Below are 57671 nucleotides of genomic sequence, written 5' to 3'. Positions count from 1 at the left end.
ATGGGTTTATCACTGTATCTTGGAATTAATTTTAAATAATCCCTAATGGTATTAAAAATAGTTCGGATTATCCATAAGATCATCAAAACCAAATAAACCCGTACTATTTGTCCAAAGATATTTTCCCAATATTCGAACTTATCTAAAATTACAGGAACCGAATGAACAACAAAAATTAACGGAAATAAATACGAAATATAAGTTGCCGTTTTATTCGCAACTAGCAAGTCATCAAATCTCGTTTTTGTTTTTTGAGAAACAATAGTCAATACCGTTACCAATACAAATCGAAAAATAATAAATAATCCATAGACTATAACGCAAAGCAAAATGATGTTGAAAAACAAACTCACGTAAGTTGACAAACTTCTGCTCAGTCCCCAACTTCTAAAAATAGGGTAGAGAAAATTAAAAAGAGAATGGATTATTTTAATCATTTTCTACAAGTATTTCTTTTCGATATAAAAAGTTCCGAATGGCAATAACGAAGCAATCAATATGATACCAAATGTTTTTAAGTCCCATTTACAAGCATTTTTCAATAAAAAGGCTAAAAGAATATAACCTACAAACAATACTCCATGACTCATCCCAATTGGGTATAAAAGCGTTTTGTAAAGGGGAAAATTTGTCGGTTTAATAAAAAGCATATTTGAAAATAAAACCAAATATGAGATTCCTTCCAAAATCGCAGTAACTTTAAAGATTTTAAGCATGTGAAAAATTTAAATAATAATGAATTAAAACAAAAATGTAAGTACTAAAATAATAACTTACATAACTAAATATAGAAAACAAAATTAAGTAATAACATCGGTAATTGTGTTATTGCTAAATAAAGAAATTACTTTTGTCTTTATAAACTTCTACAATGAGCAAGCGCGATTTAAAAAAATATTTAAATGAACTCAATAAAGAACAACTCGAAGAGCAAATTATCGAATTGTATGAAAAGTTCAGTCCAGTAAAAGTATTCTACGATTTTGTATTTAATCCAAAAGAAGAAACGTTGTTACAGGAATGTAAACTCAAAATTTCTCATGAGTATTTTCCACTACAGACAAGAAGCAAAAGAAAAAAACCTAAAATTAGGCGTTCGGTGGCTCAAAAATATATCAAACACTTTATGCTTTTGGGCGTAGACCCATTCGTTATTGTCGATGTTATGCTTTATAACATCGAAATTGCTCAAACTTTTGCTTCCGAAAACACAATTAACCAAGAATTATTCTACAAAAGCATGCATAATTCTTTTGATCAGGCAATAAAATATATTATTTCAAACGGAATTATCAGTGAATTTAAAACCCGAATATTTTCCATAGTTGAAGAAGTTAAAGAACAAAAATGGAAGAATATTACTGATTTCAAAGCAAGTATAGAAATTCTACATGACTAAAAGTCCGATTAAAATTCATATTATTTAATACCAAAATATAATTTTAAAAAAAATTAGACGAATAACTGTTTTTTAGGTGTATTTTTGCAAAAATCGAAAAATACAAAATGCATCAAGAAAGTTTAGAAATTGAAATTGAAACCCGAAAAGAACTTTACGCTTACCAGCAAGGAGATATTGACGCCATATTTGAGCGTATAGACAATGCTCCTGCTCAGCATCATTTATTGTACCAACTGCCTACAGGTGGAGGAAAAACAGTGATTTTCTCTGAAATTGTACGTCGTTATTTGTCACAACACAACAAAAAAGTAGTGGTACTAACGCATCGTATCGAGTTGTGTAAGCAAACTTCTAAAATGTTGAAAGGTTTTGATGTAAAAAACAAAATCATCAACAGTAAAGTAAAAGAACTTCCAGACCAAAATGAGTATTCTTGCTTTGTGGCCATGGTCGAAACTTTGAAAAATCGTATCAATGACGAAAAACTGCATTTAGATAATATTGGTTTAGTAATTATCGATGAGGCGCATTACAATTCGTTTAGAAAATTATTAAAATCATTCAAAAACGCATTCATACTTGGAGTTACAGCAACTCCATTGAGTTCAAATATAAAATTACCAATGCATCAAAGCTATGATGAATTAATCGTGGGAGACACCATTAATTCATTGATAGAAAACGGCTTTTTGGCAAAAGCGGTAACTTACAGCTACGATGTTGGGTTAACCTCTCTAAAAGTAGGTATCAACGGAGATTACACTGTAAAATCTTCTGATGATTTATATACGAACATGGCTATGCAGGAAAAATTACTGCATGCTTACACTGAAAAATCTTTAGGTAAAAAAACCTTGATTTTTAACAACGGTATCAATACCTCTTTATATGTTTATGAAACATTTAGAGAAGCAGGATACGGCATTCGACACCTTGATAATACAAGTAGTGCCGAAGAACGAAAAGAGATTCTACACTGGTTTAAACATACACCAGATGCGATTCTAACTTCAGTGGGAATCCTTACAACTGGTTTTGATGAGCCAACTGTTGAAACTATTATTTTGAACAGAGCAACCAAATCTTTGACATTATATTTCCAAATGATTGGTCGTGGTTCTAGAAAATTGCCTGGTAAAGACGAATTTGCAGTTATCGATTTAGGAAATAATGCGGCTCGTTTTGGACTTTGGAGTGATCCTGTAAACTGGCAGCACATTTTTAAATCTCCTGAGTTTTACCTCGAAAATTTAAGAGATGATAGTGAAATTGAAGTGCATTTCAAATATACTATGCCTCCAGAATTGCGTGCCAGATTTAGCAAAACTGCCGATGTAAGTTTTGATGTAGATGAAGAACACAAACTCGCTATAGCTCAGAACTTAAGATCTAAAGTAGTTCTGGAAAAATCAATAGATCAACACGCAGCAATGTGTGTAGATAATACCGAAGAATTGAATGAAGCCAAAGCGCTTTCAAAAGAATTGGAAGCCGATATCGAATATCGTGTAAAACGCTTTTCAAAATGCCTTAGCCAGTGCAGTAAAAATTACAGAGAATGGTTAATGGAAGATTACAAACTAAAAATGACTTTATTAATCGGGAAAAAATATCGTGAGAAAATCATGAACGAAGCCGATTAAAAAAGTATTCAGTATTCAGTTATAAGTATACAGTCAAAGAGGCGCAAGTTTGTGAAAATACACAGCAATGCGTCTCTTTATCGTAAACATAATAATAATTTTCAGGAGCTAATCCCGCTATCCGTTTCAATCTTTTGTGCCGAACCCCGGCACAAAAGGATTTCCACTGCTATCGGGACTAAAAAAACATTCTGCTATTCAAAAGCATTTTACAATTAAAAAACAAAAAGCATGTCAACACAATTCTCAGATTTAGGAGTTTCAAAAGGAATACTAAAAGCGATTACCGAAATGGGAATTGTTATACCAACCGAAATTCAGCAAAAAACCATTCCGCTATTGTTAGCAAACACAACGGATATCGTGGGACTTGCCAAAACAGGAACGGGAAAAACCGCTGCTTTTGGATTACCATTATTGCAATTAATAGACACGAATGTTACTGCTGTACAAGCCGTAATCCTAGTACCTACAAGAGAATTGGGACAACAGATTTTTACCAATTTAGAAAGCTACGCCAAATATTCCCCTGAAGTTTCAATAGCAGCCGTTTGTGGAGGAATCCCAATCAAACCACAGATTGAACGATTAAAAACACCAGCACATATTGTTGTGGCAACTCCGGGTCGTTTGATCGATTTGTTACAACGCAAAGCCATAAGCCTAAAAGAAACCAAATTTCTAGTTCTCGATGAAGCCGACGAAATGGTATCTATCCTTAAAGAAGCTTTGGACGAAATCATAACCGAATTACCCAAAACATACAGAACCTTTTTGTTTTCGGCCACAATGCCTGGAACAATTAAGCAGTTAATCCAGAATTACTTAAATAAAAATGTGGTTCAGGTAAGCGCCAGCATGGAAACTGTAGGTAATCAAGGAATTGACCATAACTATATTGTGGTAGATCCTATAGAAAAACTGGATGTTTTAATGCATTTCCTAAATTCAAAAGAAGGAGAACGCGGTATTATTTTCTGTAAAACCAAAGCAGCTGTTAACAAACTGGCCAAAAATCTGGCAATCAATAGATTCTCTTCAGGAGCTTTGCACGGAAGTCTTTCTCAAGGAATCCGTGACCGAATTATGGAGCAATTCCGTGAGGGACACATCAATATTTTGGTGGCTACCGATTTGGCAGCGAGAGGAATTGACGTAAAAGAAATTTCTTATGTTGTCAATTATCATTTGCCGGATGTCTACGAAGTGTACGTTCACCGTAGCGGAAGAACGGCTAGAGCAGGAGCCAAAGGGCTTTCTTTAACCGTTTTACAACCCGAAGAAGAAGTAGAAATTGCTGATTTTGAAAGAGAATTAGGAATCCAGTTTTCTAAATACAAAAAACCAACAGTAGCAAGTATTGAAGAGAATAACACGCTTTTATGGGCGAAGCAAATCTTCAAAACCAAGCCAAATCACGATGTTGATGCCGAATTAAAAACAAAAATTAAAACCATTTTTCATCATTTAACCAAAGACGAATTGATAGAAAAATTGCTAGCAAATTACCTTTTGCAAAACAAAACTGAAATAGCAGAAAAGCCTGTTAAAAAATTCAAAAACTAGGGTTTTGCTGCTAATTTATATCGTACTTTTATAAATATAACCTTTTTTATAAAAGTACGATATGCAAATAGTAATCATAGGCGGAGGTTTTGCTGGAATTAATTTAGCCAAAGAACTCGCCAACCACAAAGGAATTGAAGTAACCCTTGTTGACAAAAACAATTATAATTTCTTTCCGCCACTCATTTATCAGGTTGCTACAGCCTTTTTAGAACCTTCAAGTATCAGTTATCCATTTCGAAAATTTTTTGCAGGCAAAAAAAATCTGCAGTTTCGTTTGGGCGAATTACAAAAAGTAATTCCTTCTGAAAACAAAATTATCCTCAATAACGGAGAATTGCATTATGACCACCTAGTTTTTGCAACGGGAGCTGAAACCAGTTATTTTGGAATGGAAAATGTCAAGAAAAATGCCATTCCGATGAAAACGCTCAATGATGCCATTGAAATGCGCAATGCACTATTAAAAAATCTGGAAAAAGCTGCTATCTGCAAAGACATTCGAGAACGCCGAAAATTATTGACTATTGTAGTTGTCGGTGGAGGTCCTACAGGAGTTGAAGTTTCGGGAATGTTTGCCGAAATGCGAAAAAATATTCTACTCAAAGAATATCCAGAACTCGAAACCTCTGCCAGTAATATTTATTTGGTCGATGGGGGAGATGCCTTGCTATCGCCTATGAGCACAGCATCGCAAGCAGATACACTCGAAGCAGTAACCCAACTCGGAGTCATAGTCAAACTAAACACCCGAGTGATAGACTATAAAGACGACACCGTTTTCTTCGCCGATGGAAAAACTATACAAACTAAAAATCTAATTTGGGCAGCAGGAGTTTCAGCCAGAGAATTTGAAGGAATTCCAGCAGAAAGTTACGGTCGTGGCAAACGAATGGCAACTGATGCATTCAACAAAGTAAACGCTACCAATAATATTTACGCTATTGGTGACACCTGCATCCAAATCAACGATTCTGCTTTCCCGGGAGGTCATCCGCAAGTAGCACAAGTTGCCATTCAGCAAGGTGTAAATCTGGCAGAAAACTTCAAACAAATGGTTCAAAACAAACCATTAAAACCCTTTAAATACAAAGACAAAGGCTCAATGGCTATTATTGGAAAAAACAAAGCCGTTGTCGATTTGCCCAAACCCCAAATGCATTTCAAAGGCTTTTTGGCTTGGATGATTTGGTTATTCGTTCACCTAATGTCATTGATAACGTATCGCAATAGATTGAACACTTTTTATCATTGGATGATTGCTTATTTATCCAAAGACCAATCGTTACGAATGATTATCAGACCAGAGAAGAGAACGAAAATCGATGCATAGTTCCAAATAGTTTTACATTCAGTATGTAATTCCTGGTTAAAAACTATATATTTGAAAATTACAAAGTAAGACAAACCTTCGTATAACATCTTAATTTGGGTGGCTTTGCGAAGGTTTGTTTTGTATATATAAAAATTGACATTCATTTTAAAAATCTAACGATGAAAAATAAATTTTTAAAATTAGATAATCCTTGTAGCGAAAAATGGAAAGATATGAAACCCAAAGACAAAGGAAACTATTGCGATTTGTGTTCTAAAAAAGTAATAGACTTTACAAATAATCTTGAAAATAAAGATTATCTGTATTTTGAGCCAAAGTTTGCTATTGCTATCTATGGAAGTAAAGCAAAAGACGGCCTCTATATTTTAACTGACAAAAAATTAAAAACGAAATGACAACAATTGTTTTGAGCTAGCAGGAATTTAATGGAATTATCGTTTTGCATAAATCACTGCAAACCTGATAGCGTATTCTATGATAAAAACAAGTGAAAAATTATTAACTCGTATTTTAATTATAAAATAATAACACTATATTTGTTATTATTTTATAATTAAAATATCATATTATGATAGAAATAGTTGAAAATTACGAAAACTACGTAAACAGTTTGCCTGAATTAATTAGCAACTCCTATTACAAGGCAGAGTTTTTTATGCAAAAATTAGGATTGAAACATGCAACTTATTATAGAAAATTGAGATTAAAAAATTTTACACCAAGTGAAGTAAAAATGATAACAGGCTTGTTATATCCCGAGGAATTATTGCTACAAGAATTTCAAAAAAGTGAAGAGGATATAAAAGCAGGGAAAATTGTTAATTATGAAGATTTCAAAGAAAAATTAAGAGCTAAGTACAATCTCTAAATCCAAAGGATTTCTTTTATTATTCCAAAATAAAACGATATAAATAAGTTCTATATCTATTCTGTAAAAAAGATAAACTTGTTCTGATACTAAAAACTTCCTATAGGGAGTTTTTTTATGCCCAGAACCTATATTATTGTTTTTTTCAATCATATCTAAAATTAAAATAGTTTCTGCTGCAAATAATGATGCTTTAACTTCTGAGTATTTACTGATTATCTCAATATATGATCGTTCAGCATTTTCTGTAAGTACTATTTTCATTTACTATTAACTTTCAGACAAATATAAAGAACTTTATCTTCAAACAATTAAGTTTAATTTTAAAAATAACCAAAAACTTACTTTTAAAATAAAAAAAGTAAGTTTTAATTTAAGCAAAATATTTATTATTGATATAATTTAATGCCCCACCATAATCTCTTCATCCCCAGAATTCACAACAGTTTCTTTAATTTTCCTTTTACCAATAATCAAAATTAAAAAAGCGACAATCGTAGTACAAGTCATTATAGCAACCATTGGCACCATAGAATCTTTAACAAAAACACCTACTGCGAAAGAAGATAAAGCGCCAATTCCTAATTGAGTCGCCCCCATCAATGCCGAGGCACTTCCCGTATTTTTGGAAAAAGGAGCAAGGGTCAATCCTGCCGTATTGGGATTGGAAATACCCAAACAAGCCAAAAACAGGAACAACATCGTAATTGTTCCATACAATCCCAAAAGTCCATTAAGAACCAAAATTAAAAAAGTAACACTAATTATTATTTGGGCTACCAAAGCACCAAAAATCATTTGTTCACTGGAAAATCGTCTTAACAATAATGAGTTTAATTGGCTAGAGCCAATAAAGCTAACTGACATAAAAGCAAAAATCCAACCATAAACCGTGGCATCTACTTTTAAAATATCCATGAATAAAATAGGAGAAGCCGCAACATAAGTAAACAATCCTGAGAACGCAATTGCCCCCGTCAAGGCATAAGTATAAAACTGAGGCACTTTGATGATTGAAACAAAATTGTTGATTATCGGTTTCGGTTTCAAAGAAATTGAAGCATCCGGCTCACTAGTGGTTGGTAAACCCATTTGCGAAGCAATAAGCACAAAAACACCCATAAACATTAGGATTAAAAACACAACATGCCAACCATAATAACTTGTAACATAGCCACCAATAGTTGGCGCCAGCATTGGCGAAAGCCCTAATACTAGCATTAATTTAGAAAGTACATTAGGTATTTCTTTTACTGGAAATAAATCCCGAACCATTGCAACCGACGCCACCGTAGCAGCACAACTGCCCACTGCCTGTATAAATCGAAGTCCAATAAAAGTATTAATATCGGCTACAAAAACACATCCCAAAGAAGCTAGAATATAAACCAACAGTCCAACAAACAAAGGCTTTTTTCGGCCAAAACGATCCAATAATGGTCCGTATAACAATTGTCCAAATGAAATTCCAATAAAATAACTAGACAATGACATCGAAACCTCAGTGACTGTAGTATTAAGATCTTTGGCAATTCCCGAAAATCCAGGCAAATACATGTCAATCGAAAATGGTCCAAGCGCAGTCATCGAACCTAAGATTAGTATTAACTGAAAATATTTTGCTTTTGTCATTTTAGAGAGTTCTTTTATTTTTTTTGCAAAAGTAACTCTTAATGCAGAATTAAAGGTTTAAAGTCTCCTTTTTAATTAAGTATTCAACTAATAAACCACCAAGAACTTAAAATCTTCACGGTTGAAAAATATAAAAAAAGAAACCGCAAATTCGCAAATTTCACACTTAAAAGGATAAAATAATTTGCGAATTTGCGGTAAAAATTTAAAACACTAAATACTGATAAGGTAACTTTCCTTGTAGATTTTTTGGTAAACATCCTTACTAAACATAAACAACTGCGAAGGTTTTTTGGAAACGCCCACTTGTTTTTCGTCTAATTCAATTAGATATTTCTTCGCCAATAATTTTCTTCTGAAATTTCTATTATCAATTTCGACACCCAATATGCATTCATAAACATCTTGCAGCTCCTTGATAGTAAATTTATCAGGCAAAAGTTCAAAAATAATAGGCTGGAATAATGATTTTGCCTTTATATCCGCATAAGCTTCGTTAATTATTGTTTTATGGTCGAAACCTAATTCGGGCAAATCATTTACTGGAAACCATTTTGGCTTATGCTGGTTGTTTTCCAAATCTACTTCGTGGGTTTTTAACAAAAAATAATAAGCGATAGTTATAGTACGTTGATTAAAATTTTCGCTTTTGGCCCAAATCACATCTTTTTCGTTCATTAAACGATTTGGATCACCAAAAACCTTGAACTGTTTTTTATACAGATTATCCAATCCTGTAAGTTCCTTCAAAACTCGGGTAGCCGTATCATCTATTGTCTCATTTTCGAGTGTATGATACCCAGTTAACACATGGTCATTGACTAATATTTCATGATTTTCTTCCGATTCTAAGTAGCGATCAAGTAATAATACATTTAATGATTTAGTATTGGTATCAAAACCAAAAACAACGCAGTCAACAGATATATTGGGGATTATTTGAGACACCATAAAGGAAACAAAATATAGTTAATACAATTTATAAGAATGTTTAGGCAACTTTAAACTAAACCATCACAAATACAAAAGTAATGATTTATTTATGATTAAAAACTTGCATTAAAATCAACAAATTAATAATTAAACGTCAAAATTACTTTAAATATTATAATTAAATTTTGTACGTATATTTATAATATTAATATTATTTACAGTTAATTTATGTGTATATTTTAAAATATTTAATTATTTTTTATTGTTGTATTAATTTTATTTTTACATTTGAAAAATAAATAGTCAAATTGACGTTTATTAATTATTTAAAAAATAATCTACTGAACAAAATTTTAGATACAAATACAACACCATGAAAACCAAACTACTTTTACTTCTGATTTTAATGACTTTTTTAGGTGGCTATTCACAAGTAGTTATAACAAACACTAATTTTTCATTAGGAACAACTGGTCGTATAGGGGTGGGTTTATCACCAAACGGAGAGGGAAACATGTGGAAACCACTAAACCTTTCTGGACAAGGTTCTTTAGGTGGTCGTTTGGAGCAAACGGACTATGTTGATATTTTGCCAGCAGTACATTTTACTCCAAAACTTATTGGGAAAGACAGTACCAATGTAACTTTTCAAATGCGTTTAGGAATGTATGCTGCCAACGGGCAATTTGTTGGAAATGTGAGTTCTCGCTCCAATGGCGGATTAACTTTTATTCTTCCCGAAGCCTATATTGAAGCAAGAAATATCATGGGAAGCAAATGGTCTGCTTGGGCTGGAGCGCGTTTTCGCCGATATGACGACATACACATTAGTGATTACTTTTATTTTGACGACCATTCAGCCCAAGGATTTGGTGTAAGCTATAAAAATACCGAATTGACAATGTTGATGCCAGCCTCGGCAGACTCCACAAATGTTTACCCTTATAATTATGAAATTACCGTTGCTGGCGCAACCAATCCCGCCATTCGCCAACGCATGGTATGGATAGGGGAGCATAGCATCAACTTTAAAAACAATAGCATTTTGAAGTTTTTAGGAGAATTTCATTATGTTTCAGCCAATTCAAAAACTTCCTCAAAAGTCTATCCAGCTGATAAGGGATGGGTAATTGGAGCCAAATACAAAAATCCATTCAAAACTAAATTACCAGGTTCGTTCAATCAATTTTCAGTTCGTTATGGTGCAGGAATTGCCAATGGCGGCGACAATGGAAACACTTTTACTTGGGCAACTTACGGAGCGCCTGATACCGAAGGAAAATATACCAATGCGTATTCCTTTACGACGGTAGAACATTTTTTACTAAATCTAACCCCAAAATTCAGCCTCAATGGATACGGTGTTTTTACACACAGTAAAGGCGGTTCTTCGAGTACGAATACCGACGAATACTTCAACGGAAATCAATTATACAACCAAAAAACAGATTTTGTAGTGGGCTTCAGAAGCTTCTTTTATGTTACTAAATGGCTGCATTTAATTGAAGAAGTGCATTATGCCGTTCGAAAAGATGGTGATAACCCAGAAGCCGAAATGTGGAAATTTACATTCGCACCAACGATTGTTCCGTTGGGCAAAAAAGATCCTTGGAGTCGTCCGCATATTCGCCTTGTTTGTACGCTAGCTCACTACAACGATTACGCTCGCGACCATAACTATTCACCTTATTTACAAGTAAATCAAAAGAGCTGGGGAACTTACGTAGGTGTTAGAACAGAATGGTGGTTGTTTTAAAAGAATAACTCTTCAACACAATAATAACTAATTTAAAACTAAATAATTATGCCAATTTTTGGAACATCAATTTTATCATTTATCCCAAGCTGGAGTACTGAAGGAGGAAATTATGCTATAGAAAAAACTGCTGAATATGGTTTTGATATGCTTGAAATTATTTTACCAGCTTCATTGGATTTCGATGCTAAAAAAACAAAAGAACTACTTGACAAAAACAATGTTTTAGGTCGTTGCACCTTGAATTTACCTGCCGATTGTCATATTCCTTTTTTTCCAGAACAAACAATAACCATTATTAAATCAGCGCTTGATAAAGTAGCCGAAATGAATGGTGACTTTTTGGGAGGTGTATTGCATTCAGCCATCGGAACATTCACAGGAAATCCCTGTACACAAGACGAAAAAGCTATTCTACTGCAAGTTTTTGAAAATGTTGCAAAATACGCAAATGAACGTAATATTACGATTGCTCCAGAGCCAATTAATCGCTACGAAAGTTATGTATTTACGTCTGCAGACGAAGTTTTGGATATGATAGAAAATCTTGATCAGCCAAATATAGGATTGCATCTTGATACTTTTCACATGAATATTGAAGAAAGAAATTTCTATGATCCCATTATTCGAGCAGGAAATCATTTAAAACACATACACATTACCGAAAGTGACCGCGGAATGACTGGTGAAGGAAACGTTCATTGGGATGATTTTTTCAAAGCTTTGGCAACCATCAATTATCATGGACCATTAGTTTTAGAAAATTTTTCATCTCAGATTTCAGCATTAGTTAGTCCAACATCTTTATGGAGACCATCAAAATATAATTCCGAAGATCTTGCCAAAGGAAGCCTTTTATTTATGAAAGAAATGGTCGCCAAATGGTACAATAAATCACTAATTTTAAACTAAGTAACAGTCTAAATATATCGTTTTACATATAAAAAATTAAAAAAATGGAAAAGAAATTAAAAGGTGTAAGTTTTGGTGAAATTCTTTTTGATGTTTTCTTAGAACACAAAAAAATTGGCGGAGCTCCGCTAAATGTAGCTTCACGATTAAGCTCATTAGGCGCTGATATTGCTATGATAAGTGCCGTTGGTAATGATGCTAACGGAAAAATTTTAGTCAATTATTTGAAAGATGCAGGAATCAATACTGAAGCTGTTCAAGTAAACGATACGTATTCAACCGGAATTGTCAATGTAATTTTGAATGAAAAAGGAAATGCTTCTTATGATATTAATTATCCTGCAGCTTGGGATAAAATTGAAAAATCTGTAGAGAATATTGCAATCGTTAAAGATGCCGATTTCTTTGTTTATGGAAGTTTATCGTCTAGAGATTCTGTTTCTAGAGAGACACTAAAAGAACTTTTGGCGGTAGCAAAATATAAAATATTTGATGTGAATTTAAGAATTCCGCATTATACCAAAGCCAATATTTTAGATTTAATGAACGAAGCTGATTTCTTGAAGTTTAACGACGATGAGTTAAATGAAATTTGTGAAGATTTGCATTCAAATAAAAAGTCTTTAGAGCAAAATATAAAATTCATCGCAGAGAAAACAAATACACCTACAGTTTGCGTCACTTTAGGATCTCATGGAGCAGTTTTATTTCATCAAAATAAATTCTACCACAATTCTGGTTTTAAAGTAAATGTCGTAGACACCGTGGGGTCTGGAGATTCTTTTTTAGCATCCTTAATCTTCATGCTTCTTAACGGAAAATCTCCACAATATGCGATAAATTTTGCCAGTGCAATTGGCTCTATCGTTGCACAAAGCGAAGGAGCAAACCCTGTGATTTCACAGTCAGAAATAGAGGATTTTTTATGTGGATTCGAGCAAACCGACTGTAATTCTGAAGAATCAAATACATTTTCAAATAATTAAATAAACAAAACAATGAATCTATTAAAAAAAATCCCTGTAGTTAGTAAAGAATTTGTTTTTCAATTTATAATAATAACTATATTATTTGCCCTTTGGGGAATTGCAAATGATTTAACAACCCCGATGGTTTCTACTTTCAAGAAAGTGATGCCAGAACTTTCAAATACACAAGCATCCTTGGTACAATTTGCTTTTTATTTTGGTTATTTCTTCATGGCTTTACCAGCAGCCTTGTTTGTTAGAAAATTCAGTTATAAATCTGGAATAATTTTAGGATTAGTGTTGTACGCAACAGGCGCTTTTTTATTCTATCCAGCGGCTCATTATCAAAGCTATACTTTCTTTTTAATCTCTTTATGGGTAATTACTTGTGGTTTAGCTTTCCTAGAAACTACTTCAAATCCTTTAATTTTATTCTTAGGAAACAAAGAAACCGCAACACAACGTTTAAATTTAGCACAGGCATTTAATCCAATCGGAGCCATAACTGGATTGGTAATGGCTCAATTTTTAGTCATTAAAGAAATAAAATCAGATGATTATACACCGGAAGCTTTCAAAGCTTTAACTTCAAATGAATTAGCCAGTATTCGTGAAAATGATTTGAGCATTATCAGTATTCCATATATCGGCTTAGGGATTTTTGTATTAATAATCCTTATTATTATTGTACTGACCAAAATGCCAAAAACTGCACATGAAGATAAAATGTCGATATCAGAATCGTTCAAAAAGTTATTTGCCAACAAAAATTACAAAAATGGAGTTCTAACACAAGCTTTTTATGTTGGTGCACAAATCATGTGTTGGACCTATATTTTTCAATATGTAGACAACATCAATGAAACATTTGGATTAGAATTGACTGCTACATATTACAATATAACTGCGATGATTTTATTTTTAATTGGCCGATGGATTGGAACTGGTTTAATGAAAAGTATAAATCCTTCAAAAATATTAATGCTATTCGGAATTGGAGGCGTATTATGCGCAACCGGAGCAATTCTATTACAAGGGATTCCTGGATTGATTTCTTTGGTTTGTATTTCTATTTTTATGTCAATTATGTTTCCAACAATCTACGGAATAGCACTAAAAGATATGGGTGACGAAGCTAAAATTGGTTCTGCTGGTTTAGTTATGGCTATTGTTGGTGGTGCATTAATGCCGCTTATGCAAGGAAGTATTTTGGATTGGGGCGGCTCAGGATTTTCAGATGTTAAAATTTTAGGATTTATTCCAGAAATAAACTTTTCGTTTATTTTGCCTTTAATCTGTTTGTCAGTTGTGACTTATTATGGTTACAGTACATACAAATCATCCAAGAAAATTTTTATCATCAATAAACTTGAAAATATTGATATTACAAACACTGTGATTTAGTTTTTCATATTTTTTATAAAGGATAATTTTTAATAACAAAGCGAACGGTAAAAGTTTTACTGTTCGTTTTTTTTATTGGTAAAACAGAACTTACAATCAATTCACTCCCCATTTTTACCACAATACATTTTGAACTATAATTTATATTATGTAAAATAGAATTTTTAAGAATCACTAATCTTATAGATATCCATTCAATATTTTATTTTATTTTTTGATTAAAATAATTAGCTCATCTATACTTCACATTCATACATTTTGAGCTTACAAAAAAAATTCCGTGCAAATCTGCTAAATCCGTAAAATCCGTGGACCAATTCTCAATGAATGGATTAAAAAAAAAAAAATCACCGCCTTAACGACAGTGATTTTAAATATTTCGATTTGAAAATACTTTATATAAAATTATTTCACTTTAAAACCAATATTCCATGTGTCCCAACTTAAAGTTATGTTGTTTGAATTTATAGAATAAACTAATTTTTCAACACTGGAACTTGCCACTTGTGGTTTAACTTTTACACGAAGCTGATCTTCAGTATCTTTATATTTAAATGCGCCCCATTGTTTAGCTTCTTTATTAAAAATAATAACACATTCTTTTTCATTTGGAATTACAAAAAACGAATACTTTCCAGCAGGCAATTTTGCACCTTCGATTGTAAGATCTTTATTGGTTTCAAATGTTGTAGCGTCATTGGCACCAGCACGCCAAACCTTGTCAAAAGGAACTAGTTCTCCCCATATTTTTCGACCTCTTACTGATGGACTTCCATAATTTATTTCAATACTAGCGCCATTTATTGTACCAGTTACTTTTTCTGCTGGACTTTTTGGTTTTTCTTGTGCATTTGCAAATGATATTGCAAAAAGAGTAAATATTACCAGCGATGTAATTTTTAAAATTTTCATAGTTTCTTTATTTATTTACAAATAAAATTAAATATTTATAATTAACAGCCTGCTATTACATAGTTATTTATGATAATTTTAACTAAGTATAAATAAATCAAAATTAAATTGTAACCTTTCGTTTTGATACCTATTTTTATTATTTTTACAGAGATACTTTACAACTAAATTATGAACACAATTGCCGAAAATATTGCTGATTTTTTAAAAGAATATCCACCGTTTGATAACTTGACTTTTCAAGAACTATCAGCTATAGCGACTAATATTCGGGTTTTAGATTTAGAAAAAAACGATACTTTATTTCAAATAAATGATAAACTGCACGACTGCTTTTATGTAGTTGCTACAGGTACTATACATTTATCAGTCATTGCAGATGCCGAAGAAACACTTTTAAATAAATGTCATCCTGGTGATGTTATAGGATTAAGGCCTTTTTTCGCCAAAAACAACTATATGACTACCGCAAAAGCTCGTGAAGATAGTATCGTATATGGTATTCCTATTGCAACATTCAGACCTTTCGTAGCCAATAATCCAGATGTTTTAAATTTTCTTTTGGAGAGTTTTGCAACCAATACTTGGAATCCAAAAGAGAAAGAATCTTTAAGAGGAAAATTGGCTAATGATAATGGATTTCCTATTGATCAGAAGTCTGAAATGCAATATTTTCAATCGTTGACCTATAACAGATCACCGCTTACGACTACTATCAATGCTGTTGCAAAAGATATTGCGATTTTAATGACCGAAAACCTTTCTACAAATGTTGTAATTTGTGATAACCAATTGCCTATTGGAATCGTTACCCATACTGACATGAGCACCAAAATTGCCACAGGTCAATTTCCATTAGACATAAGCATAAAAGCCATCATGTCTTCTCCTGTTGTGACTGTTGTTGAGAATGTTTCCCTAGCCGAAGCACAACTTATGATGCTAAAAAACAATGTAACTCATCTATGTGTTACGTTGGACGGTACAGATAAATCCGCGGTTAAAGGAGTCATTTCTGAACATGATTTAATTATAGCACAAGCCAATAATCCTGGTGTTTTGATTAAAGAAATAAAACGTGCTTCAAGTGCTAAAGATTTAAAACACATTAGAGAAAGGTTGACTGAATTAATCCAAAATTCAGTTCATAAAAATATTCCGCTTTCAAATATAAATAATATTGCGAGTGAGATAAACTCTGCTATTCTAAAACGCGCAGTCGAATTGTCTATTTTAGAATTAGGCTCTCCTCTGGCACGATTTGTATGGCTGAGTATCGGAAGTCAAGGAAGAAAAGAACAATTACTACTTACAGATCAAGACAGTATATTGATTTTTGAAGATGTTCTTCCAGACAAATACAGAGACGTCAGAGATTACTTTTTGAAACTAGCAAAAAGAACTACTGCGACACTAGAAAAAGTTGGTTATGAATTATGTCCAAATGGTCATATGGCAAGCAATATTATATGGTGTAAATCATTGACAGACTGGACTAAACAATATGACAACTGGATGAATACTCCAGGTGAAAATAGCAATGATCTAAGTAGTATTTTCTTTGATTTAGAACTCGTTTTTGGTGAGAAGAAAATATTTGAAGCCATAGAAAATGTTATTGAAAAAAATCAAGCACATAATTCCTTATTTTTTGATTTTCTAGGTAATGATGCTTTACGAAAAAATTCTCCTCTTACTTTTTTCAAGAAATTTGCTTTAGAAGAAGAAGAACCGAATAAGGATAAATTTGATATAAAAACAAGAGCTTTAATGCCACTTATTGATGGTGCTAGATTATTTGCGATGCATTTTAATGTAAAAGGCCTGAATAATACTTATTTACGTTTTAAACAATTAGCTATTATTGATTCAAAAAATTCAGATACTTATCTAAATTGCGCTGAAGCATTTTTGATTTTATCTAAATTTAGACTTAATGAAGGTTTAAAAAATGAGAGTTCTGGACAATATATTAATATCAACGAGCTCAATAAATTAGAAAAAGAAAAATTAAAGAATGCTTTAGCGCCAATGAAGGAACTAGAAGAATTAATTAAAACTAATTTCAAACTAACGCAATTTTCATAACAATGCTAGATTGGCTAAAAAACATAAACAAAGAACATCCTGAATTTTGGAAAACTTATCTTTCTAAGTTTGATCAAAAATCAAAGAGATATGTCGTATTTACAACAGAAACTTCTGGATTAAATCCTGAAAGAGATGTTATTTTGTCTATCGGTTCCTTTGCTATAATTAACAATAAAATCCATATTGGGGACAGTTTCGAGTCTATTTTATTACAATATAAATATTTTCATGACAATGGACTTTCAAACGAGTTTATTCTGGAAAGCAAAATGAAAAAGTTGAGCGAGCCAGAAGCCATTCATGCTTTTATAGACTACATTGGAAATGCTGTTTTAATTGGGCATCACGTTGATTTTGATGTTGATATGATAAATAATGCATTAATACGACTGGATTGTGGCCGATTAAAAAACGAAGCTTTAGATATCGATGTCATGTATCGAAAATTGGTAGATATTAACGACAAACAATTTTCATTAGACGAACTTTCGGAAATTTTCAAACTGCCAAAAAGTTACCGCAGTTCTCCTTCGGAAGATGCGTATACAATTGCTTTATTATTTTTAAAATTGAAAAAGAAATTAGGAATTAAATAATTTCGGATAAATTAAATCGATATTATTCTTTGAAACCGCCCGTGATGAGTTATAGAAACGGGTTGAATTGTATTTGTAGCAACATCAAGAATATACGGTATTCCATTATCTTTTTTTATTTTTTCTACTGATTCTAAAGGTCTTATTTTATCAAAAAATACTTTTTCAGAAACTGCTATTGAGTAAATATACTCATTGGTAATTTCAGTTTGAGTATAAAAAACAAAATCACCTATAACCACTTTACCAGAAAGGCTGTTATCATAACAACAGTCTAAAAGCCAAGGAAAATAGCCTTTTATTCCTGTTTGGCGATTATAAATTTTATAAGCCGCTTCTTTTCTACTCCATAAATTCCAAACCATCAGCTCAGGATTAGAAGCATTATGAATCAATATTTGCTCTTGCAAAGAAAATATTTTTTCTAAAAATCCTTTTCTTTTCCAGTTACTCTCTTTTCGAGCTAAATTGAGATCAATTATATCGTTACCGATCATTTTTTTGATAATTCGGACTCAATAATTACGATAGCTTCTTTCGCATTAATCATTTGTTTCATAGATTCATTATCGATCATAATATCAAACTTCTCTTCAATATCTAAAATCACATCAACCAAATTAGCCGAATTTATTTTTAAATCATTGATGAAATCTGTTTCTTCAGAAAGAGAATCAAAAGCAATCTGATCCTGGACATACGGCCTTATTATGTTTTTTAACTGTTCTAATGTTGCTTCTCTATCCATAAAATTATTTTTATTTATACATTAACTATCTAAGGTTTAATTTCGTAAGGAGTTATTCTTTTAAAAACAACACATCCATTTACATCGCCAAATCCAAAACTTGCTTTTAAAACAATATCCATCTGTTTTTCAATCAATTGCGCAGGAATTCTTGAGAAATCAATAATTGCGGTGATTTCGGGATGCAAATCTTCACAATTTCGATTTGGAAAAATAAATCCTTGATGCAATTGCAAAACTGTGGCAACACTTTCAATACTTCCCGCTGCTGACAAACAATGCCCAACAGAAGATTTCAACGAATTAATATAAGGAAAATCTACCCCTCTCCTGTTCAAAGCGTTACTCCAATTTAATATTTCCAAACTGTCCTTTGTTGTAGCAGTAAGATGTCCGTTTATTCCGTCTACATCTTGAGCAGTAATTCCTGAACTTATCATTGCTTGTTCAATACATCTTTGTACAGCCACAGGGTTTGGAGCTGTTAAAGAACCTAAACCTCTTTGCCCCCCAGAATTTAAGCTTCCACCTAACACTTCCGCATATATTCTCGCTCCTCTTGACAAGGCTGTTTCTAAATCTTCTAGAACCAAAGCCCCCGCTCCACTTCCAGGAACAAAACCAGAAGCACTTGCAGACATTGGCCGAGAACCATTTTCAGGCGAGTCATTGTGTTTAAAAGTACATACTCTCATAGCATCAAATCCACCCCATATATAAGGTCCAGAATCACTTGTACTTCCTGCCAAAATACGTTTAGACTGTCCAGATCGTATGCGATCATACGCCATAATAATACTTTCAGTTCCAGTAGTACAAGCCGAAGAGTTCGAAGTAACTTGATTACCGAGCCCCAATTTCCCTCCTAAATAAGCACTTACGCCACTGCTCATTGTTTGAATTACCACGGAACTTCCTAAATTTCTAACTTTTAAGTCATCAATTTTATAAATGCTTTCTCGTAATTTCTCAATCCCCGAAGATCCTGATCCAAAAATAGTTCCACTATCCCAATCAGGTTCCTCCAATCGCTCCGTTGATAACCCAGCATCTTTCCATGCATCAATTCCAGCAATAACACCATATAAAATACCCGAAGAATTAAAATTCTTAAGTTCTAACTCCGTAAAATACTGTAACGCCAATTCTGTTGAAATATTTGGCATACCTGCAATTTGACAGGAAAATTTTAATCTTTCTAATTCTTCAAAATGTCTAATACCCGAAGTTCCACTTTTTATTGCAGATTGAAACGCATCAAGACCTACTCCGTTTGGAGCAACAACACCAAGACCCGTTATAACAACTCTGTTTTTCAATGTCAATTTCAATATTAATATTAATAGCAACAATCAATTGAAAAAATAATTCCAACTAATTATAAATCAATTATAATGTAATAACTTAGATTACTTGTATTCTTTATTATTTTCAAACGATCATACCAGCAATTACTCCGCTACAAACAATTTCGTTTCTCTCATTTTTCATACTCACATTACACTTTAACTTTCCAAATCTAAAATAGATTTTTTTCGAAACTACTGTTACTTTTTCATTTGGATATACCGCTTTTAAAAAATCAATATTAGTTGATGTTAAGCATATTGTTGTATTTAAATTAATTGTATCATTTAATAAAAACAAACCCAAACATACTAATCCAATTTGAGCCATAACTTCTGTCAAAATCACTCCTGGCGTTACAGGATTATCTTTAAAATGTCCTTTATAGAAATCTAAATTTTCATTAAAAGTATACTCCCCTATTACCCCATTTTCATTAATTTCAATAATTTTATCGACAAACAAAAAAGGTTTTGAATACGGTAATCTTGACAGTATATCTTCCATTTGATTGTTTCTTTTCTTTGTTTTTTAAAATTGTAATAATACCCTTTGAGCCGAAAATCCAGGACCAAAACTCAACATTAAACCCTTTGAACCTTTCGCAGGATTTTTATCCATAAATCGTTCTAAAACATATAACACAGTTGCACTCGACATATTTCCATACAGTTTTAAAACCTCTTTAGTATCATCAATATTTTTTCCATAACCCGAAAAGAGTTCTTCAACAATTTGTATAATTTTTTTGCCTCCAGGATGAAAAATCAAATGATCAATATCGGTTATTTTAAAATTATTCTTTTGCAAAAATGGGTGAATAATACCCTCAAAATGAGAAGCAATCGTATTTGGAACTTCAATATCTAAAACCATCTGTAATCCAGAATTAGTGAGTTTAAAGCCCATCATATCAATATTATCATAGAAATGATACATTTCTTCATCAATAATCTCAACACCTTCCTCCTCTTCGTCTGAAGAAAGCAAAACACAAGCCGCGCCATCACCAAAAATGGCAGCACTTACAATATTTGCCATTGAAAAATCATTCAATTGAAACGTTGCTGTAGGGCTTTCTACAGCAATAACTGCTGCTTTTTTACCAGGATTTGCCTTTAGAAAATTCTTAGCATAGATAATACCCGAAATTCCAGCTGCACAACCCATTTCAGTAACTGGCAATCGCACAATATCTTGCCGCAATTTTAAACTATTAATCAAATAAGCATCCAAGGACGGAATCATTATACCAGTACAGCTTACTGTAATTATAAAATCCAGATCCTCCGGCAACCATTTGGCTTTTTTCAAAGCTTTATCCAGCACTTTTTCTCCTAAAACAATTACCTCTCTAATATAAATGTCATTTTTCTCTTCAAAAGAAGTATTTTCAAAGACCGAAATCGGGTCCATTATAGAATATCGTTTATCGACTGCTGCTCCTTCAAAAATTTTCTTCACTTTTCGAATAAAACGCTCTTCTTGACCTTCTAGCCAAATATCCAGAAAAGGAAGAATTTCTTCAGTAGTTCTTGAAAACTTTGGCAATTGCTTGGCAACACATTTTATTTTTACACTCATTATTTTATTTCTCAATTATCAATTGATATCGGAATGCCCATTTCCATTGAATGGTATATTTTTTAAACTTTAAATTCTCAGCAAACGCAACCAATTCTCTTTTTTTAAAACCTCTTAGAATAGAAGTTAAACCATCTTTTCTGGTCATTTCATTCAATCTAAACACAAAACAAATCACTTGAAATAATCGATACGCCGTAATACTTCGATGCAAATCATTGATTACAAAACCAAGTTTTGAATTTGCATTAAACAAGGTCAGTATTTTTACAATTTCATTATTCTTGAAATGATGTAACGTTAACGTACAAAGTACAATATCATATTTTAACTCACTAAAAGATTTATCAAAAATATCTTCGTGTCTGTACCTAATATTTGAATATTTCGTTGACAAATCAATTGCGTAATTTACCGTATAATGATTAGCATCAATACCAATGAGTTCTAAATTTAAATTATTTTGTACGCCAAAATCAGCTAATTTTCGCAGCATATCTCCATTACCACAACCAACATCTACAATCGTAATTAAAGTACCATTTGAAGTCTTTTTGAGTAATTTACAAACGCCTTCCAAAGTCAATTTATTACCTCCCAAAAGACTATTTATTTTCGCAATTTTATCTAGTGCATCTTTTAAAATATCGCCTTTCATATCAAAATCATCCATAATTTCGGGATCATTTATTCTATGTTTGCTTTTTATAAATATCTTGTTACTCATTAATTATTAATCACAATTGTTTTGCCGTGGGTCCGATTGATTATAATTGGTAATATTGAAGGGAATTTAATCATTATTTTCGTAAAAATGGTGCAAATCATTTTTTTTTGCAATAAAAAAGCCAAAATACGTCCAAATATTAATCTTTTTTCAAAATTAATCTTCCATTCATTACTGTATTTTTTTTCCAATTTACTTCTAGATTTAATCTGATTTTTATGTACTTTTTCTATCAATTCAGAAACAATTTTAGCACTATGAATCGCCATAGCCATTCCGTTTCCGCATAGCGGATGAATTAAGCCAGCAGTATCTCCAATCATTAGGATATGATTTTCTATTAAAGTTTTCTTATCAAATGAGATGTGGCTAATACTCAAAGGAGCTTCAAAAAGCATTTTGGTATTATCAAAAATTAATTTCAAATGTGGGTTTTTAGCAACAATATGATTTTGAAAATCTTTTATGTTTTTATATTTTTTAAAAGAAGCGTAACTAGCCAAATAACAAATATTTATAATATTGTTTTCTACTTTTGAAACCCCACAATACCCTCCTTCAAAATTGTGTAACCCTACTAATTGATTAGGATATTCACCTGAATAATGAGATTTTACCGCCAACCAATGAGACTTTTTCTTAAAAAATTCACGCTTCAGCTTCTGATCTAGATTAGATCGCTTCCCAAAAGCCCCAATGACAATTCCAGATGTAATTATTCTATTATTTGAAGTGGAAACTGTAAAAATTTCATTTTCAAAAACAATATCATTTACAGTATCTTGGATGATTTCGCAACCATTTTGAATTGCTTTCTTGTATAGAAAATCATCCAGAGCATATCGACTAATACCAAATCCACCAAGAGGTAAATCGCATTGGATCATTTCACCAGCTGAAGTCGAAAATTCTAGTTTTGTAATTTGAGTCGGATTTAATTCGGATATATTAAGCGAAAGCCAATTTAGGTACGGCAAAATTTCATTTGAAATATATTCACCGCAAACTTTATGTTTTGGATACTCATTTTTTTCAATCAAAATAACTTTTAGGCCAATTTTAGACAAATGTATTGCTGCTGTAAGTCCAGCCAATCCACCTCCAACGATTGTAATTCCTTTTGAAAGATCCATATAAAAGCCAATTTATTAAGACAGGAAATTAAGTGCCGTGAAAATACGCAAATGATATTGAAAAAACGAATTCCAAAACTTCTTATTAAAAGAAATTAAAAACTAAAAAATTAAAATTTCGGAACTTGTTTTTTGAATTTTCAAGTCCTATATTTGCTTTCGAATAAAGAAAATTATGGAACAATTTGTAGTATCGGCTCGTAAATATCGCCCGCAAACATTTAAAGATGTAGTGGGACAAAAAGCGATTACCAATACTTTACTTAATGCCATAGAAAGCAATCATTTAGCTTCAGCCCTTTTATTCACAGGACCTCGTGGTGTTGGAAAAACAACTTGTGCCCGTATTTTGGCTCGTAAAATAAATCAGCCAGGATACGATGATCCCAACGAAGATTTTGCTTTTAATGTATTCGAACTCGATGCCGCTTCTAACAATTCAGTAGACGATATTCGAAATTTGATTGACCAAGTTCGTATCCCTCCTCAAACAGGACAATATAAAGTGTATATTATTGACGAGGTACACATGTTATCATCGGCAGCTTTTAATGCTTTTTTGAAAACTTTAGAAGAACCGCCAAAACATGCCATTTTTATATTGGCAACCACCGAAAAACATAAAATTATTCCAACGATATTATCTCGTTGTCAAATATTTGATTTCAAAAGAATTACCGTAAAAGACGCCAAAGAACATCTTGCCGATGTGGCAACTAGTCAAGGTGTTGCTTTTGAAGATGACGCTTTACACATTATAGCTCAAAAAGCTGATGGAGCAATGCGTGATGCTTTGTCTATTTTTGACAGAGTCGTTTCTTTTTGTGGAAACAATTTAACACGTCAGGCTGTAACCGAAAATTTAAATGTTTTAGATTACGAAACTTACGTTACAGTTACTGATTTAATTCTAGAAAATAAAATTCCAGATCTGTTAATAACATTCAATGAAATTTCATCAAAAGGTTTTGATAGCCATCACTTTGTTTCAGGATTAGCCAGTCATTTTAGAGATTTATTGGTAAGTAAAACCCCTTCTACTCTTATATTACTTGAAGTGGGAGAGCAAGCTCAAAAAATGTATGGTATTCAGGCACAAAAGTGTAGCCAAGATTTTTTACTAAATGGAATCGAAATTGCTAATGATTGCGATTTAAAATACAAAGCCAGTCAAAACCAAAGACTACTTGTTGAACTTTGCTTGATGCAACTTGCCTCTATCACTTTTGATGGAGAAAAAAAAAAGTTGACAAATTCATAATTCCCCCTACTTACTTTAGAAAAACTGATTACTCAATAGTTGAAGTTTCTAAAAAAGAAATCAATGACAATAACATTGAAAAAAATGAAATCGCAAAACCTATTGCATTTGTTGAAGAAAAAACACCAATTGTAAATCCAGCATTTTCAAACCCTCCAAGCAACGAACCTAAATTTTCAGCTTTATCCCTTTCTAGCATTCGAGCTAAAAAAGCTTTAGAAGAAAACTTAAAAGGATTTGTAAAAGAAGACAATAACGCGATACTTCCAACTGAATCATTTTCTGAAACAGAAATGCTTTTGCAATGGACAAAATATGCGGAACGACTTGGAAAAAAAGGGTTTAAAATCATGGAATCCTTGCTTTTAATTAATGATCCAAAATTAAACGGAAACAGCATTACTTTTGAATTACCCAATGAAGGTTCAAAATTAGATTTTGAAAAGGAAATGATTGGACTTCTGGGGCATTTACGTGGCCATTTACATAATCACGATATAACTATCGAGGTAAATGTAAACGAAAGTATAGAAATTAGAAGAAGCTTTACCGATCAAGACCGCTATAACCGACTTTTAGAAATAAACCCAAACATTGAATTATTAAGAACCACTTTTGGTTTAGATTTGGATGCCTAATTTTTTTTTCATCTTTTTTATACAAATGTAAAATTAATAGCATAAAATGTTATTTTTGCTGCAACCTATAACGAACTATAACGTTATATTTGAATTTTATAACTATTAAAAAACTAAAAAAAAATGGAAAACAAATTAGCTAATCCTGCGCCATTAGGCCTTTTGGGTTTCGGAATGACCACAATCTTATTAAATATTCACAATTTGGGATTTTTCCCAGTAAGTGCTGTAATTATCTCAATGGGGATTTTTTACGGCGGTCTAGCTCAAATAATCGCAGGACTACTATCTTATAAAAATGGAAAAACATTTGCAGGAACTGCTTTTACTTCTTATGGTTTCTTTTGGCTTACCTTGGTAGGTATTTGGCTTTTTCCAAATACTGGATTCGAAATGGCTGGAAAAACTGAAGCACCATTTTTCGGTTGTTACTTAGCACTTTGGGGAATTTTTACCGCTTTTATGTGGTGGGGAACTTGGGGTGGTAGCAAAGTACAACAATTTGTATTTTTGTCTTTAACCATCTTGTTTTTCGTTTTAGCTATAGAAAAAATCACAGGTATGGAAGCGTTAGCACCAGTTGCTGGAGCAATTGGAGTAATTTGTGGAAGTAGCGCTTTTTATTTAGCAGTAGCGGAACTTTTAGAAGAACAAAAAAACAAAAGAGTTTTGCCTTATTAATATTCAGAATTCATTATATAAAAAAATAGGTTGTCTAGTAATTTTAGACAACCTTTTTTTATACCTATTAATTTAAAACTCGGTTTCAATTAATACTTTTTTTGTGCAAAAAAATATTTTCATTAAAATTAATTTGCTAATTATTCTAAAAACTTGTTTAGATCTTGAATACTTAATTTGAAAATTACAAAATATCTAAAGTCCCCTTACCTTCTCTAATGACTTCTGGTTCATGTCCTGATAAATCAATAATCGTTGAAGCTACATTATCACCATAACCTCCATCGATAACCATATCGACTAGATTTTGCCATTTTTCAAAAATAAGTTCTGGATCAGTAGTATATTCCACTACATCATCCTCGTCACGAATAGAGGTTGTTACTATTGGATTTCCAAGTTGACGCACTATTTCTAAAGTGATATTGTTTTCGGGAACACGAATACCAACGGTAGTTTTCTTTTTGAATTCTTTTGGTAAATTATTGTTTCCTGGCAAAATGAAAGTATAGGGACCTGGTAAAGCTCTCTTCAAAATCTTAAAAGTAGAAGTTTCAATTTGCTTTACATAATCCGATAAATTACTCAAATCATGACAAATAAAAGAGAATTTAGCCTTGTCAAGCTTTACTCCTTTAATTTTAGCAATACGTTCTAAAGCTCTAGAATTGGTGATATCACAACCTAATCCATAGACTGTATCGGTAGGATAAATAACTAGACCACCGTCTCTTAATACTTTTACAACTTTTGCTATAGCTGCTTCACTAGGTTTATCTTCGTATATTTTAATGAATTCTGCCATTAGATTTAAGATTTTTGATTAACGATTTCTTGATTTTAAACTGAATTCTGCTATCTGCTATCTGAATATTAGCCTATAACATCTAATTTTGCAAATCGCAATAACAATTTTTTAATACCACCAACTTCAAACTTAATTTCAGCTTTTTTATCTGCTCCAACGCCTTCTAAGTTAACAACTTGCCCTTTTCCAAAACGTTCGTGCATTACTACATTTCCTGGTATTAATGTATTGTCAAATAAATTAGCGCTTCCTGCAGCAGGATTATTTCCTGTCATTGGTTTCAACTTTCTAATATTAACATCAGATTTGGGTTGATTATCTGTTACATATTTAGGAGGTGTGCTTCCTATAGGTTTTGCCAAACGTAATTTAGATTTATCCACATCACCAAAAATATCACTGTCAATCGTAGGTTTATAGCGGTAATTACTTTCGGGAGGAGTTATATATTCCAAATATTGTCCATCGATTTCTTCGATAAAACGAGAAGGTTCACTATCAGTTAATTTCCCCCAACGGTAACGAGATTGTGCATATGTCAAATAAGCTTGATGCTCAGCTCGTGTCAAAGCTACATAAAATAAACGTCGTTCTTCTTCCAGTTCACTTCTTGTACTCATACTCATAGCACTAGGAAACAAATCCTCTTCCATTCCTACCACAAACACATGAGGAAATTCAAGACCTTTGGCCAAGTGTATCGTCATCAAAGCCACACGATCTTCATCACTGGTATCTTTGTCTAAATCGGTTGCAAGGGCAACATCTTCCATAAACTCAGATAATGCACCACGAGCACCATCTACTTCTTTTTGACCTTCGATAAAATCTTTAACTCCATTTAATAACTGCTCAATATTTTCAATCCGAGCCATTCCTTCTGGAGTAGCATCTTTTTTCAATTCTTGAATCAAGCCTGTTTTTTTGGCTACGTGTTCTACAACATAAAAAGCATCGTGATTCTCATTAATCACCTGAAAACTTTGAATCATCGTAACAAAATCCAATAGTTTTTGCTTGGTTCCCGAATTCAGTTTCAAGTCAATTCGCTCAATGTTTTGCATGACTTCAAAAATCGAACGTTTGTAGTGATTGGCGGCAATTGTAAGCTTCTCGATCGTTGTATTTCCAATTCCTCTAGCTGGATAATTGATAACACGAACCAAAGCTTCCTCATCTTTTGGGTTAATAACCAATCGCAAATAACACAAAGCGTCTTTAACCTCTTTTCTTTGATAAAAAGACAAACCACCATAAATACGGTATGGAATATCTCTTTTTCGCAACGCATCTTCCATAGCTTTGGATTGCGCATTGGTACGATACAAAATGGCAAATGCCCCATTATGCAACTGATTATTCATTTTTTGTTCCCAAATAGTAGCAGCTACAAAACGTCCTTCTTCATTATCAGTAATACTGCGGTGAACTTTTATTTTTGGTCCAAAATCATTGGCCGTCCAAACAATCTTGTCTAATTTTACTTTATTCTTATCAATAATCGTATTAGCAGCTTCTACTATATTTTTGGTCGAACGGTAATTTTGCTCCAATCTAAAGGTTTTTACACCCTCATAATCTTTTTGGAAGTTCAAGATATTATTGATATTCGCACCACGAAACGCATAAATACTCTGAGCATCATCCCCTACCACACAAATATTCTGAAATTTATCCGACAAAGCGCGAACAATTAAATACTGCGAATGGTTCGTATCTTGGTACTCATCCACCAATAAATATCTAAAACGGTTTTGATATTTTGCTAAAACCTCAGGAAAACGAGTCAGTAATTCATTTGTTTTCAACAATAAATCATCAAAATCCATCGCACCCGATTTAAAGCAACGCTCTACATAATTTTGGTAAATTTCACCCATTCTTGGTTTTTTACTCATCGCATCAGCCTCTTGCAAATCGGGATCATTAAAATAAGCTTTGACAGTAATCAAGCTGTTTTTAAAGTTTGAAATCCTACTCAAAACCTGTTTCGGTTTGTATACATCACGATCCAATTGCATTTCCTTTATAATTCCCGAAATAGCACGCAAAGAATCCTGAGAATCGTAAATTGTAAAATTCGAAGGATATCCCAAATGCTCTGCTTCTGCACGTAAAATTCGAGCAAATACGGAGTGAAAAGTTCCCATCCAAAGATTTTTAGCTTCACTCGTTCCCACAATATCAGAGATACGTTTTTTCATCTCACGTGCCGCTTTATTGGTAAAAGTAAGCGACAAAATATTGAAAGGATCCACACCTTGGTGCATCAAATAGGCAATCCTGATGGTAAGCACACGAGTCTTTCCGGAACCTGCGCCGGCAATAATAATCATAGGACCATCCTTTTGCAATACAGGTTCGCGTTGTGCTTCGTTAAGTTGTTCTATATATTTTTGCATGAAAAATGTACTGTTTGTCGCAAAATTAAGAATTTAAGAATGAATAAACGAGTCTTAATGTAATTCTGCTATCTAAAATAATTTGGGCGTGACCACAATAGAAAAAGGGGCTACTTTTAGCACCGAGTATCCGCCCCTTTTCCTATTGCGGTCGGGCTGTCCGCGTTACTTCGGTAACTTGCTCCCATCCCTCACGCAAAAAACGTTGATAAATAACCATAACGTTTTTATAAGAAATACTGTTTTACTTTATTAAGATCAAAGTCATTATAATAAAATTGCTTCGTTTCGCGCATGACTTTTAGTAGAGTCTTTAGGCGAAACGAAGCAATTTAAATAAAATTAAAATATATTTTATTTCTGACGGCTTTTTAAAACATTAACAACATCATTCAATTGGTATCCTTTGGCCTGTAATAAAATCAGATAATGAAAAAGTAAATCGGCACTTTCACTCAAGAACAAATCATCGTTGTCGTCTTTCGCCTCAATAACCACTTCAACAGCTTCTTCCCCAACTTTTTGAGCAATTTTATTGATCCCCAATTTGAATAAGGAAGCAACATAACTTTTCTCAGAATCAGCATTTTCTCTACGAGTTTTGATTGTATTTTCAAGATTTGAAATAAATCCATATTCCTGATTATTAGGCTCTTGCCAACAAGTATCTGAACCTGTATGACAAGTAGGTCCAACTGGTTTTGCCTGAATTAAAAGTGTATCTCCATCGCAGTCGTTTTTAATACTCACCAAATTCAAAAAATTACCGCTCTCTTCTCCTTTCGTCCAAAGTCTTTGTTTAGAACGGCTGAAAAAAGTCACTTTTTGAGTTTCAATTGTCTTTTGAAGTGATTCTTCGTTCATATATCCCAACATCAAAACATTTTTAGTTTCTGAATCCTGAATAATAGCCGGAATTAAACCGTGTGCGCTTTTGATATCTACGTTCATTTTTATTTTAGATTTTTAGAAATTCAGATTTTAGATTCTAACTTCTATATTATTATTTTTAAGTTCTTTTTTCAATGTCTTGATTTCAATTTCCTTGAAATGAAATACGCTTGCCGCTAATGCCGCATCCGATTTTCCTTCGACAAAGGTATCTACAAAATGTTGGATATTTCCCGCTCCACCAGAAGCAATAATCGGAATATTGACGATTTCGGATAATTTAGCTAAAGCTTCATTGGCAAAACCTGCTTTGGTTCCATCATTATTCATTGAGGTAAACAGAATTTCTCCTGCTCCGCGTTGCTCGACTTCTTTTGCCCAATCAAACAATCTAATTTCGGTTGGAACTTTTCCTCCTACCAAATGCACGATCCATTCTCCATCAATTTGTTTAGCATCAATTGCTACAACTACACATTGACTTCCGAATTTTTGTGCCAAATCATTAATCAATTGGGGATTTTTCACAGCCGAAGAATTAATAGAAACTTTATCTGCTCCGTTTTGAAGCAAAACTTCTACATCTTCCACTGCCGAAATTCCACCACCAACTGTAAACGGAATGTTAATCGTAGCAGCGACTTTACGAACCAAATCCACCAAGGTTCGTCTTCTTTCTTCAGTCGCTGAAATATCAAGGAAAACTAATTCATCCGCTCCTTCATCCGAATAGATTTTGGCCAATTCCACAGGATCGCCAGCATCGCGTAAATCTACGAAATTAACGCCTTTCACGGTTCTTCCGTTTTTAATGTCGAGGCAGGGTATTATTCTTTTTGTTAACATTGTTTTTTGTTGTTACGGTAGAGACGTTGCACTGCAACGTCTTGATTATTTGGTGTTAGACGTTGCAGTGCAACGTCTCTACAAGGAAATGATATAATTTTCTAATTGTTTCAACGAAATCCTTCCTTCATAAATGGCTTTTCCAATTATTGTTCCTTCACAGCCCAATTCGGCCAGTTTAGGCAATTCATCAAATGTTGAAATTCCACCAGATGCAATTAATTTAATTCCTTTGGCTTCTGCCAAAATCTTGGCGTATAAATCAAAACTAGGGCCTTCTAACATACCATCTTTAGCGATATCTGTACAAATCACGTACTCAATTCCTTTCTTTTGATAATCTTGAATAAACGGAACTAAATCCTCATTCGAATCTTCCAACCATCCTGAAACGGCTACTTTTTCGTTATTGGCATCAGCACCCAAAATAATTTTATCAGAACCGTATTCTGTAATCCATTTTTCGAAAATCGCTCTGTTTTTTACGGCAATACTCCCACCTGTGATTTGGTTTGCACCACTTTCAAAAGCTATTTTCAAATCAGAATCAGCTTTTAATCCTCCGCCAAAATCAATTTTCAATTTGGTTTGTGAAGCGATTTGTTCCAATATTTTATAATTGACAATTTTGCTTGATTTTGCTCCATCCAAGTCTACCAAATGCAAATATTCAATTCCGTGTGCTTCGAATGATTTTGCTACTTCCAGCGGGTTTTCGTTGTATATAATTTTGGTATTGTAGTCGCCTTTAGATAAGCGAACACATTTTCCTTCTATGATGTCTATTGCAGGTATTATTCTCATTCCATTTATTGATTTTAGAGTGCAGATTTTAGATTTTAAAATTGCTATTGAAATTGATTTTTTGCTATTGCTATTGAAATTTATAATTTCAAGAAATTTCCAAGTATTCGCTCCCCCACATCACCACTTTTTTCAGGGTGAAATTGCGTTCCGTAGAAATTATTATTTTCAAGAGCTGATGAATATTCCAACTCATAGTCGGTAGTTGCAATGGTTTCATCGCAAATTGGCGCATAAAAACTGTGAACTAAATACATGTATTCATTTTCTGAAATCCCTTTAAATAAATCAGATTTTAGATTATAAATATTGTTCCAGCCCATTTGAGGAACTTTTACTTTTGAAGTGAATTTAACCACATCAACATCAAAAATACCCAACCCTTTTGTATTTCCTTCTTCAGATGAATTACACATCAATTGCATTCCCAAACAAATTCCAAAAACAGGTTGCTTCAGCGTTGGAATCAAAGTGTCCAAACCGCTTTTTTTAAGCATTTTCATTGCATAACTTGCCTCTCCTACTCCAGGAAAAATCACTTTATCAGCAGACTTTATTTCTTCCGGATCATTACTCAAAACCGCTTTGTATCCCAATCTTTCGATGGCAAACATAATGCTTTGAATATTTCCTGCTCCGTAATTTATGATTACTATTTTCATATATTTAGTTGTTAGTTGTCGGTTGTCGGTTGATAGCTAACAACTATCAACCAACAACTATCAACTTTAAAGCATTCCTTTCGTTGATGGTAAAATCATTTTCTCTGTATCACGCTTTACGGCTACTTTTATTGCTTTGGCGAAAGCCTTGAAAATAGCTTCGATTTTGTGATGTTCGTTATCGCCTTCGGCTTTGATGTTGATGTTGGCTTTTGCTCCATCAGAGAATGATTTAAAAAAGTGGAAAAACATCTCAGTAGGCATTTTGCCCACCATTTCACGTTTGAATTCAGTTTCCCAAATCAGCCAGTTTCTACCGCCAAAATCAATGGCTACTTGCGCTAAACAATCGTCCATTGGTAAACAAAAACCATAACGCTCAATTCCTAATTTATTCCCTAAGGCTTTGGCGTAAACTTCTCCAAGAGCAATAGCAGTATCTTCAATTGTGTGGTGTTCATCGACTTCTAAATCTCCTTTTACTTTGATTTCTAAGTCCATTTGTCCATGACGTGAAATTTGATCCAGCATGTGGTCAAAAAAGGCAATTCCAGTATCAATTTTACTTTGTCCTGTTCCGTCCAAATTCAAATTGATATAAATATCTGTTTCGTGAGTTTTTCTCGTAATTGAAGCCGTACGTGCTTCTAATTTTAAGAACTCGTATATCTTTTTCCAATCAGTAGTTTGCAAAGCGATAACCGTTTCTAAAGAAGCCAAATCGGTCGAAATTTCATTACTGCCCAAACCATCTTCTTGTTTCAAGAAAATTGCTTTTGCACCTAGATTTTTAGCCAATTCTACATCAGTAATTCGATCTCCAAGTACAAAAGAGTTTTCCAAATCATAATTTGGATTGTCAATATACTTGGTTAGCATTCCTGTACGAGGCTTGCGTGTTGGTGCATTGTCCTCAGGAAAAGAACGATCTACAAAAATATCGTCAAAAAGAACTCCTTCGTTTTCAAAGGCTCTTAAGATAAAATTCTGTGTTGGCCAAAAAGTATCTTCAGGAAAGCTATCCGTTCCTAAGCCATCTTGATTAGTTACCATTGCTAATTCATAATCCAATTCATTGGCGATTTTTGCCAAATATTGAAAAGCTTTTGGGTAAAATTCCAATTTTTCTAAACTGTCTAATTGGTATCCTTCTGGTTCCAAAACAATCGTTCCATCACGATCTATAAAAAGTATTTTTTTCATTGCACTACGATCTATCGGATTCTAGCTTATTACTAAAAGAGCCTCCATTAATTTTTTATTTTCTTCTTTAGTTCCAATAGTCAAACGCAACGTGTTTTCACAAAGCGGTTGCGTTGTTCTGTTACGAATTACTATTCCTTTAGCAATTAATTCATCGTAACGTTTATTTGCATTATCTACTTTTATTAAAATAAAATTTGCTTCTGTTGGATAAATTTTCTCTACAAAAGACACTTTATTTAAAACTGAAAGTAATTCGGTTCTTTGTGCTATGATTGAGGTAATTTCGCTAGCAATTTTAACCTCATCACTTAAACGTTCTAAAGCACGGAGTTGTGTTAATTCATTTACATTATAAGGTGGTTTGATTTTATTCAATACCGTAATTACTTCGGCAGATGCATAGCAAATACCCAAACGAATTCCTGCTAAACCATAGGCTTTAGATAAAGTTTGCGTGATAATCAAATTTGGATATTGATCTAGTTTTTGTAACCAGCCCTCTTTATCCGAAAAATCAATATAGGCTTCATCAATAACCACAAAACCATTGAATTTTTCTAATAATGTCGTCACACTTTCCTCTGAAAAAGAATTACCTGTTGGGTTATTTGGCGAACACAAAAAGATAATTTTGGTATTAGCATCAACTGCTTCCAAAATTTTCTCAATTTGTGGCTGAAAATCATTTGATAGCAATACTTCTCTGTTTTCAACGACATTGATGTTAGCCAAAACATTATACATTCCGTAAGTTGGCGGTAATGAGATAATGTTATCAATCTTTGGTTCGCAAAAAGCTCTGAATAATAAATCTAAAACCTCATCACTTCCGTTTCCTAACAGAATTTGTTTTGGATTTACATTTTTCATTTTTCCCAAAACCACTTTTACATTCCCTTGTTGTGGGTCTGGATAACGGTTTACGCCGTTTTGATATGGATTTTCATTGGCATCCAAAAAAATCATATCCGCAGTATCAAAATCCTCAAACTCATCACGAGCCGAAGAATAAGGCTTTAATTTTTTGACGTTTTCACGTACTATAGTGTTTATATCGAAAGTCATTTTTTTATTTGCTTTATGCAATAGGCTTTATGCTGTAAGCCTTTGCAATATTCTTGATTAATTTTTTTCTACTTATTACTTACAGCCTTTAGCCTTAAAGTAACAGCATTTTTATGGGCTTGCAATCCTTCGGCTTCTGCCATTAATTCAATAGCTGGACCAATATTTTGAATACCTTTTGGACTTATTTTTTGGAAAGTCATTGATTTAGAAAAACTATCCAAATTTACACCACTATAATTCTTAGCATATCCATTGGTTGGCAATGTATGATTGGTTCCGGAAGCATAATCTCCAGCACTTTCTGGAGTGTAATTTCCAATAAAAACCGAACCTGCATTACCAATGTTATTTACATAAAAATCCTCGTCTTTAGTACAAATAATAAAGTGTTCTGGTCCATATTCATCGATTAATTCTAGAGCAATGGTATCATTTTCAACATAAATCAATTTTGAATTCGCGATAGCTTTCTCTGCAATAGCTTTTCTTGGAAGAACGTCTAATTGAAGTTGTACCTCTTTTTCTACCTCATCAATTAATGTTTTTGAAGTAGAAACTAAAATTACCTGACTATCTGTTCCATGTTCGGCTTGAGACAATAAATCAGATGCTATAAAGGCAGGAACTGCAGTATCATCAGCGACAATCAGTAATTCAGAAGGACCTGCAGGCATATCGATGGCCACACCAAATTGAGTGGCTAATTGTTTTGCTACTGTTACAAACTGATTACCTGGTCCAAATATTTTGTACACTTTTGGAATAGTGACAGTTCCAAAAGTCATCCCTGCAATAGCCTGAATACCTCCTACTTTTAAAATTTTAGTTACTCCGCATAAATAAGCGGCATATAAAATGGCAGGATTTATATTTCCTTGTTTGTCTGGTGGCGAACACAAAACAATTTCTTTACAGCCAGCTAGTTTAGCAGGTACAGCCAACATTAACACTGTTGAAAACAATGGAGCTGTTCCGCCTGGAATGTATAAACCAATTTTTTGGATTGGTCTTTTTTCTTGCCAACAGTTTACTCCTTCTGTGGTTTCTACAGTTATTGGAGCTGTTTTTTGTGCAGCGTGGAATTTTTCAATATTTGATTTCGCTAATTGAATAGCGTCTTTTAATTCTTTTGGAATCGTTGCGATGGCAGTCGCTATCTCAGTTTGTGAAACTTCTAATTCAGGAACCGAAACACCGTCAAAAAGACAAGTATATTTTGCAACAGCAAAATCACCTTTTGATTGTACTTCCTTAAAGATTCCTTTCACAGTTGCTTCGATATCATCAACTGTTTTGGTTGGTCTTTCTAAAATAGCTGACCAAGTTTCTGGCTTTGGATTGTATATTTTATTCATTATTTATAATGCTGTAAGCTGTAAGCTATAGGCTGCAAGCTTTATTAACTTTGTATTATTTTTGGCTTAAAGCATATTGCCTAAAGCCTATAGCGGGCAAAGCCCTTTAAAGTACCATTTTTTCAATTGGGCAAACTAAAATTCCTTCAGCTCCAACAGCTTTTAATTTATCAATAACTTCCCAAAAAGTATCTTTGTCAATTACTGAGTGTACACTACTCCATCCTTCTTCTGCCAATGGTAAAACGGTTAAACTTCTTAAAACAGGAAGAATTTTGCCTACTTCATCAATTTTATCATTTGGAATATTCATCAAAATGTATTTCGATTTTCTTGCTCTTAAAACTGATTCTATTCTGAATTTTAAAGTGTCAATAATTTTTTGAGATTCAGGGCTTACTTTTGGAGAAACCGCTAAAACTGCTTCACTTTTAAAAATAACTTCTACTTCTTTTAAATTATTTTTAAACAAAGTACTTCCACTGGAAACGATATCTACAATTGCATCAGCCAAACCTATATTCGGAGCAATTTCTACCGAACCAGATATTTGGTGAATGTCAACTGTTACTCCTTTAGAACTAAAAAAATCAATAACTGTATTTGGGTAAGAAGTTGCAATTCGCATTCCTTCTAAATCTTGAACAGATTTATAATCGAATGCTTTAGGCACCGCTACTGATACTTTACATTTTGAAAAACCTAATTTTTGAATTACTTCAATTTTTTTACCTTTTTCAACCAATAAATTATCTCCAACAATTGCAATATCTACTACTCCATCAATCAGGTATTGGGGAATATCTGAATTTCGTAAATACAAAACCTCTAAAGGGAAATTTGAAGCTTCTGCTTTTAACTGATCTATTCCGTTATCGATTGATATACCTGCGTCTTTTAGGATTTGAATACTTTCTTCGTTTAAACGACCTGATTTTTGAATTGCAATTTTAAGTGTACTCATTAGTGTAGTTTTTTTTGTTTGTTGTTTTAGAAATGCTTGAGTACAAAGTATGGTAATAAAAAACCCGCTTGATGTACTCAAACGGGTTTATAGATTATTGTGAATTACACGCATATCATTAACACATCGCTTGAGAGCAATTATGAGAATGATGGTGATGTAATTGAATTGATAACATAACTTTATAAAATTAGATAACTCTTTGTTTCTTTTGCAAAGATAGAGCATAAATTAATAATAATCCAATTTTTATTTTAACGTTTTGCAAAGTATTTGTTAAATTAAAAAAGCAATATTTTACTCTGAAAAGGATCGTGTTTTATTAAAAATAGTATTAAACTTTACAGACTATAACTAATTAAAAACAGTTTCCAAAGAAGGTCCGGCAGCTACTAAACGCCTTCCTTCTTCTGTATCAGTGTATTGTTCAAAATTTTTAATATAACGTGCTGATAAATCTTTTGCTTTGCTTTCCCATTCAATAACATCTTTATATGTATCTCTTGGATCTAGAATTCCTTCACTAACATTTGTCAATATTGTTGGAATAGTCAAGTTCAAGAACGGAATTGTTTTTGTTTCCACAGTATCAATTTCACTATTAATGATAGCATCAATGATTGCTCTTGTATTTTTAAGAGAAATCCGTTTTCCAGTTCCATTCCAACCTGTGTTTACCAAATACGCTTTAGCTCCATGTTCTTTCATTTTTCCAATTAATGTTTTAGAGTACATTGTTGGGTGTAATGTCAAAAAAGCTTCACCAAATGCTGGGGAGAATGACGGTTGTGGTTCTGTAATTCCTCTTTCGGTTCCAGCTAATTTGGAAGTGTATCCACATAAAAAGTGGTATTGCGCTTGATCTTCATCTAAAATTGACACTGGTGGTAATACTCCAAAAGCATCAGCAGACAGGTAAATGATTTTCTTTGCATGTCCCGCTTTAGATGGCAATACAATCTTATTAATGTGATAAATTGGATAAGAAACTCTTGAATTCTCAGTAATAGAGTGATCGTAGTAATCAATTTCTCCGTACTCATCTACTATAACATTTTCCAATAAAGCATCTCTTTTGATAGCTCTCCAAATATCTGGTTCATTTTCTTCGGATAAATCAATTACTTTGGCATAACAACCTCCTTCATAGTTGAATACTCCATTATTATCCCATCCATGTTCGTCATCACCAATTAAATATCTTTTTGGATCGGCAGAAAGTGTCGTTTTTCCAGTTCCTGAAAGTCCAAAGAATACTGCAACATCTCCATCTTCACCAACGTTTGCAGAACAATGCATCGATGCCATACCTTTTAATGGTAAATAATAGTTCATCATCGAGAACATTCCTTTTTTCATCTCTCCACCATACCAAGTCCCTCCAATAATTTGAATTTTTTCAGTAAGGTTAAACACTACGAAATTTTCAGAATTCAATCCTTGTGCCTCCCAATCAGGATTTGTGGTTTTTGAACCGTTCATTACAACAAAATCAGGTTCTCCAAAGTTTTCTAATTCATAAACAGAAGGTCGAATAAACATATTGGTTACAAAATGTGCTTGCCAAGCTACTTCCATTACGAAACGAACTTTAAGTCTTGTATCAGCATTAGTACCGCAAAAAGCATCGACTACGTATAATTTTGGAGATGTAGAAAGTTGTTTTAAAACTAATTTTTTCAATTCATGATAAATTCCTTGAGTCGTTGGAAAATTTACTTTATCATCCCAATGAATAGTATCTTTTGAAATATTGTCTTTAACAATATACCTGTCTTTTGGCGAACGTCCAGTAAACACTCCTGTTTTTACAGCAACAGCACCAGTATCTGTTAATGCTCCTTTTTCATTTCCTTTTCTTCTGTTGGAAACTTCAGCTTGGAATAATTCCTCATAAGAAGGATTGTAAACCACTTCATGATAACCTGTAATTCCTAGTTCGTGTAACTCCTGAATAATTCTAATGTTTTTCATGTTTTGTGTTTTGAGGTGATGATTCCTTTATCAAATTTACTCCAAATTTGTATTTAAGTTCTTGATTTTTATCATGTTTTAAAGAAAAATATACGCAAACGTTTTCGGATTTTGTATTGTTTTAAAATAGAGATATAGCCTTTTATTAAAAAAATACTACATGATTGTTGTACTATAAATTTACCGAAATATTTTATCAGTTTGCATTAAAATTATATTAATAAAAGGCTGTTTTATTTTTATTTAACCGTAAAATTCATTTATAAAAATCATTTTAATACTCTAAAAGTTCTTTTAATTCCTGCTCAAATCTATTTTTAGACAAATATTGATCTTCCAATGTTTTTGTAAACGGAATAGGAGAATCCAAACTTGCTACGCGTTTTACTGCTGCATCTAAGTATTCAAAACAATTTTCCATTATTAATGCCGAAATATCGCTGGCTATACCACCAAACATAGAATCTTCTTGAAAAATGATTGCTTTTCCAGTTTTCTTAACAGATGAATAAATGGCATCAGTATCTAATGGTTGTAACGTTCTCAAATCCAATACATCCGCTTTTATTTCAGGATTTTTATCTAATGTTTCCAACGCCCAATGTATCGCTGCTCCAAAAGAAATAATTGTCACATCATTTCCTTCTTTTAGCAAGGCTGCTTTACCTAACGGAATAGTATAGTAATCGGTTGGGACATCTTGCGACAAGCTTCTGTATAATTGTTTGTGTTCAAAGAAAAGCACTGGATTCGGATCATTAATAGCAGTGTTCAATAAACCTTTTACATCATAAGGAAATGCGGGATAAACGACTTTTAATCCTGGCGTTTTTGTAAACCAAGCTTCATTGGTTTGGGAATGAAAAGGGCCTGCCTGCGTTCCTCCGCCGCAAGGCATCCGAATAACAACATCAGCTTTTTCTAACCAACGGTAATGTGATTTAGCTAATAAATTAACGATTGGATTAAATCCTGTAGATACAAAATCGGCAAATTGCATTTCGACAATAGCTTTATAACCATTAATGGATAATCCCATAGCGGTTGAAATGACAGCACTTTCGCAAATGGGTGTATTTCGAACTCGGTCTTTACTAAATTGACCCACAAATCCATCAGTGATTTTGAATGCTCCACCATATTCGGCAATGTCCTGCCCCATGATGACTAATTTTTCGTGTCGCACCATCGATTCACGCAAACTATTAGAAATAGCATCTATAAAACGAATATTTTCAACCTCTGAATTAGGTTCAAAATCTTCATGTTCATATGGTTTATAAATATCATTTAATTCTTCCTCGTAAGTAGCTATAATTTCCGGTTCGGCATTAGTCAAAGCCCAAGCATCGTCAATTTCGTTTTTAATTTCCAAATGCATAGCATCATCGTAGTCTTTCGTAAGGATATCATTTAAGTATAAGTAGCTTCTGTAATTGTCTACAGGATCTTTTGCAGCCCATAAATTCAACAACTCCTGAGGAACATATTTTGTACCACTCGCCTCTTCATGACCGCGCATTCTAAAGGTTTTAAACTCTAATAAAATAGGTCTAGGCTTCTCAATCATCGAAGCTTTTAATTCAGTCAGCAAATGGAAGACTTCCAAAATATTATTTCCATCAACGATGTGACTTTCCATTCCGTAACCAATTCCTTTATCGGCAAGGTTTTCGCAACGGTATTGCTCGTTAGTTGGTGTAGATAATCCATATCCGTTATTCTCGATTATAAAAAGAACTGGTAAATCCCAAACTGCAGCAATATTCAACGCTTCATGAAAATCACCTTCACTAGTTGCACCTTCTCCGGTAAAAACCGCCGTTACTTTTCCGTTTTTCTCTAATTTATTGGCTAATGCTATTCCGTCAGCAACACCAAGCTGCGGTCCTAGGTGTGAAATCATTCCGATGATTTTATAATCTTGTGTTCCAAAATGAAAACTTCGATCTCTTCCTTTGGTAAAACCATTGGCTTTGCCTTGCCATTGAGAAAATAATCGATGTAATGGAATCTCTCTCCCTGTAAATACCCCTAAATTGCGATGCATTGGTAAGATGTATTCATCAGCATCCAAAACTGCCGTAATACCTACAGCAATAGCTTCCTGTCCAATTCCGGAAAACCACTTAGATACTTTTCCCTGACGAATAAGAATTAACATTTTTTCCTCTACCAGTCTTGGTTTTAAAATCTTTTTATAGAGGTCTAATAACGTTTCATTGGAGAGGTTTTGTCTATCAAAATTCATTTGTAGTCGTTTTTTTCAATCTATCAAAGATAAAATAATTATAACAGGAGTATTTGTAAATGTTATAATTATTTAAAATCTGAGTAATTTTTAAAATGACTTATCTTTTTTATTCTTTATATTTGTAGTCATGAAGTTTTTAGACTTCTAAAGTATTAAATACAGACTATATGCAAAACATTCCTAGTGTTGACTTGCGTGATTTCCTTTCGGACGACCCGAAACGTAAACAAAAATTTGTAAATGAAATCGGAAGTGCATTCGAAGATATAGGCTTCGTAGCGCTCAAAGGGCATTTTTTAAACGATCAATTAGTTGATGAGTTGTATGGTGAAATTAGAAAATTCTTCTCGTTGCCATTAGAAACCAAACACAGCTATGAAATTCCTGGAATTGGCGGACAAAGAGGTTATGTCTCTTTTGGAAAAGAGCATGCCAAAGGCCGAAAAGAAGGGGATTTAAAAGAATTTTGGCATTTTGGACAATATGTAGACAAAGATTCTAAATATGCGTCTCAATATCCAGATAATGTTGAAGTAAAAGAATTACCCCGCTTTAATGTTGTAGGTAAAGAAGCCTATCAAATGCTAGAAAAAACGGGAGTATATGTATTAAGAGCTTTGGCTTTGCATCTTGGATTAGATGAGTTCTATTTTGATCAATATGCTAAAGACGGAAATTCAATTCTAAGACCAATTCATTACCCTCCTATTACATCAGAACCTGAGAATGCCATTAGAGCAGCAGCTCATGGGGATATTAACCTGATAACCTTGTTAATGGGTGCTCAAGGCAAAGGCTTACAAGTACAAAATCATAATGGAGATTGGATCGATGCTATTGCTGAACCAGATGAATTAGTAATTAATGTGGGTGATATGTTATCACGTCATACTAATAATAAGCTAAAATCGACTATTCATCAAGTGGTGAATCCACCTAGAGAATTATGGGGAACTTCTCGATATTCAATTCCTTTTTTCATGCATCCGGTAAGCGATATGAAATTGGATTGTTTAGAAAACTGCATTGATGCCGAAAATCCTAAAAAATTTGAAGATATTACTGCAGGTGACTATTTATACGAACGCCTAGTTGACTTGGGATTAATTAAAAAGTAAAGAATAAAACTCAAAACTAAGATTCCAAATTCCACTAACACATTTTTGGGATTTGGAATTTGGTTTTTATAATTTATAAAAATATGGATTTACAAGACCAATTAAAGAATCTTTTTCCGGATCACGAAATGGCTCCCGAAGAGGAAATTGAGGCAGCAGCGCATGAATTATATGTTCAAAAAGAACCAATGATTTGCAAATTCGAAAAAAGAAAAGGAAAAGCAACGACTATAATCGAAGGTTACGAAGGATCTGATGAGGATTTTAAAATTCTTGCCAAAGAAATCAAAACCAAATTGAGTGTTGGCGGTACTTTTAAGGATGATTCCATTATTATCCAAGGTGATTATCGCGATAAAATAATGACTATTTTAAAAGAAAAAGGTTTTAAAGTAAAACGTGTTGGAGGATAGAATTTTAGATTTTAGAATGCAGATTTTAAAAATAAATACCAATAAAAAAACTAGCAAACTTTGCGTAAACCCTTGCGCTATTTGCGGTTAACACACACACAAGAAATGGCTATTCAACAATCCGAATTAATACTCAATCCTGACGGGAGCGTTTATCATCTTAACTTGAAACCTGAAAATATTGCTCATGATATTATTTTTGTCGGGGATCAAGATCGTGTTTCAAAAATTACCAAGCATTTTGATTCCATTGAATTTTCTACTCAAAAAAGAGAATTCAAAACCCAAACAGGAATTTACAAAGGCAAGCGCTTAACTGTGATGTCAACCGGAATTGGCCCTGATAATATTGATATTGTCATCAATGAATTAGATGCTTTGGTCAATATTGATTTGGAAACTAGAAAGCCAAAAGAAAAACTAACTTCATTAAATATTGTCCGAATAGGAACTTCAGGTTCTTTACACGCTGATATTCCCGTAGATAGTTTTGTAATGTCAAAATTTGGTTTAGGTCTTGACAATATGCTTCGTTCTTATTTGATAGATGCTGTTTCTAATGCTGAAATAGAAGAAGCGTTTATTCAGCACACCAATTGGGATTTGCAAAAAGGAAGACCAAGTGCTATTTCATGTTCTCCAGTTTTAGAAAAAAGAATATTTAGCGATAAAATGCACAAAGGAATCACAGCTACCGCCGGTGGTTTTTATGGCCCTCAAGGACGTGTTTTGCGTTTAAATATTCAAGATACAGAATTAAATTCTAAAATGGATAATTTCCTTTTTGAAGGAAGTCGGATTACTAACCTCGAAATGGAAACATCTGCGATTTATGGGCTTTCGGCTCTTTTGGGACATCAAGCATTATCTTTAAATGCCATTATTGCCAATCGTGCTAATGGAACATTTAGTCAAGATCCTTATAAAGCGGTGGACGAATTGATTGAATATACTTTAGGAAAATTAGCAGAGAAATAAAACACGAATTTCACAAATTTACACGAAAATATTCTGATATAAATTTGTGAAATTTGTGTTTATTATTTGCTTTACAACAAACTTTCTCATTCCTTTTTTTAAATCTATCTTTGTGCATCGAAAAATAAACCAATGAAAATAATACTTACTGGAGCAACTGGAGTTTTAGGGTCGCATATCATGTATGATATTCTGGAGCTTTTTATCAAACAAAACAATAATAGTAAACTGTTTATTCTTGCCAGAAACAAAGGAAAAGTGAGTGCTATAGACCGCGTCAATGAACTTTTGACCAGTGATTACACGCCCTCTATTTTATTAAAAACTGGTTTAGAAAAACTTCACGAGTACATTGAGATTATCGATTCAGATTTAGCGAATCTTCAAAATACTTTTTCAGACAAAATTAAAGGCGCTTACTTTATTCATTCTGCAGGTTACGTTAATTTATCTACTGATGAAAACCTAAAAGAAAGAATTTTTGATGAAAATGCTAAAATTACCAAATCACTTTTCAATGCTTTTCATCCTTTCATCAAGAAATTCATTTATATCGGAACTGCATTTTCATCAGGAATCAGAAGAGGTTTAATAGATAATGATTTCCACAATCTCGATTTTACTCCAGAACATCGCAATGCGTATGAGGATGCTAAATTTCATTCGGAGAATTTCATTGCTCAGGAATGTAAAGCATTAGGCTTGCCCTTTCAAATCCTAAGACCAAGTGTTATTGGTGGAAAAATGCTAGGAACCGAAAGTCCTTATTTCATTCCAAAATATATGGTTTTTTATCTTTTGGCTAAGTTCTTTCATTTTACATCACAACGAAAAGGCGAACAGGAAAATGTACGTTTCATAATTAATGAGGAAACCGGACTTAATATTATCCCAGTAGATTATGTGGCCAAAGTGATTGTAAATACTTTTCAACGTGACGATATCGAACAGCTAAATATTGTAAACGACAAAAGTTTCAATATTGTTAAAGGCTTACAGCTGATTATGAAAGAAGTCGGATATACTAATTTCACTTTAATCAAAAATCCATTAGAATTTAAATACAAAAATACCATTGAGAAGTTATATTACGAAAGTATCGGAAAACATTTAAAGCCTTATTTTATCACAAATCCCAACGAATACGATACTACTTTACTGAATTCAATTCTTGAAATCCCGAAGCTGGACAATGAAGCATTTTCTAAAATGATTCGACACGCCATTTCGAAAGATTTTAAGGATATCAATGTCTAGTAAAGTTGCTAAATTACCAAGATTCCAAATTGATAAGACTAAAAAAAACTTAGAAACTTAGCCCCTAAGAATCTTAGAAACTCTTAAAAAAAAAAGTACTTTTACAAAAAAGCAATCTTGTTCCCTTTCGGGTATTATGACACAATTTAACAAAACTAATTTTCACCTTGTAAAAGCCAAGTTTCAGTTGAAAAAACCTTGGGATAGGTTTGTTATCTTTTTTTTGAGTATCCTTATTACAATCCCTTTATTTATAGTATTTCACCAAAATTTAATTGACCCGCAATGGTATTTTGGTCTAGACAGAATAATACTATTTATTCTAGTTTTTACAGTTATTTATGGCTTTTTATACCTGCTAAGAACCATCATTATTATTTGTTTAGCACTTTATTTGATAATGCTAATTTACGGCAGTGTTTTTGCGAATTTCGGATTCAATTCGGTTTTCGATGACTACAATGCTATGTTGTATTCCATGAACAACAATCCATTTCCTCAAGATATTATAATCGCCAAATTATTGCCATTTCCTAATAAGAGCGAAATAATTAAAGCGATTGAATTTGAAAATCCAAAAGTTCGCAACTTTGCTATAATGGCCACAACAAAGCATTTTAAAAACGTTCGAGGTTATCCTGATTATAGAAATTTAATCCAGTGTTTTGCGGTTTTCAAAGAAATCAATAGTCGCTGGAATTACGTAAACGATCCTAAAAATGGAGATTACATTGCCACAGCCCACGAATCATTGCTTTATTTTTCGGGAGATTGCGACGATCATTCTATTTTGATGGCCGCTTGCATCCGATCCATTGGAGGTACACCAAGACTTATTCATACCAAAGGTCATATTTATCCCGAAATTTTAATCGGAAGTATGAAAGATCTTGAAAAAGTAAATTATCTTATCAAAAACGTATTATTTGTCGAAGAAAGCCGAAATAAACAACTCAATTACCACATCGACGAACACAATCAAGTGTGGTTAAACCTAGATTATACTGCAAAATACCCCGGAGGTCCCTTTTTATCCGAAGAAATATTGGGAGCTCTGACATTGGAGTAAAAAACAGTTATTAAGTCTATTGAAATTCATTTGGGAGTGCCACCATAAAGAAAAGAGGCCAAATCATTATACTGGTGATTCGGCCTCTTTCCTTTATGCTGTCGGGCTATACACGCTACTTTGGTAGCTAGTTTCTATCCCTCACTCGAGACCAAGTAATACGTGAATTTACAACCAATCAATTTTTCCTAAATTCTTCTGTTCCAAATACAAATTCGCCTGGCTAAAATGTTTGTTCCCAAACCATTTTTTATGAATATTTGCAAATGAAGGATGTCCAGATTCTAAAACCAAATGTTTTTCTCTATCAATTTTAGCTCCTTTTTTTTGAGCAAAACTGCCCCAAAGCATAAAAACTACATTTTCTTTTTCCTCTGAAATTTTGTGAATAACAGCATCGGTAAAAATTCCCCATTTTAAGTGTTTATGGCTATTAGGCGTATCAATTCTAACCGAAAGTGAAGCATTCAAAAGCAATACTCCTTGCTTTGCCCAACGTTCTAAATTTCCCGATGTGGGCATGAAAATCGAATCTAAGTCATCATTCAGTTCTCTAAAAATATTACGTAACGAAGGCGGGATTTTGACTGAATCATTCACCGAAAAAGACAAGCCATTCGCTTCTCCGACCCCATGATAAGGATCTTGACCAATAATTACCACTTTTGTATCCTCAAAAGAACAATTATTAAAAGCCGAAAAAATCAATTCTTTGGGAGGGAAACAAACATGATTTTTATATTCCTCATCAACGGCTTTCATTAATTCCGAAAAATAAGGTTTCTGAATTTCGTCAGCCAAAATAGTTTGCCAAGAGGAGTTGAGGTGAAGTTGCATACATGTATTTTACCGCAAAGTTCGTAAAGTTTTCTCAAAGAGAGCAAAGAAAATGGTTTTTGACTTTTTACTTTGTAACTTTGGGCTTTTACTCTGACTTTTGATATAAAAATGATATCCATTACCGAAAAAACATTACAAGATTTACAATTTCCTACGGTTCTCGAAACGATTTCCGAAATTTGTAATACCGATATAGGAAAACAAAAAGCTTTAGAAATAACACCTTTTAGAGACAAAGAGACTTTGATGAGCGCATTATTGCAAACGTCTGAGTATGTTTCTTCTTTTCAAAATAACAACGCCATCCCTAATCATGGTTTTGACGCTATAACCTACGAGATAAAATTCCTCGCCATCGAAGATAGTTTTTTGGAAGTCGGTAGTTTTAGAAAGATTGCTACAATATCCGAAACGACAAATGTACTTTTGGCATTTTTAAATAAATTCAATGATTATTACCCAAATCTTTGTACTAAAAGTTCTGGAATTCAATTAACCAAAGAAATTATTACTCTTGTAGATGCTGTAGCCGATAAATATGGAGAAATAAAAGATAATGCATCTCCTCGATTACTTGAAATACGACGCGAAATGAATTTGGTTCGCGGAAAAGTAAATCAAAGTTTTGCTTCGGCTTTGACACAATATAATAGTTTGGGGTATTTAGATGATATCAAGGAGAGTTTTGTGCAAAACCGTCGTGTTTTAGCTGTTTTAGCGATGTACAGACGAAAAGTAAAAGGTTCTATATTGGGAAGTTCCAAAACTGGAAGTATTGCTTACATTGAACCCGAAAACACCCTTAAATATTCCCGTGAACTTAGTAATTTGGAATATGAAGAAAAAGAAGAAATTACCAAAATTCTAAAACAACTATCGAACGCTGTTCGTCCATTTTTGCCATTATTAATCCAATATCAGGATTTTTTAAGTGATATTGATGTGATTGCGGCGAAAGCAAAATACGCTAATAGAATCAATGGAATTCTACCAACTATTACTGAGGAACGCCGTCTTTATTTTAGAGATGCCTACCATCCTATTTTGTATTTGAACAACAAACAAAAAAAGGAAATTACGCATCCACAAACCATAGAATTAAGTCAGGAAAATAGAATAATTGTTATTTCTGGTCCTAATGCTGGGGGTAAAACTATCTCAATGAAGACTGTTGGTTTACTACAATTAATGCTGCAGTCGGGTATGTTAATTCCTGTGCATGAGCGCAGTGAAACGTTTCTATTTGATCGTATACTAACTGATATTGGAGATAATCAATCTATTGAAAATCACCTAAGTACTTATAGTTACCGCTTGAAGAACATGAACTACTTCTTGAAAAAATGTAACAAGAAAACTATGTTCTTAATAGATGAATTTGGTACAGGTTCCGATCCGGAATTAGGAGGTGCTTTGGCGGAAATTTTCTTAGAGGAGTTTTATCATCGGGAAGCTTTTGGATTGATTACTACGCATTATTCCAATCTTAAGATTTTAGCAAATGAATTACCGTATACTACCAACGCCAATATGCTTTTTGACGAGAAATCATTAGAACCTATGTACAAATTAGCTTTGGGGCAAGCTGGAAGCTCTTTTACATTTGAAGTTGCTTTAAAAAACGGAATTCCATTTAGCTTAATCAATCGTGCAAAGAAGAAAATTGAGGTTGGAAAAGTACGTTTTGACAAAACCATTGCCACACTTCAGAAAGAACGTTCTAAACTCGAGAAAACTTCATTAAATCTAAAAGAAGAAGAAACTCGAGCCCGTGAAGAAGGCAAAAAGATGGAGAATATCAATGTCAAAATCAAACAAAAGCTGGAAAGTTACCAAGAATTGTATGACAGCAACCAAAAGACGATTTATATTGGTCAAAAAATAGAAGATATTGCCGAGAAATATTTCAATAATAAAAACAAAAAAGATCTTATTGGCGAGTTTTTAAAAATCATTGAAATTGAAAATTCTAAACGCAAAAAAGTGACTCCTAAAGAGATTAAAGCGATAGTTGAAAAGAAAAAAGAAATTATCAAAGAAGTCGAAATCAAGGTTGAGGAAATCCGAATTGAAAAGAAAGAAAAGAAACTAAAACCTGTTGTTGAAAAGCCAAAAGTTACATTGAAAGTTGGTGACCGTGTACGAATGCTGGATGGTAAATCTGTGGGAAGTATTGATAAAATTGAGAAAAATAAAGCTGTGGTTAATTACGGCTTGTTTACTTCGAAAGTGAGTTTAGATGAATTGGAATTTGTTGAAGCTGCGAAGAAATAGTATTTAGCGTCAATCTCTGTGAGAAGATTGACAGGTTTATTTTTTTTATTTGATAATCGGAATGTAAATATCAAAAGTTGCTCCTTTATTCAGTTCACCTTTGGCAGTAATAATACCTTGGTGATTTTCTACAATCTTTTTTACAATTGCTAATCCAATTCCAGTTCCGTTATATTCATCTCTTCCGTGTAGGCGCTGAAAAACTTCAAATATTTTTTCGCCATATTCTTGTTCAAAACCAATACCATTATCCGAAATTTCAAGATGGCAATAGTCTTCTTCGTCTAAAAGATTGTTATTGTTTAACGTGTTTCCTTTAGCAATTTTGCATTTAATTTCTATTCTAAGAGGAATATCTGTTCTTGAAAACTTAATGGAATTGCTTAATAGATTGTATAAAATTTGTTTAAACTGAAAGGGAATAATATCTATAATTATCTCACTACATACTTCATCATTTATGATAACTACTTGTTTTTGATCCAGTTCTTCTATTAAATCTTCTTTTATCTCTTCGATGATTAGAGCAAGATTTGTTTCTTCAAATTTGACATCCTGAATGTTGGTTTTAGAATAAGTCAATAAATCATTGATTAATGTTTGCATTCGCTGCGCAGCATTCTGCATTCTTCTGAATTTATCCTTTCCGATGTCTGATAAATTTTGAGATTCTCTTTCAACTATCTGTGTAGCGAAAGTTTGAATTTTTCTAAGTGGTTCTTGTAAATCATGGCTTGAAATATAAGCAAAAGACTGAAGTTCTTTATTCATTTTCTCCAATTCAATATTTTTTTGCTGCAGTTCTAATCCATTTAGTTTTAATTTATCGTCAGCTTCCTTTTTTTCAGTAAGGTCATGTGTAACTTTTGAAAATCCAATAAGTTCCTTTTTTTTGTTATGAACGGCTGTAATTACAACACTTGCCCAAAAAAGAGTCCCATTTTTTCTAATACGCCATCCTTCTTGAACAGCTTTCCCTTTTTCTTTAGCAATAGTTAATAATTTTTGAGGAAGATTATCTTTTCGATCGGATTCTGTATAAAAGACAGAAAAACTTTTCCCAATAATTTCTTCTGCTTTGTATCCTTTTATTTTTTGAGCTCCAAGATTCCAATTTTCAACAATACCTATATTATCAAGATATAAAATGGCATAATCTTGTATTTCTTCAACCATTAAATGATAACGCTCTTCACTTTTTTCAAGCGACTCATTTATTATACTAAGTTCTTTTGTACGCTCTTTTACCTGTTTTTCTAATTCGCTTGTAAATCTTTTTTGTTCCTGTATATCCGTACTTGTACCGACCCACATTTGTATTTTTCCATTTTCATCTATTTGTGGAGTTGCACGACTTAATTGCCATCGATATTCTCCATCAAATCTTCTAAAACGGTGTTCAAATAAAAAATCTTTACCTGTTTCGATGGAAATCTTCCATTTTTCTCTGTTTTCATCAATATCTTCAGGGTGAACTATTTGCATCCAACCATCTTTATCAATTTGTTCAGGTGTTAAACCAGAATATTCATAAACGGATTCGTTAAAATAATTTAAATTGCCTTCTGTATCTGAGGTCCATATATGTTGCGGAATTGAGCTAGCAAGGAGTCGAAATTTTTGTTCGCTTTCTTGTAATTCCTGCTGATGCATTTTTAGCTTTGTAATATTTCTTGCAGTACCCAATAATTTTTCAGGATTATTTTCAGCGTCATAAAAAACTTTTCCTTTTGCCTCTACCCAATGTATGGATCCATCAATCCATATTACTCTTGCTTCATAGTATATATTCCCTGAAATGAGTGTTTCTTTATAGGCTTTTTCTCTAATATGAAAATCTTCTGGATGAATATGTTTAATTAATTGTTCATGATTTAAATCATTATATTCTTTATAACCACCAATAATTTCAAGATATCTATTTGAATAGTTGAGTTCTTTTGTTTTTACATTTAATTCCCAAGTACCAAGTTCACTAGCTTCGACTATAATATTGAGTCTTTCTTCATTTTGCTCTATTTTTTTTCGTGCTCCTACTTTTTCACTAACTTCTGTAACAGTTACAATGATACCTGAAATATTTCCGTCATCTTCTTTTAAAGGATGGTAAAGGAAATCAAAATAGAAAATACCTATATTTCCATTGCGGTTGAGTGGAATTGGAACTTCATTTCCCTGATAAGGAATGCCTGTATTTAAAACAGAATCTAATAGAGAAATTACTGATTCCTGTACTTCGGGTAAAGACTCAAATAAAGGTTTTCCAACAAAAGATTTTTCTTCTCTGTCTACCAATTTTAAATAGGCTTCATTGGCCATTTCTACAATGTATTCAGAGCCTCGCAAAATAGTTATTCCAACAGGTGCTTGCTTAACGGTACTTCGAAAACGTTTATCGCTTTCTTCTATTTTTTTCTTTGCTAAATTGAGATCCGTAAGATCAACTCCGGTGTTCATTACCCCGTAGATATTGCCATTTAGATCATATAACGGAGTCAAACTATAGTTAAAATAGTAGGTGCTTAATTTACCATCAACAATTAAATCCAAAGGAGTATTTTCGGTATGGAAAGATTTTCCTGTATCAAGAACAGTTTTAATTTGTTCAAATACCAATTGATTATCTAGTTCTGGTAAAATATCTTTGAATGATTTTCCTATCACATCATTCCCTTTTCCCCAAATATTAATAATGGCTTGGTTGGCAAGTTCAACACGCATTTCTTTTCCAACATATACTGCAATTGCGAAAGGTGCATTTAATACAATTTCTCTAACTTTTTGTTCACTTTCTTCAATTTTTGAACGAGAAATTACTTGTGATGTCACTTCTATGGCAATGGCTGCAATACCTGAAATAGTTCCGTCTGATTCTTTCAGAGCATCATATACAAAATTAAGATAGATCGTTTCCATTTTTCCATTACGTGGTAATAGAACAGGTCTTTCATTGGCAACATATTTTTCGCCTGTTCTATAAACGGTGTTGATTAGATCTTCTAAACCTTGATCTTTTACTTCTGGCAACCCTTCAAAAATTGGTTTATTGATTACCTCTTCAGCACTTTTGCCCCACAATTGAAGCATAAGTTCGTTTGCAATCTCTACAATATGATTTTCACCTCTGAAAACGCACATGGCCGTAGGCGCCTGCATGATGTTATTTAGGTAACGGTTGTTACTTAGTTCTAATTTTTTATATGCAACTACACTTTCTGTGGTTTCATTGCAGATAACCATTACACCAGCAATTTTTTCAGATTCGTCATATACTGGACTGTAACTGAATGTCCAATAAACATCTTCAATTTTACCGTTTCGATATATTGGAATAAGCTGATCCTGACTCCATGTTGCTCCTTCTCCATCAAGGACTTGCTTAATAAGGGGGTGAATAATGTGCCATATTTCAAACCATGCTTCTTCAGCATTTTGTCCTAAAATATTGGGATGTTTACCATCATTTCCCAAACTCGGACGGTATGCATCATTATAAAAACAAGTGAGTTTACTTCCCCACCATAAAAACATAGGAAATTTTGAATTTAAAATAATACTCAGAGTAGTTCGAAGACTTTGTGGCCAAGTATCAGGAGTTCCTACAGGCGTTTTGCTCCAATCCTTGGTACGTGTAAGTTCTCCCATTTCTCCTCCTCCTCTTAAAAAATAATACTCATTATTTGTATTAATCATGCAAATAAAATTTTAAAGTTAAAGGACGAATTGAGCTCTTTCTGGCTGTTTAAAATTATTATCAGCAGATATTACAAGTGCATTTTTTATCACTTTTATTAATTCATTAAAATCACCTGGTTTTTGAATGTAGTAGGTAGCTCCTTTTTCATACATCTTATCGACAATATTTATATCAAATGAAGTAGAAAATATAATTACAGCCAGATCTTTTAATTTTTCCGATTTTTTTATTTCAGTCAAGCATTCAAAGCCATTTTTTCGTGGCATATTGAGATCCAGAAAAAGTATATCTGGTAAATTATTATCTGATAAAAATTGCAAAAGCTGAACTCCATCATTTACTGTTATTAGCGTTACAGAAAGAGCTATTTCATCCAATGCTTCTTTGAAAAAAAGACAATCGTCTTCGTCATCATCAGCAAGTAAAAGATTGTATTGTTTTTTATTCATTTCTGTTAAAATAATATTTATAAATAGTAGTATTTTTTGAAAAAGACAACTTGATGCATTAAAAAAGTATAATTAACTTTATTATTTTTTAATTAGGTTATTGTGTTGAAAATAAGTCTTTTAATTAGGGTGGTTATATTTCTGATTTTGTATTAAATTATGCTTTTTCATTTGCTAAGATAAGATTAATTAATTAATTTTTTCTGTTTTTAAAGCTAAACTGCTATAGGCTCAAAGTCTTTAAGATTTGTTTTGAAACACTAAAACAGACAAGGTATCGATTTCAAAATAGAACTATAAATAGTGTAACAATTACAAAAAGTTATGTAATATAATTAGTGTATATCGGTTGCAATTTTGTAATTCAAATATTTCGGGATACAAGTAATTAATCTTTTAAAAAAATACAAATAATGGATACTAATAGAAATAATATTCAATATAGACACGATACTAATATTGATAAAAATTGGGGAGGAATAAATCCTATAGAGGAAAGTTTTAATCAAGGTAATTTCAAAATTTATAATAATGAATATACCAATGAAAAAAATCAGGATACAGCTGCTGATTACCTTCTCAACCAAAACAATTCAAATACAGGTTATAACGAAGAATTGTTAGTAAAAAAACTGGTATATGATTTAAGAGTAAAAACAAACAGCTTTGAAGATAATTCCTTTCATAATAGACATAATAAAGGGAAAGTAGAATACACTTCGGCTTATTATAGCAATTTTCAATCAAACTAAATATTAATTATAAAAAACAGACATTATGGAATCAGGTAAAGTTATTTGCGCATTATTTACTGGTGCAGTAATAGGTGCAGCAGTTGGAGTTTTGTTTGCTCCTGAAAAAGGAGAAGATTTGAGAAATAAAATAGCCGATAAAAAAACGGATTATTTGAATTCTTTGAAAGAAAAACTAAGTAATATAACGGGAAAAAACACTCCAGAATCAGGTATATCTAGCGATTCTGTATAAATAGTTTTTATACTTTAATTAATCCATTGTAAATGAAATATTTTGTTTACAATGGATTTTTTTTTTGCAAAAAATTGAAATTCATAAGAATTGGAAATTTTATATAATATAAAAACCTGCAGCATTATTTCACTGCAGGCTTTCCTCGTAACAATTTCCCCAAACCGTTACTGAATTAATAATACCAATTTATATATTAGAATGTAATTTAGGTAACGACAAAAATTATTTATTTGTTGTCGTTGTCGTCGTTTTTGTTGATTTTTTTGCTTCAATTGTATCAACATCAATACTAGTTGTGTCGACTGGCACTTGCGCATTTACAGTATCAATAACTGTAGTAACGGAGTCCGATTCATAAGTTGTAGTACTTTCTGTTGGACTTGGTTCATTTTTTTTACATGAAAATGAAAGTGTTGCAATTAGAATTACAATGGCTATTTTGGATTTTAACGGAGTTCTCATAATGGTGTTTTTTTAAAATTTTTATTAATAATTTATATATTTCAAATTTAAAATTTCACATATGCTTAACGTTATATAATTTCAACATTTTGTTATATAATAGCAATAGGATTTAAGTTTTAATTGAAACTGTTTCAATATAATAGCATTAATTTAGTGTTTGCTTAAAGAATATTACTTACCTCCTATTCAGTCATTAGTGACGCAACTTTAGAATTCTTTCAAACATCTAATTTTATAGTGTTTAATAACAATTTTTACTCTGTTTGTATTTGGAGCTTATTCTAAAAAGTTAAAGCAGTTTCATATCAGTAATCTTTTGTATTAAATTTGCGTACTGTCTTCTAGCCATGACATGTTAAAGTTAAATACGAAGAAGTGAAAAAAGTAAAAAATGTAGATGGAAGCTGGATTATTTGTCAAGAATGTCAAGGACGGGGTAAAAAAAGCCGGGGACTCAGTGATAAAGCACGACGTAACTACCAAATGGCACTTGATCAATTTGAAAAAGCGAAAGGTGAAGGAGTAGCTCCAGTTCGTCCCAAAGGACATCTATACACATGCCTAAACTGCAATGGATCTGGTTTACTTCGTTCTGCTAATCCTCCTATCGCTGATAAAGAAAATTATCCACATGTTGCTATTATTGGCGGCGGTATTGGTGGAGTGGCTCTAGCTGTTGCTTGTTTACATCGAGGAATTCCTTTTACTCTTTATGAACGTGATGATAACTTCGAAGCTCGATCACAAGGTTACGGACTTACTTTGCAACAGGCTAGTAAAGCGATCGAAGGATTGGGAATTTTTTCGTTGGATGAAGGAGTGATTTCGACACGACATGTGGTTCATACTACAGAAGGAAAAGTGATTGGGGAATGGGGAATCAGAAAGTGGATGCAGTCCGATGCCAAAACATTTCAGAAACGCACAAATGTCCATATCGCAAGGCAATCTTTGCGCTTAGCATTACTCGAACAGCTCGGCGGACACGATATGGTACAATGGGGGCACCAGTTAGTAGATTTTAAAGAAACTAAAGATAAACATATTGAACTAACTTTTCAGGTAAATGATGAGATAAAAACCGCCAAAGCAGATTTAGTGGTTGGAGCCGATGGTATTCGTAGTTCGGTGCGAAGGTTGCTTATTGGTGAAGATATTACTCCTTTACGTTATCTAGGTTGTATTGTGATATTGGGTATTTGTCCTTTGGATGCTATCGAAGACCATGCCAGTTCTTTACTGGACTCGGCTACTGTATTTCAAACCGCAAATGGCAATGAGCGGATTTACATAATGCCTTATACGTCAGATTCTGTGATGTGGCAACTTAGCTTTCCAATGCAAGAAGACGAGGCTAAGGCCTTAAGTGCTCTAGGAACTCAAGCTCTCAAAGAAGAAGCGTGTCGCAGAACGCAATGGCACGATCCCATTCCTCAGATTTTAGCGGCAACTTTAGAATCTCAGATTTCTGGCTATCCTGTGTATGACCGAGAATTACTCAAATCAGAATTGTTAGAGAAAGGTAAACAAGTGACGCTGATTGGAGATGCAGCACATCCTATGAGTCCCTTCAAAGGACAAGGGGCAAATCAAGCGTTATTGGATGCGCTCATGCTGGCTCGGGGAATAGCAAAGGGATGTAGGTCTTTATCGCAATGGAGAAAAGTTGGAATAAGGGAAAGTGTTTTGACTGGGTTTGAATCAGAAATGTTAGAACGCTCTGCTACGAAAGTGAAAGATTCAGCAGACGCCGCACAGTTTCTGCATTCTGAAATTGTGCTTTGTGAGGGTGATGAACCAAGAGGACGATGTTTAAAGAAAAAAAGTATATAATCTAGGTTTAAGTCTTAATTTTTAATCAACTATCAATCTTGTTACAATAAGCTTCATACTTAGTTTTGGGTAAATTTTTAGTATGTACTTAATTTCATAAAGTTTAAAGTTTTAGATTTCGTAAACGCAAAGCATTAATAATTACCGATACTGAACTCAGACTCATTGCTAAAGCAGCTAACATTGGAGAAAGCAAGATTCCGAAAAAGGGATATAAAATTCCAGCTGCAATCGGCACACCTAAAATATTGTATATAAAAGCAAAAAATAAGTTTTGTTTAATATTCGACATTACGGCGTGACTGAGTTTTTTAGCCTTTACAATTCCGTTTAAATCTCCCTTGACCAAAGTAATTTTAGCGCTTTCTATCGCAACATCAGTTCCAGTTCCCATCGCAATACCAATGTTTGATTGTGCCAAAGCTGGTGCATCGTTAATTCCATCACCTGCCATTGCAACAATTTTGCCTTCGGACTGTAGACGCTTAATTTCTTTTAATTTGTCTTCTGGTAAACAATCGGCTTTAAACGAACTTAAATGTAATTGACCAGCAACTGCCTTTGCCGTATTTTTATTATCTCCGGTTAGCATAATTACTTCAACACCTTGATCAATTAATTCTTTGATGGCTTGAGCACTGTTTTCCTTTATAGCATCAGTAATTGTAACATAACCCAAAACAGTTTGATCAATCGAAATGTAAGAAACCGTTTTACCTAAGTTTTGTTCTGCTGTGATTCTGTTTTCAATATCGTCAGAAATTGAAGCATTAATTTGAAACATTAATTTTTTATTTCCAAGTGCCATTTTTTTATTGTTGACAGTTCCTAAAACTCCTTTTCCTGCAATAGTTTCAAAATCGGGAACTTCAGTTAAAGCAATGTTTTTAGTTTTAGAAAAATTAACAACAGCTTG

Annotated in this window: 55 protein-coding genes (2 of these 55 cut by a window edge); 24 read left to right on the top strand and 31 right to left on the bottom strand. The window is 33.0% G+C overall.

The genetic code is table 11. The features are described from left to right. Together ACUN3A_RS18635 and ACUN3A_RS18630 are read right to left on the bottom strand one after the other, a co-directional pair. Positions 1-437 carry the 5' end (the start) of a mechanosensitive ion channel family protein gene (locus ACUN3A_RS18635; protein WP_445552789.1) on the bottom strand. It extends 832 nt beyond the left edge of the window, so only the first 437 of its 1269 coding nucleotides appear in the window; its start codon is at positions 435-437; the stop codon falls past the left edge of the window. 3 nt (positions 438-440) lie between these two features. Further along, positions 441-716, bottom strand: a complete 276-nt coding sequence (locus ACUN3A_RS18630) for a DUF3817 domain-containing protein (RefSeq protein WP_445552788.1) — start codon at positions 714-716, stop codon at positions 441-443. 155 nt (positions 717-871) lie between these two features. Between ACUN3A_RS18630 and ACUN3A_RS18625 the strand changes: the two genes are divergently transcribed. The 6 genes from ACUN3A_RS18625 to ACUN3A_RS18600 all read left to right on the top strand — a co-directional run bounded on the left by ACUN3A_RS18625 (position 872) and on the right by ACUN3A_RS18600 (position 6815). Next, entirely contained in the window at positions 872-1399 is a 528-nt protein-coding gene (locus ACUN3A_RS18625) for a DUF6155 family protein (RefSeq protein ID WP_445552787.1), read from the top strand. A gap of 107 nt (positions 1400-1506) precedes the next feature. Then, positions 1507-3045, top strand: a complete 1539-nt coding sequence (locus tag ACUN3A_RS18620; RefSeq protein WP_445552786.1) for a DEAD/DEAH box helicase — start codon at positions 1507-1509, stop codon at positions 3043-3045. A gap of 231 nt (positions 3046-3276) precedes the next feature. Beyond that, complete coding sequence (locus ACUN3A_RS18615; protein WP_445552785.1) at positions 3277-4611, top strand: DEAD/DEAH box helicase; 1335 nt, start codon at positions 3277-3279, stop codon at positions 4609-4611. A 61-nt stretch (positions 4612-4672) separates the two neighbouring features. Beyond that, positions 4673-5944, top strand: coding sequence for an NAD(P)/FAD-dependent oxidoreductase (locus tag ACUN3A_RS18610; protein ID WP_445552784.1), 1272 nt, complete (start codon positions 4673-4675; stop codon positions 5942-5944). A 161-nt stretch (positions 5945-6105) separates the two neighbouring features. Beyond that, the gene (locus tag ACUN3A_RS18605; protein WP_445552783.1) at positions 6106-6342 is read left to right on the top strand and encodes a hypothetical protein; all 237 of its coding nucleotides are present in this window, start codon (positions 6106-6108) and stop codon (positions 6340-6342) included. A 173-nt stretch (positions 6343-6515) separates the two neighbouring features. After that, entirely contained in the window at positions 6516-6815 is a 300-nt protein-coding gene (locus tag ACUN3A_RS18600; RefSeq protein WP_445552782.1) for a hypothetical protein, read from the top strand. On the opposite strand, the gene ACUN3A_RS18595 is transcribed toward ACUN3A_RS18600, so the two are convergent. The 3 genes from ACUN3A_RS18595 to ACUN3A_RS18585 all read right to left on the bottom strand — a co-directional run bounded on the left by ACUN3A_RS18595 (position 6792) and on the right by ACUN3A_RS18585 (position 9398). Continuing rightward, the gene (locus ACUN3A_RS18595; protein WP_445552781.1) at positions 6792-7079 is read right to left on the bottom strand and encodes a type II toxin-antitoxin system RelE/ParE family toxin; all 288 of its coding nucleotides are present in this window, start codon (positions 7077-7079) and stop codon (positions 6792-6794) included. The genes ACUN3A_RS18600 and ACUN3A_RS18595 overlap by 24 nt on opposite strands. Positions 7080-7217: 138 nt before the next feature. Beyond that, a complete protein-coding gene (locus tag ACUN3A_RS18590) occupies positions 7218-8447 on the bottom strand; it encodes a multidrug effflux MFS transporter (protein ID WP_445552780.1) in 1230 nt (409 codons plus the stop codon). 213 nt (positions 8448-8660) lie between these two features. Further along, positions 8661-9398 (bottom strand): NUDIX hydrolase, encoded by a 738-nt coding sequence (locus tag ACUN3A_RS18585; RefSeq protein WP_445552779.1) that lies wholly within the window; start codon positions 9396-9398, stop codon positions 8661-8663. A 355-nt stretch (positions 9399-9753) separates the two neighbouring features. On the opposite strand from ACUN3A_RS18585, the gene ACUN3A_RS18580 reads away from it, so the two are divergent. From ACUN3A_RS18580 to fucP, 4 genes are read left to right on the top strand one after another with little or no spacing between them, the layout of a single operon-like run. After that, on the top strand, positions 9754-11136 hold the full coding sequence (locus ACUN3A_RS18580) for a carbohydrate porin (RefSeq protein WP_445552778.1): 1383 nt from the start codon (positions 9754-9756) through the stop codon (positions 11134-11136). A 48-nt stretch (positions 11137-11184) separates the two neighbouring features. Beyond that, complete coding sequence (locus tag ACUN3A_RS18575) at positions 11185-12048, top strand: sugar phosphate isomerase/epimerase family protein (RefSeq protein WP_445552777.1); 864 nt, start codon at positions 11185-11187, stop codon at positions 12046-12048. 44 nt (positions 12049-12092) lie between these two features. Next, positions 12093-13034, top strand: a complete 942-nt coding sequence (locus ACUN3A_RS18570; RefSeq protein WP_445552776.1) for a carbohydrate kinase family protein — start codon at positions 12093-12095, stop codon at positions 13032-13034. A gap of 12 nt (positions 13035-13046) precedes the next feature. After that, a complete protein-coding gene (fucP, locus tag ACUN3A_RS18565) occupies positions 13047-14420 on the top strand; it encodes an L-fucose:H+ symporter permease (protein ID WP_445552775.1) in 1374 nt (457 codons plus the stop codon). 405 nt (positions 14421-14825) lie between these two features. Here the strand turns inward: fucP and ACUN3A_RS18560 are convergent, their stop codons facing one another. Beyond that, entirely contained in the window at positions 14826-15332 is a 507-nt protein-coding gene (locus tag ACUN3A_RS18560; RefSeq protein ID WP_445552774.1) for a DUF2911 domain-containing protein, read from the bottom strand. A gap of 171 nt (positions 15333-15503) precedes the next feature. On the opposite strand from ACUN3A_RS18560, the gene ACUN3A_RS18555 reads away from it, so the two are divergent. Together ACUN3A_RS18555 and ACUN3A_RS18550 are read left to right on the top strand one after the other, a co-directional pair. Then, positions 15504-17420, top strand: coding sequence for a DUF294 nucleotidyltransferase-like domain-containing protein (locus tag ACUN3A_RS18555; protein WP_445552773.1), 1917 nt, complete (start codon positions 15504-15506; stop codon positions 17418-17420). A 2-nt stretch (positions 17421-17422) separates the two neighbouring features. Further along, the gene (locus tag ACUN3A_RS18550) at positions 17423-18019 is read left to right on the top strand and encodes a 3'-5' exonuclease (protein ID WP_445552772.1); all 597 of its coding nucleotides are present in this window, start codon (positions 17423-17425) and stop codon (positions 18017-18019) included. A gap of 11 nt (positions 18020-18030) precedes the next feature. Here ACUN3A_RS18550 and ACUN3A_RS18545 read toward each other — a convergent pair whose 3' ends face one another. The 7 genes from ACUN3A_RS18545 to ACUN3A_RS18515 form a co-directional block, all read right to left on the bottom strand. Then, positions 18031-18516 (bottom strand): 4'-phosphopantetheinyl transferase family protein, encoded by a 486-nt coding sequence (locus ACUN3A_RS18545; RefSeq protein ID WP_445552771.1) that lies wholly within the window; start codon positions 18514-18516, stop codon positions 18031-18033. Next, complete coding sequence (locus tag ACUN3A_RS18540) at positions 18513-18767, bottom strand: acyl carrier protein (protein ID WP_445552770.1); 255 nt, start codon at positions 18765-18767, stop codon at positions 18513-18515. Before ACUN3A_RS18540 ends, ACUN3A_RS18545 begins: the two co-directional genes overlap by 4 nt. A gap of 29 nt (positions 18768-18796) precedes the next feature. Continuing rightward, positions 18797-20086 carry a beta-ketoacyl-[acyl-carrier-protein] synthase family protein gene (locus ACUN3A_RS18535; protein ID WP_445552769.1) on the bottom strand — a complete coding sequence of 430 codons (1290 nt, stop codon included), beginning with the start codon at positions 20084-20086 and terminating at the stop codon, positions 18797-18799. 112 nt (positions 20087-20198) lie between these two features. After that, a complete protein-coding gene (locus tag ACUN3A_RS18530) occupies positions 20199-20621 on the bottom strand; it encodes a 3-hydroxyacyl-ACP dehydratase FabZ family protein (protein WP_445552768.1) in 423 nt (140 codons plus the stop codon). A gap of 24 nt (positions 20622-20645) precedes the next feature. Beyond that, positions 20646-21698, bottom strand: a complete 1053-nt coding sequence (locus ACUN3A_RS18525; RefSeq protein ID WP_445552767.1) for a type III polyketide synthase — start codon at positions 21696-21698, stop codon at positions 20646-20648. Between the two features lie 4 nt (positions 21699-21702). Next, positions 21703-22425, bottom strand: coding sequence for a methyltransferase domain-containing protein (locus tag ACUN3A_RS18520; protein WP_445552766.1), 723 nt, complete (start codon positions 22423-22425; stop codon positions 21703-21705). Then, a complete protein-coding gene (locus ACUN3A_RS18515) occupies positions 22425-23558 on the bottom strand; it encodes an NAD(P)/FAD-dependent oxidoreductase (RefSeq protein ID WP_445552765.1) in 1134 nt (377 codons plus the stop codon). The genes ACUN3A_RS18520 and ACUN3A_RS18515 overlap by 1 nt, the downstream gene beginning before the upstream one ends. Before the next feature lie 175 nt (positions 23559-23733). Here ACUN3A_RS18515 and dnaX point away from each other — a divergent pair, with 175 nt between their 5' ends. After that, entirely contained in the window at positions 23734-24819 is a 1086-nt protein-coding gene (gene dnaX / locus ACUN3A_RS18510; protein ID WP_445552764.1) for a DNA polymerase III subunit gamma/tau, read from the top strand. Positions 24820-24847: 28 nt separating this feature from the next. On the opposite strand, the gene ACUN3A_RS18505 is transcribed toward dnaX, so the two are convergent. After that, positions 24848-25171, bottom strand: a complete 324-nt coding sequence (locus ACUN3A_RS18505; protein WP_445552763.1) for a hypothetical protein — start codon at positions 25169-25171, stop codon at positions 24848-24850. On the opposite strand from ACUN3A_RS18505, the gene ACUN3A_RS18500 reads away from it, so the two are divergent. Together ACUN3A_RS18500 and ACUN3A_RS18495 are read left to right on the top strand one after the other, a co-directional pair. Further along, entirely contained in the window at positions 25170-25457 is a 288-nt protein-coding gene (locus ACUN3A_RS18500; protein WP_445552762.1) for a DNA polymerase III, read from the top strand. The two genes, ACUN3A_RS18505 and ACUN3A_RS18500, sit on opposite strands and share 2 nt — an antisense overlap. A 123-nt stretch (positions 25458-25580) precedes the next feature. Next, entirely contained in the window at positions 25581-26138 is a 558-nt protein-coding gene (locus tag ACUN3A_RS18495) for an acetate uptake transporter (RefSeq protein ID WP_445552761.1), read from the top strand. Positions 26139-26322: 184 nt separating this feature from the next. Here ACUN3A_RS18495 and ACUN3A_RS18490 read toward each other — a convergent pair whose 3' ends face one another. The 12 genes from ACUN3A_RS18490 to ACUN3A_RS18435 all read right to left on the bottom strand — a co-directional run bounded on the left by ACUN3A_RS18490 (position 26323) and on the right by ACUN3A_RS18435 (position 41369). Further along, the gene (locus ACUN3A_RS18490) at positions 26323-26943 is read right to left on the bottom strand and encodes an L-threonylcarbamoyladenylate synthase (protein WP_445552760.1); all 621 of its coding nucleotides are present in this window, start codon (positions 26941-26943) and stop codon (positions 26323-26325) included. Positions 26944-27011: 68 nt separating this feature from the next. Continuing rightward, positions 27012-29348, bottom strand: coding sequence for an ATP-dependent helicase (locus ACUN3A_RS18485; RefSeq protein WP_445552759.1), 2337 nt, complete (start codon positions 29346-29348; stop codon positions 27012-27014). A 354-nt stretch (positions 29349-29702) separates the two neighbouring features. After that, a complete protein-coding gene (gene hisIE, locus ACUN3A_RS18480; RefSeq protein WP_445552758.1) occupies positions 29703-30299 on the bottom strand; it encodes a bifunctional phosphoribosyl-AMP cyclohydrolase/phosphoribosyl-ATP diphosphatase HisIE in 597 nt (198 codons plus the stop codon). Between the two features lie 30 nt (positions 30300-30329). Beyond that, complete coding sequence (gene hisF, locus ACUN3A_RS18475; protein ID WP_445552757.1) at positions 30330-31085, bottom strand: imidazole glycerol phosphate synthase subunit HisF; 756 nt, start codon at positions 31083-31085, stop codon at positions 30330-30332. A 78-nt stretch (positions 31086-31163) separates the two neighbouring features. After that, a complete protein-coding gene (hisA, locus tag ACUN3A_RS18470) occupies positions 31164-31889 on the bottom strand; it encodes a 1-(5-phosphoribosyl)-5-[(5-phosphoribosylamino)methylideneamino]imidazole-4-carboxamide isomerase (RefSeq protein ID WP_445552756.1) in 726 nt (241 codons plus the stop codon). Positions 31890-31969: 80 nt separating this feature from the next. Beyond that, the gene (gene hisH, locus ACUN3A_RS18465; RefSeq protein WP_445552755.1) at positions 31970-32551 is read right to left on the bottom strand and encodes an imidazole glycerol phosphate synthase subunit HisH; all 582 of its coding nucleotides are present in this window, start codon (positions 32549-32551) and stop codon (positions 31970-31972) included. A 66-nt stretch (positions 32552-32617) separates the two neighbouring features. Then, on the bottom strand, positions 32618-33754 hold the full coding sequence (gene hisB / locus ACUN3A_RS18460; protein WP_445552754.1) for a bifunctional histidinol-phosphatase/imidazoleglycerol-phosphate dehydratase HisB: 1137 nt from the start codon (positions 33752-33754) through the stop codon (positions 32618-32620). Positions 33755-33775: 21 nt separating this feature from the next. Further along, on the bottom strand, positions 33776-34822 hold the full coding sequence (hisC, locus tag ACUN3A_RS18455) for a histidinol-phosphate transaminase (protein ID WP_445552753.1): 1047 nt from the start codon (positions 34820-34822) through the stop codon (positions 33776-33778). Positions 34823-34890: 68 nt separating this feature from the next. Further along, positions 34891-36180 carry a histidinol dehydrogenase gene (gene hisD / locus ACUN3A_RS18450; protein ID WP_445552752.1) on the bottom strand — a complete coding sequence of 430 codons (1290 nt, stop codon included), beginning with the start codon at positions 36178-36180 and terminating at the stop codon, positions 34891-34893. A 106-nt stretch (positions 36181-36286) separates the two neighbouring features. Next, positions 36287-37144, bottom strand: a complete 858-nt coding sequence (gene hisG, locus ACUN3A_RS18445; protein ID WP_445552751.1) for an ATP phosphoribosyltransferase — start codon at positions 37142-37144, stop codon at positions 36287-36289. A 354-nt stretch (positions 37145-37498) separates the two neighbouring features. After that, the gene (gene pckA, locus ACUN3A_RS18440) at positions 37499-39118 is read right to left on the bottom strand and encodes a phosphoenolpyruvate carboxykinase (ATP) (RefSeq protein WP_445552750.1); all 1620 of its coding nucleotides are present in this window, start codon (positions 39116-39118) and stop codon (positions 37499-37501) included. A 274-nt stretch (positions 39119-39392) separates the two neighbouring features. Beyond that, positions 39393-41369 (bottom strand): alpha-ketoacid dehydrogenase subunit alpha/beta, encoded by a 1977-nt coding sequence (locus ACUN3A_RS18435; RefSeq protein ID WP_445552749.1) that lies wholly within the window; start codon positions 41367-41369, stop codon positions 39393-39395. A 170-nt stretch (positions 41370-41539) separates the two neighbouring features. Between ACUN3A_RS18435 and ACUN3A_RS18430 the strand changes: the two genes are divergently transcribed. The 5 genes from ACUN3A_RS18430 (at position 41540) to ACUN3A_RS18410 (ending at position 46207) form a co-directional block, all read left to right on the top strand. Continuing rightward, positions 41540-42490: an isopenicillin N synthase family dioxygenase gene (locus ACUN3A_RS18430; protein ID WP_445552748.1), complete on the top strand. Its 951-nt coding sequence runs from the start codon at positions 41540-41542 to the stop codon at positions 42488-42490. A gap of 83 nt (positions 42491-42573) precedes the next feature. Next, on the top strand, positions 42574-42903 hold the full coding sequence (locus ACUN3A_RS18425; protein ID WP_445552747.1) for a translation initiation factor: 330 nt from the start codon (positions 42574-42576) through the stop codon (positions 42901-42903). A 105-nt stretch (positions 42904-43008) separates the two neighbouring features. Continuing rightward, entirely contained in the window at positions 43009-43881 is an 873-nt protein-coding gene (locus ACUN3A_RS18420) for a nucleoside phosphorylase (protein ID WP_445552746.1), read from the top strand. A 132-nt stretch (positions 43882-44013) separates the two neighbouring features. Next, complete coding sequence (locus tag ACUN3A_RS18415; RefSeq protein WP_445552745.1) at positions 44014-45138, top strand: SDR family oxidoreductase; 1125 nt, start codon at positions 44014-44016, stop codon at positions 45136-45138. Positions 45139-45274: 136 nt separating this feature from the next. After that, positions 45275-46207, top strand: coding sequence for a transglutaminase (locus ACUN3A_RS18410; RefSeq protein ID WP_445552744.1), 933 nt, complete (start codon positions 45275-45277; stop codon positions 46205-46207). Positions 46208-46375: 168 nt separating this feature from the next. Here the strand turns inward: ACUN3A_RS18410 and ung are convergent, their stop codons facing one another. Further along, complete coding sequence (ung, locus tag ACUN3A_RS18405) at positions 46376-47044, bottom strand: uracil-DNA glycosylase (RefSeq protein ID WP_445552743.1); 669 nt, start codon at positions 47042-47044, stop codon at positions 46376-46378. A gap of 111 nt (positions 47045-47155) precedes the next feature. Between ung and ACUN3A_RS18400 the strand changes: the two genes are divergently transcribed. Next, positions 47156-49321, top strand: coding sequence for an endonuclease MutS2 (locus ACUN3A_RS18400; protein WP_445552742.1), 2166 nt, complete (start codon positions 47156-47158; stop codon positions 49319-49321). 45 nt (positions 49322-49366) lie between these two features. On the opposite strand, the gene ACUN3A_RS18395 is transcribed toward ACUN3A_RS18400, so the two are convergent. Beyond that, a complete protein-coding gene (locus tag ACUN3A_RS18395) occupies positions 49367-53014 on the bottom strand; it encodes a PAS domain S-box protein (protein WP_445552741.1) in 3648 nt (1215 codons plus the stop codon). Positions 53015-53032: 18 nt separating this feature from the next. Next, entirely contained in the window at positions 53033-53467 is a 435-nt protein-coding gene (locus ACUN3A_RS18390) for a response regulator (RefSeq protein ID WP_445552740.1), read from the bottom strand. 413 nt (positions 53468-53880) lie between these two features. Between ACUN3A_RS18390 and ACUN3A_RS18385 the strand changes: the two genes are divergently transcribed. After that, positions 53881-54219, top strand: a complete 339-nt coding sequence (locus ACUN3A_RS18385; protein WP_445552739.1) for a hypothetical protein — start codon at positions 53881-53883, stop codon at positions 54217-54219. 25 nt (positions 54220-54244) lie between these two features. Continuing rightward, the gene (locus ACUN3A_RS18380; protein ID WP_445552738.1) at positions 54245-54454 is read left to right on the top strand and encodes a YtxH domain-containing protein; all 210 of its coding nucleotides are present in this window, start codon (positions 54245-54247) and stop codon (positions 54452-54454) included. 225 nt (positions 54455-54679) lie between these two features. On the opposite strand, the gene ACUN3A_RS18375 is transcribed toward ACUN3A_RS18380, so the two are convergent. Next, the gene (locus ACUN3A_RS18375) at positions 54680-54919 is read right to left on the bottom strand and encodes a hypothetical protein (RefSeq protein WP_445552737.1); all 240 of its coding nucleotides are present in this window, start codon (positions 54917-54919) and stop codon (positions 54680-54682) included. A gap of 378 nt (positions 54920-55297) precedes the next feature. On the opposite strand from ACUN3A_RS18375, the gene ACUN3A_RS18370 reads away from it, so the two are divergent. Beyond that, positions 55298-56755 carry an FAD-dependent oxidoreductase gene (locus ACUN3A_RS18370; RefSeq protein ID WP_445552736.1) on the top strand — a complete coding sequence of 486 codons (1458 nt, stop codon included), beginning with the start codon at positions 55298-55300 and terminating at the stop codon, positions 56753-56755. Between the two features lie 103 nt (positions 56756-56858). Here the strand turns inward: ACUN3A_RS18370 and ACUN3A_RS18365 are convergent, their stop codons facing one another. Next, on the bottom strand, positions 56859-57671 hold the 3' end of the coding sequence (locus ACUN3A_RS18365; protein ID WP_445552735.1) for a heavy metal translocating P-type ATPase. 1698 nt of this gene lie beyond the right edge of the window; only the last 813 of its 2511 coding nucleotides appear in the window; its start codon lies off the right edge, out of view; the stop codon is at positions 56859-56861.

Source organism: Flavobacterium sp. WC2509, assembly GCF_052683105.1.
Note: the sequence above shows the minus strand (reverse complement) of the source record. Positions and strands in the feature narration are given on the sequence as shown.

Excerpts from the sequence above, each read along its gene's own strand:
- ACUN3A_RS18630 (WP_445552788.1), bottom strand. The coding sequence starts at position 716 with ATGCTTAAAATCTTTAAAGTTACTGCGATTTTGGAAGGAATCTCATAT.
- ACUN3A_RS18625 (WP_445552787.1), top strand. The coding sequence starts at position 872 with ATGAGCAAGCGCGATTTAAAAAAATATTTAAATGAACTCAATAAAGAA.
- ACUN3A_RS18620 (WP_445552786.1), top strand. The coding sequence starts at position 1,507 with ATGCATCAAGAAAGTTTAGAAATTGAAATTGAAACCCGAAAAGAACTT.
- ACUN3A_RS18615 (WP_445552785.1), top strand. The coding sequence starts at position 3,277 with ATGTCAACACAATTCTCAGATTTAGGAGTTTCAAAAGGAATACTAAAA.
- ACUN3A_RS18610 (WP_445552784.1), top strand. The coding sequence starts at position 4,673 with ATGCAAATAGTAATCATAGGCGGAGGTTTTGCTGGAATTAATTTAGCC.
- ACUN3A_RS18605 (WP_445552783.1), top strand. The coding sequence starts at position 6,106 with ATGAAAAATAAATTTTTAAAATTAGATAATCCTTGTAGCGAAAAATGG.
- ACUN3A_RS18600 (WP_445552782.1), top strand. The coding sequence starts at position 6,516 with ATGATAGAAATAGTTGAAAATTACGAAAACTACGTAAACAGTTTGCCT.
- ACUN3A_RS18595 (WP_445552781.1), bottom strand. The coding sequence starts at position 7,079 with ATGAAAATAGTACTTACAGAAAATGCTGAACGATCATATATTGAGATA.
- ACUN3A_RS18590 (WP_445552780.1), bottom strand. The coding sequence starts at position 8,447 with ATGACAAAAGCAAAATATTTTCAGTTAATACTAATCTTAGGTTCGATG.
- ACUN3A_RS18585 (WP_445552779.1), bottom strand. The coding sequence starts at position 9,398 with ATGGTGTCTCAAATAATCCCCAATATATCTGTTGACTGCGTTGTTTTT.
- ACUN3A_RS18580 (WP_445552778.1), top strand. The coding sequence starts at position 9,754 with ATGAAAACCAAACTACTTTTACTTCTGATTTTAATGACTTTTTTAGGT.
- ACUN3A_RS18575 (WP_445552777.1), top strand. The coding sequence starts at position 11,185 with ATGCCAATTTTTGGAACATCAATTTTATCATTTATCCCAAGCTGGAGT.
- ACUN3A_RS18570 (WP_445552776.1), top strand. The coding sequence starts at position 12,093 with ATGGAAAAGAAATTAAAAGGTGTAAGTTTTGGTGAAATTCTTTTTGAT.
- fucP (WP_445552775.1), top strand. The coding sequence starts at position 13,047 with ATGAATCTATTAAAAAAAATCCCTGTAGTTAGTAAAGAATTTGTTTTT.
- ACUN3A_RS18560 (WP_445552774.1), bottom strand. The coding sequence starts at position 15,332 with ATGAAAATTTTAAAAATTACATCGCTGGTAATATTTACTCTTTTTGCA.
- ACUN3A_RS18555 (WP_445552773.1), top strand. The coding sequence starts at position 15,504 with ATGAACACAATTGCCGAAAATATTGCTGATTTTTTAAAAGAATATCCA.
- ACUN3A_RS18550 (WP_445552772.1), top strand. The coding sequence starts at position 17,423 with ATGCTAGATTGGCTAAAAAACATAAACAAAGAACATCCTGAATTTTGG.
- ACUN3A_RS18545 (WP_445552771.1), bottom strand. The coding sequence starts at position 18,516 with ATGATCGGTAACGATATAATTGATCTCAATTTAGCTCGAAAAGAGAGT.
- ACUN3A_RS18540 (WP_445552770.1), bottom strand. The coding sequence starts at position 18,767 with ATGGATAGAGAAGCAACATTAGAACAGTTAAAAAACATAATAAGGCCG.
- ACUN3A_RS18530 (WP_445552768.1), bottom strand. The coding sequence starts at position 20,621 with ATGGAAGATATACTGTCAAGATTACCGTATTCAAAACCTTTTTTGTTT.
- ACUN3A_RS18525 (WP_445552767.1), bottom strand. The coding sequence starts at position 21,698 with ATGAGTGTAAAAATAAAATGTGTTGCCAAGCAATTGCCAAAGTTTTCA.
- ACUN3A_RS18520 (WP_445552766.1), bottom strand. The coding sequence starts at position 22,425 with ATGAGTAACAAGATATTTATAAAAAGCAAACATAGAATAAATGATCCC.
- ACUN3A_RS18515 (WP_445552765.1), bottom strand. The coding sequence starts at position 23,558 with ATGGATCTTTCAAAAGGAATTACAATCGTTGGAGGTGGATTGGCTGGA.
- dnaX (WP_445552764.1), top strand. The coding sequence starts at position 23,734 with ATGGAACAATTTGTAGTATCGGCTCGTAAATATCGCCCGCAAACATTT.
- ACUN3A_RS18500 (WP_445552762.1), top strand. The coding sequence starts at position 25,170 with ATGGAATCCTTGCTTTTAATTAATGATCCAAAATTAAACGGAAACAGC.
- ACUN3A_RS18505 (WP_445552763.1), bottom strand. The coding sequence starts at position 25,171 with ATGATTTTAAACCCTTTTTTTCCAAGTCGTTCCGCATATTTTGTCCAT.
- ACUN3A_RS18495 (WP_445552761.1), top strand. The coding sequence starts at position 25,581 with ATGGAAAACAAATTAGCTAATCCTGCGCCATTAGGCCTTTTGGGTTTC.
- ACUN3A_RS18490 (WP_445552760.1), bottom strand. The coding sequence starts at position 26,943 with ATGGCAGAATTCATTAAAATATACGAAGATAAACCTAGTGAAGCAGCT.
- ACUN3A_RS18485 (WP_445552759.1), bottom strand. The coding sequence starts at position 29,348 with ATGCAAAAATATATAGAACAACTTAACGAAGCACAACGCGAACCTGTA.
- hisIE (WP_445552758.1), bottom strand. The coding sequence starts at position 30,299 with ATGAACGTAGATATCAAAAGCGCACACGGTTTAATTCCGGCTATTATT.
- hisF (WP_445552757.1), bottom strand. The coding sequence starts at position 31,085 with ATGTTAACAAAAAGAATAATACCCTGCCTCGACATTAAAAACGGAAGA.
- hisA (WP_445552756.1), bottom strand. The coding sequence starts at position 31,889 with ATGAGAATAATACCTGCAATAGACATCATAGAAGGAAAATGTGTTCGC.
- hisH (WP_445552755.1), bottom strand. The coding sequence starts at position 32,551 with ATGAAAATAGTAATCATAAATTACGGAGCAGGAAATATTCAAAGCATT.
- hisB (WP_445552754.1), bottom strand. The coding sequence starts at position 33,754 with ATGAAAAAAATACTTTTTATAGATCGTGATGGAACGATTGTTTTGGAA.
- hisC (WP_445552753.1), bottom strand. The coding sequence starts at position 34,822 with ATGACTTTCGATATAAACACTATAGTACGTGAAAACGTCAAAAAATTA.
- hisD (WP_445552752.1), bottom strand. The coding sequence starts at position 36,180 with ATGAATAAAATATACAATCCAAAGCCAGAAACTTGGTCAGCTATTTTA.
- hisG (WP_445552751.1), bottom strand. The coding sequence starts at position 37,144 with ATGAGTACACTTAAAATTGCAATTCAAAAATCAGGTCGTTTAAACGAA.
- pckA (WP_445552750.1), bottom strand. The coding sequence starts at position 39,118 with ATGAAAAACATTAGAATTATTCAGGAGTTACACGAACTAGGAATTACA.
- ACUN3A_RS18435 (WP_445552749.1), bottom strand. The coding sequence starts at position 41,369 with ATGAATTTTGATAGACAAAACCTCTCCAATGAAACGTTATTAGACCTC.
- ACUN3A_RS18430 (WP_445552748.1), top strand. The coding sequence starts at position 41,540 with ATGCAAAACATTCCTAGTGTTGACTTGCGTGATTTCCTTTCGGACGAC.
- ACUN3A_RS18425 (WP_445552747.1), top strand. The coding sequence starts at position 42,574 with ATGGATTTACAAGACCAATTAAAGAATCTTTTTCCGGATCACGAAATG.
- ACUN3A_RS18420 (WP_445552746.1), top strand. The coding sequence starts at position 43,009 with ATGGCTATTCAACAATCCGAATTAATACTCAATCCTGACGGGAGCGTT.
- ACUN3A_RS18415 (WP_445552745.1), top strand. The coding sequence starts at position 44,014 with ATGAAAATAATACTTACTGGAGCAACTGGAGTTTTAGGGTCGCATATC.
- ACUN3A_RS18410 (WP_445552744.1), top strand. The coding sequence starts at position 45,275 with ATGACACAATTTAACAAAACTAATTTTCACCTTGTAAAAGCCAAGTTT.
- ung (WP_445552743.1), bottom strand. The coding sequence starts at position 47,044 with ATGCAACTTCACCTCAACTCCTCTTGGCAAACTATTTTGGCTGACGAA.
- ACUN3A_RS18400 (WP_445552742.1), top strand. The coding sequence starts at position 47,156 with ATGATATCCATTACCGAAAAAACATTACAAGATTTACAATTTCCTACG.
- ACUN3A_RS18395 (WP_445552741.1), bottom strand. The coding sequence starts at position 53,014 with ATGATTAATACAAATAATGAGTATTATTTTTTAAGAGGAGGAGGAGAA.
- ACUN3A_RS18390 (WP_445552740.1), bottom strand. The coding sequence starts at position 53,467 with ATGAATAAAAAACAATACAATCTTTTACTTGCTGATGATGACGAAGAC.
- ACUN3A_RS18385 (WP_445552739.1), top strand. The coding sequence starts at position 53,881 with ATGGATACTAATAGAAATAATATTCAATATAGACACGATACTAATATT.
- ACUN3A_RS18380 (WP_445552738.1), top strand. The coding sequence starts at position 54,245 with ATGGAATCAGGTAAAGTTATTTGCGCATTATTTACTGGTGCAGTAATA.
- ACUN3A_RS18375 (WP_445552737.1), bottom strand. The coding sequence starts at position 54,919 with ATGAGAACTCCGTTAAAATCCAAAATAGCCATTGTAATTCTAATTGCA.